Source organism: Sulfuricaulis sp., from assembly GCF_040901545.1.
Classification (GTDB): domain Bacteria; phylum Pseudomonadota; class Gammaproteobacteria; order Acidiferrobacterales; family Sulfurifustaceae; genus Sulfuricaulis.
On the sequence record NZ_JBBDYL010000045.1, the window covers coordinates 248,690 to 306,360 of the forward strand.

General features: G+C 58.8%; 54 protein-coding genes and 1 pseudogene (2 of these 55 running past the window's edge). 35 read left to right on the forward strand and 20 right to left on the reverse strand.

All coding sequences use genetic code 11. The annotated features are described in order from the left end of the window. The 5 genes from WD823_RS09530 to WD823_RS09550 all read left to right on the forward strand — a co-directional run. Positions 1-309, forward strand: the end of a protein-coding gene (locus WD823_RS09530) for an ABC transporter permease (protein WP_368429248.1). The gene continues 681 nt to the left of window position 1, outside the view; the window shows 309 of its 990 coding nt (coding positions 682-990); its start codon lies beyond the left edge, outside the window; the stop codon is at positions 307-309. A 46-nt stretch (positions 310-355) separates the two neighbouring features. Next, the gene (locus WD823_RS09535) at positions 356-2,125 is read left to right on the forward strand and encodes an ABC transporter ATP-binding protein (RefSeq protein ID WP_368429322.1); all 1,770 of its coding nucleotides are present in this window, start codon (positions 356-358) and stop codon (positions 2,123-2,125) included. A gap of 31 nt (positions 2,126-2,156) precedes the next feature. After that, on the forward strand, positions 2,157-4,592 hold the full coding sequence (gene nirB, locus WD823_RS09540) for a nitrite reductase large subunit NirB (RefSeq protein ID WP_368429249.1): 2,436 nt from the start codon (positions 2,157-2,159) through the stop codon (positions 4,590-4,592). A gap of 9 nt (positions 4,593-4,601) precedes the next feature. Further along, positions 4,602-4,961 (forward strand): nitrite reductase small subunit NirD, encoded by a 360-nt coding sequence (gene nirD / locus WD823_RS09545; RefSeq protein WP_368429250.1) that lies wholly within the window; start codon positions 4,602-4,604, stop codon positions 4,959-4,961. A gap of 181 nt (positions 4,962-5,142) precedes the next feature. Further along, on the forward strand, positions 5,143-7,827 hold the full coding sequence (locus tag WD823_RS09550; protein WP_368429251.1) for a molybdopterin-dependent oxidoreductase: 2,685 nt from the start codon (positions 5,143-5,145) through the stop codon (positions 7,825-7,827). Between the two features lie 96 nt (positions 7,828-7,923). On the opposite strand, the gene WD823_RS09555 is transcribed toward WD823_RS09550, so the two are convergent. From WD823_RS09555 to WD823_RS09565, 3 genes are all read right to left on the reverse strand, one after another. Next, a complete protein-coding gene (locus tag WD823_RS09555) occupies positions 7,924-9,216 on the reverse strand; it encodes an FCSD flavin-binding domain-containing protein (RefSeq protein ID WP_368429252.1) in 1,293 nt (430 codons plus the stop codon). 8 nt (positions 9,217-9,224) lie between these two features. Continuing rightward, entirely contained in the window at positions 9,225-9,593 is a 369-nt protein-coding gene (locus WD823_RS09560) for a cytochrome c (protein WP_368429253.1), read from the reverse strand. A gap of 261 nt (positions 9,594-9,854) precedes the next feature. Continuing rightward, entirely contained in the window at positions 9,855-10,733 is an 879-nt protein-coding gene (locus WD823_RS09565; protein ID WP_368429254.1) for a fructosamine kinase family protein, read from the reverse strand. A 406-nt stretch (positions 10,734-11,139) separates the two neighbouring features. Here WD823_RS09565 and WD823_RS09570 point away from each other — a divergent pair, with 406 nt between their 5' ends. Next, positions 11,140-13,512, forward strand: a complete 2,373-nt coding sequence (locus WD823_RS09570) for a putative bifunctional diguanylate cyclase/phosphodiesterase (protein ID WP_368429255.1) — start codon at positions 11,140-11,142, stop codon at positions 13,510-13,512. A gap of 86 nt (positions 13,513-13,598) precedes the next feature. On the opposite strand, the gene WD823_RS09575 is transcribed toward WD823_RS09570, so the two are convergent. Together WD823_RS09575 and WD823_RS09580 are read right to left on the reverse strand one after the other, a co-directional pair. Then, positions 13,599-14,027, reverse strand: coding sequence for a DoxX family protein (locus WD823_RS09575; protein WP_368429256.1), 429 nt, complete (start codon positions 14,025-14,027; stop codon positions 13,599-13,601). A 52-nt stretch (positions 14,028-14,079) separates the two neighbouring features. After that, complete coding sequence (locus WD823_RS09580; protein WP_368429257.1) at positions 14,080-14,778, reverse strand: pirin family protein; 699 nt, start codon at positions 14,776-14,778, stop codon at positions 14,080-14,082. Between the two features lie 501 nt (positions 14,779-15,279). Here WD823_RS09580 and WD823_RS09585 point away from each other — a divergent pair. Continuing rightward, a complete protein-coding gene (locus tag WD823_RS09585) occupies positions 15,280-17,478 on the forward strand; it encodes a primosomal protein N' (protein ID WP_368429258.1) in 2,199 nt (732 codons plus the stop codon). 75 nt (positions 17,479-17,553) lie between these two features. Here the strand turns inward: WD823_RS09585 and WD823_RS09590 are convergent, their stop codons facing one another. The 8 genes from WD823_RS09590 to WD823_RS09625 all read right to left on the reverse strand — a co-directional run bounded on the left by WD823_RS09590 (position 17,554) and on the right by WD823_RS09625 (position 25,350). Then, the gene (locus WD823_RS09590; RefSeq protein WP_368429259.1) at positions 17,554-18,627 is read right to left on the reverse strand and encodes a metal-dependent hydrolase; all 1,074 of its coding nucleotides are present in this window, start codon (positions 18,625-18,627) and stop codon (positions 17,554-17,556) included. A gap of 159 nt (positions 18,628-18,786) precedes the next feature. Further along, complete coding sequence (hemJ, locus tag WD823_RS09595) at positions 18,787-19,206, reverse strand: protoporphyrinogen oxidase HemJ (RefSeq protein ID WP_368429260.1); 420 nt, start codon at positions 19,204-19,206, stop codon at positions 18,787-18,789. 12 nt (positions 19,207-19,218) lie between these two features. Further along, positions 19,219-20,526: a magnesium transporter gene (gene mgtE / locus WD823_RS09600; protein WP_368429261.1), complete on the reverse strand. Its 1,308-nt coding sequence runs from the start codon at positions 20,524-20,526 to the stop codon at positions 19,219-19,221. Continuing rightward, entirely contained in the window at positions 20,516-21,370 is an 855-nt protein-coding gene (locus WD823_RS09605; protein ID WP_368429262.1) for a CBS domain-containing protein, read from the reverse strand. Before WD823_RS09605 ends, mgtE begins: the two co-directional genes overlap by 11 nt. Continuing rightward, entirely contained in the window at positions 21,354-22,196 is an 843-nt protein-coding gene (locus tag WD823_RS09610; protein ID WP_368429263.1) for a hypothetical protein, read from the reverse strand. The genes WD823_RS09605 and WD823_RS09610 overlap by 17 nt, the downstream gene beginning before the upstream one ends. A gap of 129 nt (positions 22,197-22,325) precedes the next feature. Further along, complete coding sequence (hemW, locus tag WD823_RS09615) at positions 22,326-23,471, reverse strand: radical SAM family heme chaperone HemW (protein ID WP_368429264.1); 1,146 nt, start codon at positions 23,469-23,471, stop codon at positions 22,326-22,328. 60 nt (positions 23,472-23,531) lie between these two features. Further along, positions 23,532-24,449 carry an EamA family transporter gene (locus WD823_RS09620; protein WP_368429265.1) on the reverse strand — a complete coding sequence of 306 codons (918 nt, stop codon included), beginning with the start codon at positions 24,447-24,449 and terminating at the stop codon, positions 23,532-23,534. A 193-nt stretch (positions 24,450-24,642) separates the two neighbouring features. After that, entirely contained in the window at positions 24,643-25,350 is a 708-nt protein-coding gene (locus WD823_RS09625; RefSeq protein ID WP_368429266.1) for a winged helix-turn-helix transcriptional regulator, read from the reverse strand. A gap of 250 nt (positions 25,351-25,600) precedes the next feature. On the opposite strand from WD823_RS09625, the gene WD823_RS09630 reads away from it, so the two are divergent. Next, positions 25,601-25,960, forward strand: coding sequence for a group 1 truncated hemoglobin (locus WD823_RS09630; RefSeq protein ID WP_368429267.1), 360 nt, complete (start codon positions 25,601-25,603; stop codon positions 25,958-25,960). A 432-nt stretch (positions 25,961-26,392) separates the two neighbouring features. On the opposite strand, the gene rdgB is transcribed toward WD823_RS09630, so the two are convergent. The 4 genes from rdgB to WD823_RS09650 form a co-directional block, all read right to left on the reverse strand. Continuing rightward, entirely contained in the window at positions 26,393-26,995 is a 603-nt protein-coding gene (gene rdgB, locus WD823_RS09635; RefSeq protein ID WP_368429268.1) for an RdgB/HAM1 family non-canonical purine NTP pyrophosphatase, read from the reverse strand. 185 nt (positions 26,996-27,180) lie between these two features. Further along, a complete protein-coding gene (gene rph, locus WD823_RS09640; RefSeq protein ID WP_368429269.1) occupies positions 27,181-27,900 on the reverse strand; it encodes a ribonuclease PH in 720 nt (239 codons plus the stop codon). A 119-nt stretch (positions 27,901-28,019) separates the two neighbouring features. After that, the gene (locus WD823_RS09645; protein ID WP_368429270.1) at positions 28,020-28,973 is read right to left on the reverse strand and encodes a PP2C family serine/threonine-protein phosphatase; all 954 of its coding nucleotides are present in this window, start codon (positions 28,971-28,973) and stop codon (positions 28,020-28,022) included. Positions 28,974-28,979: 6 nt separating this feature from the next. Further along, positions 28,980-29,918, reverse strand: coding sequence for a serine/threonine protein kinase (locus WD823_RS09650; protein ID WP_368429271.1), 939 nt, complete (start codon positions 29,916-29,918; stop codon positions 28,980-28,982). Between the two features lie 78 nt (positions 29,919-29,996). On the opposite strand from WD823_RS09650, the gene WD823_RS09655 reads away from it, so the two are divergent. The 11 genes and pseudogenes from WD823_RS09655 to aroE all read left to right on the forward strand — a co-directional run bounded on the left by WD823_RS09655 (position 29,997) and on the right by aroE (position 41,232). Further along, entirely contained in the window at positions 29,997-30,944 is a 948-nt protein-coding gene (locus tag WD823_RS09655; protein WP_368429272.1) for a YicC/YloC family endoribonuclease, read from the forward strand. A 31-nt stretch (positions 30,945-30,975) separates the two neighbouring features. Further along, positions 30,976-31,578: a guanylate kinase gene (gene gmk / locus WD823_RS09660; protein ID WP_368429273.1), complete on the forward strand. Its 603-nt coding sequence runs from the start codon at positions 30,976-30,978 to the stop codon at positions 31,576-31,578. A gap of 315 nt (positions 31,579-31,893) precedes the next feature. After that, a complete protein-coding gene (gene rpoZ, locus WD823_RS09665; RefSeq protein WP_368429274.1) occupies positions 31,894-32,199 on the forward strand; it encodes a DNA-directed RNA polymerase subunit omega in 306 nt (101 codons plus the stop codon). Beyond that, on the forward strand, positions 32,117-34,393 hold the full coding sequence (locus tag WD823_RS09670; protein WP_368429275.1) for a bifunctional (p)ppGpp synthetase/guanosine-3',5'-bis(diphosphate) 3'-pyrophosphohydrolase: 2,277 nt from the start codon (positions 32,117-32,119) through the stop codon (positions 34,391-34,393). Before rpoZ ends, WD823_RS09670 begins: the two co-directional genes overlap by 83 nt. Positions 34,394-34,406: 13 nt before the next feature. After that, positions 34,407-34,784: pseudogene (locus tag WD823_RS09675) on the forward strand (RidA family protein); the annotation flags it as partial. A 263-nt stretch (positions 34,785-35,047) separates the two neighbouring features. After that, on the forward strand, positions 35,048-37,120 hold the full coding sequence (gene recG, locus WD823_RS09680; protein ID WP_368429323.1) for an ATP-dependent DNA helicase RecG: 2,073 nt from the start codon (positions 35,048-35,050) through the stop codon (positions 37,118-37,120). A gap of 104 nt (positions 37,121-37,224) precedes the next feature. Next, positions 37,225-37,803, forward strand: coding sequence for a chorismate lyase (locus tag WD823_RS09685; RefSeq protein ID WP_368429276.1), 579 nt, complete (start codon positions 37,225-37,227; stop codon positions 37,801-37,803). Continuing rightward, the gene (gene ubiA, locus WD823_RS09690; protein ID WP_368429277.1) at positions 37,800-38,651 is read left to right on the forward strand and encodes a 4-hydroxybenzoate octaprenyltransferase; all 852 of its coding nucleotides are present in this window, start codon (positions 37,800-37,802) and stop codon (positions 38,649-38,651) included. Before WD823_RS09685 ends, ubiA begins: the two co-directional genes overlap by 4 nt. A gap of 17 nt (positions 38,652-38,668) precedes the next feature. Then, on the forward strand, positions 38,669-39,283 hold the full coding sequence (locus WD823_RS09695) for a glutathione S-transferase N-terminal domain-containing protein (RefSeq protein ID WP_368429278.1): 615 nt from the start codon (positions 38,669-38,671) through the stop codon (positions 39,281-39,283). Between the two features lie 22 nt (positions 39,284-39,305). Then, positions 39,306-40,346 carry a sodium:calcium antiporter gene (locus WD823_RS09700; RefSeq protein ID WP_368429279.1) on the forward strand — a complete coding sequence of 347 codons (1,041 nt, stop codon included), beginning with the start codon at positions 39,306-39,308 and terminating at the stop codon, positions 40,344-40,346. A gap of 16 nt (positions 40,347-40,362) precedes the next feature. Beyond that, the gene (gene aroE, locus WD823_RS09705; protein WP_368429280.1) at positions 40,363-41,232 is read left to right on the forward strand and encodes a shikimate dehydrogenase; all 870 of its coding nucleotides are present in this window, start codon (positions 40,363-40,365) and stop codon (positions 41,230-41,232) included. A 316-nt stretch (positions 41,233-41,548) separates the two neighbouring features. Here the strand turns inward: aroE and WD823_RS09710 are convergent, their stop codons facing one another. Further along, complete coding sequence (locus WD823_RS09710) at positions 41,549-41,818, reverse strand: transcriptional regulator (protein ID WP_368429281.1); 270 nt, start codon at positions 41,816-41,818, stop codon at positions 41,549-41,551. A gap of 74 nt (positions 41,819-41,892) precedes the next feature. Here WD823_RS09710 and WD823_RS09715 point away from each other — a divergent pair, with 74 nt between their 5' ends. Then, positions 41,893-42,360 carry a helix-turn-helix transcriptional regulator gene (locus tag WD823_RS09715; protein ID WP_368429282.1) on the forward strand — a complete coding sequence of 156 codons (468 nt, stop codon included), beginning with the start codon at positions 41,893-41,895 and terminating at the stop codon, positions 42,358-42,360. 50 nt (positions 42,361-42,410) lie between these two features. On the opposite strand, the gene WD823_RS09720 is transcribed toward WD823_RS09715, so the two are convergent. Then, complete coding sequence (locus tag WD823_RS09720; protein ID WP_368429283.1) at positions 42,411-42,776, reverse strand: gamma carbonic anhydrase family protein; 366 nt, start codon at positions 42,774-42,776, stop codon at positions 42,411-42,413. Positions 42,777-42,873: 97 nt separating this feature from the next. Next, a complete protein-coding gene (locus WD823_RS09725) occupies positions 42,874-43,875 on the reverse strand; it encodes a serine/threonine protein kinase (RefSeq protein ID WP_368429284.1) in 1,002 nt (333 codons plus the stop codon). Between the two features lie 27 nt (positions 43,876-43,902). Between WD823_RS09725 and WD823_RS09730 the strand changes: the two genes are divergently transcribed. From WD823_RS09730 to WD823_RS09800, 15 genes are all read left to right on the forward strand, one after another. Continuing rightward, complete coding sequence (locus WD823_RS09730; RefSeq protein WP_368429285.1) at positions 43,903-45,960, forward strand: M3 family metallopeptidase; 2,058 nt, start codon at positions 43,903-43,905, stop codon at positions 45,958-45,960. 11 nt (positions 45,961-45,971) lie between these two features. Beyond that, entirely contained in the window at positions 45,972-46,700 is a 729-nt protein-coding gene (locus tag WD823_RS09735; protein ID WP_368429286.1) for a TIGR04211 family SH3 domain-containing protein, read from the forward strand. A 4-nt stretch (positions 46,701-46,704) separates the two neighbouring features. Further along, positions 46,705-47,271 (forward strand): glutaredoxin domain-containing protein, encoded by a 567-nt coding sequence (locus WD823_RS09740; protein WP_368429287.1) that lies wholly within the window; start codon positions 46,705-46,707, stop codon positions 47,269-47,271. Positions 47,272-47,306: 35 nt separating this feature from the next. After that, entirely contained in the window at positions 47,307-48,089 is a 783-nt protein-coding gene (gene xth, locus WD823_RS09745) for an exodeoxyribonuclease III (protein WP_368429288.1), read from the forward strand. Positions 48,090-48,282: 193 nt separating this feature from the next. Continuing rightward, positions 48,283-48,522: a hemin uptake protein HemP gene (hemP, locus tag WD823_RS09750; protein WP_368429289.1), complete on the forward strand. Its 240-nt coding sequence runs from the start codon at positions 48,283-48,285 to the stop codon at positions 48,520-48,522. 129 nt (positions 48,523-48,651) lie between these two features. Continuing rightward, positions 48,652-48,831: a hypothetical protein gene (locus WD823_RS09755; protein ID WP_368429290.1), complete on the forward strand. Its 180-nt coding sequence runs from the start codon at positions 48,652-48,654 to the stop codon at positions 48,829-48,831. Next, positions 48,828-49,061, forward strand: coding sequence for a hypothetical protein (locus tag WD823_RS09760; protein WP_368429291.1), 234 nt, complete (start codon positions 48,828-48,830; stop codon positions 49,059-49,061). Before WD823_RS09755 ends, WD823_RS09760 begins: the two co-directional genes overlap by 4 nt. A gap of 427 nt (positions 49,062-49,488) precedes the next feature. Then, on the forward strand, positions 49,489-50,463 hold the full coding sequence (locus WD823_RS09765) for a Fe(3+) ABC transporter substrate-binding protein (RefSeq protein WP_368429324.1): 975 nt from the start codon (positions 49,489-49,491) through the stop codon (positions 50,461-50,463). 13 nt (positions 50,464-50,476) lie between these two features. Further along, positions 50,477-50,668 carry a hemin uptake protein HemP gene (hemP, locus tag WD823_RS09770; RefSeq protein ID WP_368429292.1) on the forward strand — a complete coding sequence of 64 codons (192 nt, stop codon included), beginning with the start codon at positions 50,477-50,479 and terminating at the stop codon, positions 50,666-50,668. Positions 50,669-50,768: 100 nt separating this feature from the next. Next, on the forward strand, positions 50,769-51,443 hold the full coding sequence (locus WD823_RS09775) for a TonB family protein (protein WP_368429293.1): 675 nt from the start codon (positions 50,769-50,771) through the stop codon (positions 51,441-51,443). A gap of 4 nt (positions 51,444-51,447) precedes the next feature. Next, positions 51,448-52,206 (forward strand): MotA/TolQ/ExbB proton channel family protein, encoded by a 759-nt coding sequence (locus WD823_RS09780; RefSeq protein ID WP_368429294.1) that lies wholly within the window; start codon positions 51,448-51,450, stop codon positions 52,204-52,206. Continuing rightward, positions 52,203-52,622: an ExbD/TolR family protein gene (locus tag WD823_RS09785; protein ID WP_368429295.1), complete on the forward strand. Its 420-nt coding sequence runs from the start codon at positions 52,203-52,205 to the stop codon at positions 52,620-52,622. Before WD823_RS09780 ends, WD823_RS09785 begins: the two co-directional genes overlap by 4 nt. 15 nt (positions 52,623-52,637) lie before the next feature. Continuing rightward, a complete protein-coding gene (locus WD823_RS09790) occupies positions 52,638-54,572 on the forward strand; it encodes an FTR1 family protein (protein WP_368429296.1) in 1,935 nt (644 codons plus the stop codon). Positions 54,573-54,661: 89 nt separating this feature from the next. After that, positions 54,662-56,884: a TonB-dependent receptor plug domain-containing protein gene (locus WD823_RS09795; RefSeq protein ID WP_368429297.1), complete on the forward strand. Its 2,223-nt coding sequence runs from the start codon at positions 54,662-54,664 to the stop codon at positions 56,882-56,884. Then, on the forward strand, positions 56,878-57,671 hold the 5' portion of the coding sequence (locus WD823_RS09800; protein WP_368429298.1) for a PepSY domain-containing protein. It continues 25 nt past the right edge of the window; the window shows 794 of its 819 coding nt (coding positions 1-794); its start codon is at positions 56,878-56,880; its stop codon lies off the right edge, out of view. The genes WD823_RS09795 and WD823_RS09800 overlap by 7 nt, the downstream gene beginning before the upstream one ends.

Genomic DNA, 57,671 nt, shown 5'->3' on the forward strand with positions numbered 1-57,671 from the left:
TCCAAGGTGCTGCGGCTGTCAACGAGCACCCAGGTGATGAAAATCGTCATTCCTTCATCGCTCAAACTGATCTTCACGGGCATGCGGCTGTCGCTCGGCGTCGGCTGGATGGTGCTGATCGCCGCCGAAATGCTGGCCCAGAACCCGGGTCTCGGAAAATTCGTCTGGGACGAATTCCAGAACGGCAGTTCGCAGTCGCTGGGACGCATCATGGTGGCCGTTTTCACCATCGGCTTCGTCGGTTTCCTGCTCGACCGGATCATGCAAACGCTGCAGCAACTGGCCAGCTTTGGTCAGCGTTCAACCTAGCGCGAATAGAGAGGACTTCGATTTGTCTACACCGCAACTCAAGATCATGGACAACGCCGCGATCGCCACCCCGCCCGCCGCCGCGACCATCTGTTTGGACCTCAAAGGTATAAGCAAGTCCTACGGGACGGGCGCACAGCGCACCGAGGTATTAAAGGACATCAACCTACAGATCAAAGAGGGCGAATTCGTCGCCATCGTCGGCTTCTCCGGCAGCGGCAAGACGACGTTGGTTTCACTCATGGCGGGCCTGTTGCAGGCCGATGAAGGCGAGGTGCTTCGCAACGGCAAACCCATTGACGGGCCGGGACCGGACCGCGGCGTGGTGTTCCAGAGCTATTCGCTGATGCCGTGGATGAACGTGCGCCAGAACGTCGCGCTCGCGGTCGATCAGGTGTTCAAAAACGCCCCTAGGGCGGAGCGCCGGGCGCGGGTCGAGAAATACGTGCAGATGGTGAATCTTAGCCCCGCCATGGACAAGCGCCCGGCCGAGCTTTCCGGCGGCATGCGTCAACGGGTATCGGTCGCGCGCGCGCTGGCGGCGTCGCCGGACATTTTGCTGCTCGACGAACCTCTGAGTGCCTTGGATGCGCTCACCCGCGCCAAGCTGCAGGACGAGATCATCCGCATCTGGAGCCAGGAGCAGAAAACCGTCGTGCTCATTACCAACGACGTGGATGAAGGCATCGTCATGGCGGACCGCATCATCCCGCTGAGACCGGGACCGAATGCGACGCTGGGACCGGAGTTCCCCGTTACCTTACCGCGTCCGCGCGACCGCACGGCGATCAATCATTCACCGGAATTCAAGCGTATTCGCCGCGAGGTGACCCAGTATCTGATGCAGGTCGGCTCCGAACGAATTTCCACGGTGCGGGATAAGGTTATCAGCCTGCCTGCGGTTTTGCCCAACACGTCCCGTGAGCATCAGGAGGCCAAGGGCCAAAAGCAACGCAACATAGCCACTCCGAATCTGGAACGCTACGTCGAGTTTTCGCAGGTCTCGAAGATTTATCCGGGCCGCCAGGGTCCGGTCAAAGTCGTCGATGGCTTCGATCTCAAGATCCGCAAGGGCGAGTTTGTCTCCATCATTGGCCACTCCGGCTGCGGCAAGTCGACGGTGCTGTCCATGGCCGCCGGCCTCAACGATGCCAGCGAAGGCGGCATCATTCTCGACGGCCGCGAAGTCAACGCCGCCGGTCCTGACCGCGGCATCGTGTTCCAGGCGCCCAGTCTCGTGCCCTGGCTCAGCGCTTATGACAATGTCGGTCTCGGTGTGGAACAGGTGTTTCCCCACGCCACTCCCAAAGAGCGCAACGATATTATCGGTCACTATCTCAACCGCGTCGGACTTGCCGACGCGCGGGAAAAAAAAGCCTCCGAGCTTTCCAACGGCATGAAGCAGCGCGTCGGCATCGCCCGCGCGTTCGCGCTCTCGCCCAAGTTGCTGCTGCTCGACGAACCGTTCGGCATGCTGGATTCGCTGACGCGCTGGGACCTGCAGGAAGTGCTGATGGAGGTGTGGGCGCGCACCGAGGTGACGGCCCTCATTGTCACCCATGATGTGGACGAGGCGATTCTGCTGGCGGATCGCGTGGTGATGATGACCAACGGAAGTCAAACAGGAGGGATGCATCCCCCCGCCGCCCCGGGCAAAGCCCTAAGGGCGGCTCCCCCCTCTGGCGCCAAGGTGGGCAAGATTCTCGAGATCGATCTGCCGCGTCCGCGCACGCGCAAGATGCTGCTCGAGCATGCGGACTACTACGGATTGCGAGAACAGCTGCTCAGCTTCCTGGCCGAGTGCGATCATCTTTGAGCGCAGCGACCCGGCACAACGGAGAATTACGATGACAGAAAAACTGGTGGTTGTTGGCAATGGCATGGCCGGCATGCGCACGGTCGAGGAGTTGCTCAAACTCGCGCCGGACAAATACGCCATCACCGTCTTCGGTGCCGAGCCGCACGTTAACTACAATCGCATCCTGCTCTCACCGGTGCTGGCCGGCGAGAAGCAGCCCGACGATATCGTGCTGAACGGCGAGGCCTGGTATGCCGAGCACGGAATCTCGCTGCACCGGGGCAAGAAAATCGAGTGCATCGATCGACGTGAGCGTACGGTGACGGCCACGGATGGAACGATGGCGCGGTACGACCGGCTCTTGGTCGCAACCGGGTCTGATCCGTTTATTCTGCCGGTTCCGGGGAAGGATCTGCGGGGCGTCGTTACGTTTCGCGACCTGGCCGATGTGGATGCGATGCTCACCGCCGCGAAACTCTTCAGGCATGCCGTGGTGATCGGTGGTGGATTGCTTGGCCTTGAGGCGGCGAACGGCCTGCTCAAACAGGGCATGAACGTGAGCGTGATTCATCTTGGCCCAACCCTGATGGAGCGGCAGCTTGACGACACGGCCGGTAACATGCTCAAGCAATCGCTCGAATCCCGTGGCATCCGATTCTTCCTTGAGGCGAAGACCATGGAAATCATCGGCAATCAGCGCGTCAAGGGTGTGCGGCTGGCCGACGATACCGAAATTACGGCTGATTTGGTGGTGATGGCGGTGGGGATTCGTCCCAACTTCGAGCTCGCCCGATTGGCAGGCATTTACTGCGAGCATGGCATTGTCGTGTCTGACACGCTGCAAACTTTCGATCCGCGTGTCTATGCCGTGGGCGAGTGCGTATGCCATCGTGGTAAAAATTACGGTTTAGTGGCACCGCTGTTCGAACAGGCGCGGGTATGCGCCAATCATCTGGCCGCGATCGGCTACGCACGCTACGGCGGTTCGGTCACCTCGACCAAGCTCAAGGTCACCGGCATCGATCTGTTCTCCGCCGGCAATTATCTCGGCGGCGAGGGTTGTGAGGAAATCGTGCTCAAGGACCCGGGCCGCGGGGTATACAAGAAGATCGTGCTCAAGGACAACCGTGTGCAGGGCGCGGTGTTGTACGGCGAAACCCTCGACGGCGCCTGGTACTTCGATCTCATGCGCGACGGCACCCCCATCGCTGACATCCGCGACGCGTTGCTGTTCGGGCCCGCTCATCTGGGCGATGCCGGGCACGGCGGGCGCAATGTCGCGGCCATGAACGACGCGACCGAAATCTGCGGTTGTAACGGCGTGTGCAAGGGCGAGATCACGCGCGCCATCAGTGCCAAGGGTCTGTTCACGCTCGAGGAAGTGCGCGCCCACACCAAGGCCTCGAGTTCCTGCGGCTCCTGCACCGGCTTGGTCGAGCAACTCCTCGCAACGACCCTCGGCAGCAACTACTCGCAGACGCCGAAGGAGAAGCCGCTGTGCCGGTGCACCGATCACACCCACGATCAGGTGCGCGCGGCGATCACTGCCAATAGTCTCAAAACAATGCGCGCGGTTATGGAACATTGTCAGTGGCGCACACCCGATGGTTGCCCGAGCTGTCGGCCGGCGCTCAACTATTACCTGCTGTGCGCGTGGCCGGGGCAGTACGCCGATGACGCACAGTCGCGCTTTATCAACGAACGCGCCCACGCCAACATTCAGAAGGACGGTACCTATTCGGTCGTGCCGCGCATTTGGGGGGGCGTCACCACACCGTCTGAGCTGCGCGCGATCGCCGAAGTGGCCGAAAAATTCGCCATCCCCACGGTCAAGCTCACCGGCGGTCAGCGCATCGACCTGCTGGGCGTGAAGAAGGAAAAGCTACCCGCGGTGTGGGCCGACCTCAGCCGCGCCGGTTTCGTCTCCGGTCACGCCTACGGCAAGGCGCTGCGCACGGTGAAGACCTGCGTGGGTTCCGAGTGGTGCCGCTTCGGCGTGCAGGACTCGACCGGCCTGGGCATCGCACTCGAGAAAATGACTTGGGGCACGTGGACGCCGCACAAGACCAAGCTTGGGGTCTCCGGTTGTCCGCGCAACTGCGCCGAGGCCACGATCAAGGATTTCGGCGTGGTGGGTGTGGATTCGGGCTGGGAACTGCACGTCGGCGGCAACGGCGGCGTGAAGGTGCGCGCCACCGACCTGCTGTGCAAGGTGCACACCGACGCCGATGTGAAGGAGTATTGCGGCGCCTACCTGCAGCTCTACCGCGAGGAGGCGCGCTATCTCGAGCGTACCGCGCCGTGGATCGAGCGCGTGGGCTTAAGCTACGTCAAGCAACGCATCGTGGAGGACGGCGACGGCAGAAAGGCGCTGTACCGGCGTTTTCTCGAATCGCAGCAGCACGCACAGAAAGACCCGTGGGCCGAACGCGCGACCGGAAAAATCGCGCAACATGAATTCACGCCGCTAAAGGCGGCGGTGTGAGAAGGCATCATGAGCGGCAAAGCAGCAGAAAAAATAATTCCCCTGTCGGCCGCTGGTGCGTCCGGATGGGTAGTCGCGGGCCGGTTGGACGAAATCCCGCGTGCCGGCGCACGGGTGATTCACACCGCCGCGGGCGAAATCGCTCTATTCCGGACCGTCGATGACCGCGTATTCGCATTGCGCGACCGATGTCCGCATCAGGGTGGGCCGCTGTCGCAAGGGATAGTCTACGGACACAAAGTCGCCTGTCCGTTGCACAACTGGAGTGTCGCGCTCGATAGCGGCGCGGCCATCGCGCCGGACGAGGGCCAAACCGCCTGTTTTCCGGTGCGTATCGAAGGTGACATGGTTTATTTAGCCATTTGTTGAAACAGGCCATCCATGGCCTTTTTCAACTCGCTTCGCCGCGGCGCATGTCCGTGGCTCGCTCCATTTTTCAAACACTTACGTGTTTGAAAAATGATGCGACACATCCCTGCGGCGCCTGGTAGGCTGTTTTTCAACAGCCTACCAGCGCTCGCACGCTGAGCACCTATCCGGAATAACCGGCATGGCCAGATCGGAAATCTCTACCATCGTCCAGACCACCTGTCCTTACTGTGGCGTGGGCTGTGGTGTGCTGGCCGAGCCGAATCCCGACGGCGGTGTGATCATCAATGGCGATCCCGCGCATCCGGCGAACCACGGGCGGCTGTGCTCCAAGGGCGCGGCGCTTGGCGATACGGTTTCGCTTGACGGCCGTCTGCTGCATCCCGAGATTCACGGGCGCAGCGCCGGCTGGGACGAGGCGCTCGATCTGGTGGCGGAGAAATTTCGCGAAACCATCGCGCAATACGGTCCAGATTCGGTGGCGTTCTACGTTTCGGGCCAGTTGCTCACGGAGGACTATTACGTCGCGAATAAGTTGATGAAGGGTTTTCTCGGCAGCGCCAATATCGACACCAACTCGCGCCTGTGCATGGCCTCAAGCGTTGCCGGGCATAAACGCGCTTTCGGCAGCGACACGGTGCCGGGTTGTTACGAGGACCTGGAACTCGCTGAGCTCGTGATCCTGGCCGGGTCGAACGCCGCGTGGTGTCATCCGGTGCTATACCAGCGCATCGCGCGCGCCCGGGAATCCAATCCGAAGATGAAGGTGGTATTGATCGATCCGCGCCGCACCGCCAGCGCCGATATCGCCGATCTGCATCTAGCCATCGCGCCCGGCACCGATGTCTGGTTGTGGAACGGATTGCTGGTGTACTTGTTTCAAAACGGTTTTGTCGATCACACGTTTCTCGAACATCACACCCAGGGATACAGCACGGCGCTGGCCGCGGCGCGCTCCGCGTCACCCACGATCCCGGCCGTGGCGCAAGCCTGCGGTCTCCCGGACAATGACGTGGCAAATTTCTTCCACCTGTTTGCACGCACCGAGAAAACGGTCACGATGTACTCGCAGGGCGTGAACCAGTCCTCGAGCGGCACCGATAAGGTCAACAGCATCATCAATTGCCATCTGGCGACCGGGCGCATCGGCCGTCCCGGGATGGGACCGTTCTCGATCACCGGCCAGCCCAACGCCATGGGCGGGCGCGAGGTCGGCGCGCTCGCCAACCAGCTGGTGGCGCATATGGATCTGGAGTCGTCACAGGACCGCGAGCGGGTACGACGTTTCTGGGGTTCACCCGCGATCGCGGCGCGCCCGGGATTGAAGGCGGTGGACCTGTTCCGCGCCGTTGAGGCGGGACAAATCAAGGCAATGTGGATCATGGCGACCAATCCGGCGGTGAGCCTGCCGGATGCCGGGCAGGTCAGGCGCGCGCTTTCAAAATGCGATTTCGTTGTAGTGTCGGATTGTGTGCGCGCCACGGATACCACGCAATACGCGCAGGTCCTGTTGCCGGCGCTGGCCTGGGGCGAGAAGGACGGCACCGCGACCAACTCCGAGCGATGCATCTCGCGGCAGCGCGCGTTTCTTCCTCGTCCCGGTGACGCGAAGCCCGACTGGTGGATTGTGAGCCAGGTGGCGTGCCGACTCGGCTTCGGCGCGGCTTTCAATTACCGCAGCGCTGCCGACGTGTTCCGTGAACATGCTGCGCTGTCGGGATTCGAAAACGAAGGCACGCGCGATTTCGACATCGGCGGAATGAGTAAAATGAGCGACGACGAATACGCCACTTTTGCGCCCGTGCAGTGGCCATTCCCGGATGCCTCGGGTGTCGGCCGCGCGCGTTTTTTCGGCGATGGAAAATTCTTCACGCCCGGCGGCAAGGCGCGATTCGTGGCACTCAAACCACGCGCGCCATGTCACGCCGTGGACGATGATTTTCCATACGTGCTCAACACCGGACGGGTGCGCGATCACTGGCATACGATGACGCGCACGGGCAAGTCGCCGCGGCTATCGCAGCACACGCCCGAGCCCTACGGCGAACTGCATCCGCTGGACGCCGACAAGCTCGGCGTACGCCAGGGCGATCTCATCCGGGTTGCCAGCCGCTGGGGCGAGGCGATCGTCCGCGCGCGCGCGAGCCGCGATCAGCTTGGCGGCAGCGTGTTCGTGCCGATGCATTGGAACGGTCAGTTCGCTTCGCACGGGCTTGTCGACGCCGTGGTCAATCCGGCGGTCGATCCGGTGTCCGGCCAGCCCGAGTTCAAGCATACGCCGGTGCGTGTGACTCTGTACCGACCGGCTTGGTACGGCCTTGCACTCTCGCGCCGCGAGCTGGACACCCGCGCGGTGGCCTTCCACACATGCATGATCGGAAGCGAATTCGTTCGTTATGAACTCGCCGGCGAACGCGCCCCGGAAGCATGGCAGGCTTGGGCGCAGGCGCTGCTCGCGGCGTCGGTGCAGCACGAATGGCTGGATTATTTCGACGCGGCAGCAGGACGTTACCGCGCGGCTTGTCTCAAGGACGGCCGACTCGAGGCCTGCTTTTTCGCCGCACCCGCGCCGGTGGCGGTGGAGCGTGAATGGCTCGCAAGCCTGTTTTTGCACAAGGAACTTGCGATCAGTGATCGAGCGCACCTGCTAGCCGGACGTCCGCCGCGCGGACAGGAGGAGACCGGGCGCACGATCTGTGCCTGCTTCGGGGTTGGCGAGAAGTCCATCGTCGGAGCGATCCAGACCCAAAAACTTTCAACGATTGCTGAGATCGGCACCTGTCTCAAAGCCGGAACAAATTGCGGTTCATGTGTTCCGGAACTCAAGATGCTGCTCGGAGAGCGTTATGCAAGGAAGAGCGCCTGAAAATTTGGCAGTCGCATCGATATTTCGTTTTGTCTCGGGCCAATTCAATGGGGGAGCAACCGTTCGGTAGCTGGGCATATTGATAACGGCATGGGGTCAGCCCCATATGTCCGCAACAATGCTCTCATACCACCCGAACGTGTATTTGGCTTCATCCTCGCGGAACGAATCCGGCGCCTCTCTCGGGCTCACGCCTCCCGCGCCTTCGATCTCCGTTATGCCTTTTTCCGTGTTCCGGTACACGCCCGCGACGGAAATTCCGTATCTCGGCGCGATCAGGCTGTAGCAGGTGTTAACGAAAGAATTTTCCGGCGGGGTTTCACCATTGAACAAAGCGATGATGGCCGCCGCGCACATCTTGGCTTCGCTGCTGGCGGCAAACCCCGACTTGGGGAGCGCGCCGGCGATCGCGGAGTCGCCGATAACGTGAATACCGGCGTGAAGCTTGGACTCGAAGGTCTTGGGATCGACCGGGCACCAGCCTGTTTTATCGACCAGCCCCGTTTTGACGGCGATTTTTCCCGCGGTCTGGTGAGGAATGAGGTTCACCACGTCCGCCTTGTGTTTGACAAGGTCGGCGTCCACCAGCATTTTCTTGACATCGACCCCCTGGGTTGTCCCGCCTTTTGCACCGGACACCCATTCAATCATCCCGGGATAAAGCTTCTTCCATCCATCCTGAAACAAGGGCTGTTTTGAAAATTTATCCTTGGCGTCGAGGATAACGATCTTGGATCTGGGTTTATGTTGCTTGAGATAATGCGCAATCATGCTCGCGCGCTCATACGGCCCGGGCGGGCAGCGGAATGGATTGGGCGGCGATACGATTATGACCTTGCCGCCGTTTTTCATGGCCTTGAGTTGGTTCCGAAGCAGCACCGTCTGCGGGCCGGCCTTCCACGCATGCGGCATCACTTGCGCCGCTTTTTCGCTGTAACCCTCAATGGCAGCCCAGTTGAAATCAATGCCCGGCGATACCACCAGGCTATCGTAGGTTAATGTTTTACCGCCCTTGAGCGTCAATTTTTTACCGACCGGATCGATGCGATCCACCGTGTCGTGGATCATGTTCACTCCATGTATCTGTTTTAAGGCATTGTAGTCATGGGTAATGGAGTCCATGGTACGCAACCCGCCCAGCACGAGATTGCTGAATGGACAGGTAATGAATTTGACGCTTGGTTCAATCAGTGTCACGGCGATGCCTTGATCCAGACGCCGCAAATAACGGGCACAGGTGGCGCCGCCGAACCCGCCGCCGACCACGATGACCCGGGCGGAGCCTTTGTTGGTTCCCGCGGCGCGGGCCATTGCGGAATAGCCCAGGACGCCGGTCGCGGATGCCGCACCGGCGATTTTCAGGAATGCTCTCCGGGTAATATTTTTCATGTTTTTCCTTATTTCAGATTGGCACCGATGTAGTTTGCAATCGCCTCGAGTTCCGCATCGGAATAGCCTTTGGTGTGGCGCGTCATGACCGTGGCGAACCGCGCGCCGGTTTTGAATTCCTTGAGCGCGAGAGCGATTTGTTTCGCATTCATGCTGCTGAAGCTGGGAATGGTTCCGGGACTGCGGCCATCGGGTCCGTGACAGGAAAAGCAGTTGTTCACCATGTTCGCGACGGCGGCGGGGCTGGGCGGCTCGGCTGCAGGTTCGGCGCCGGGAACGGGTGTTTGCGCTTCGGCTCCATACAAAATGACACTGGATAACAGCACGGTGGCAACCACACCTGAAAACCACCGGGTCTGATTATTTTTTATTTTCATGCGTTACTCCTAACAGTTGCAGGTATTGGATGGCGGATGTTGCAACAGCGAATTATTCCCGGTTAACGCTTCATTATATTGATGAAAATTCGGTGGTACGTCGCTTTGTGAGGAAATTTATGCGACACACAAAATCCCATTTTCCAGGTTACTCGAAAATCTTGCACTGGCTGAACGAACTTCCGGCAATTATCTAACTCCTTTCAAACGGGCTTGGCAAGATACCGGGAATCAAACGAGTCACAACCCGCCAGGCGGTGTTCAGCGCAGTTCGCTCAGAAGTGAATCCATCATGTGTTCTGCCTGTGACCCGTAACCTCCGCCAAAAAGATTGAAGTGATTCAGGATGTGGTAAAGATTGTAGAGTGTTTTCCGCACGGGATAGCCGTCGTCGAGCGGCCAGGTCTCCCGGTAGGCCTGGTAAAAACGCCCTGAGAACCCGCCGAACAGTTCGGTCATGGCCACATCCGTCTCGCGATCGCCGTAGTAAACCGCGGGATCGAAAATGACCGGCTGTTGTCGCGCGACACCGACATTACCGCTCCAAAGGTCTCCGTGCAGTAGCGAAGGCGCAGGCCGGTAGTTTTGGAAAAATGCCCCCAGGTCCGCCAATAGACGCTCGCCTTTCTTAAGAAGATCGCGACCGCTTCGCGCCGCGAGCTTGAGTTGATAGCCGAGGCGATGATCCCGCCAAAACGGCATCCACTCGGATGAGTGTGTATTAATTTGCGGAGTGGAACCAATGGTATTATCAAGTCGCCAACCGTATTTTTCATGCGTGAATCGATGCATCCGGGCGAGTTGCTGTCCGAGGCGCTCCTGGCTTCGGAAGTCCACCCCACCTAAATCAAGATATTCGAGTGCCAGGTAAGCATGGCCGTTGGCCGTCCCCCAGCATATGGCTTCGGGGACACGCACCGTACGTGTGAGTGCGATCTCGTTAAGGCCTGCCGCTTCCGCCTCGAACATGGCCACACGCGCGGGTTGGTTTAACTTGATGAAGTAACGTCGGTCGTTGTCTTGCAGAACCGAGGAATTGTTGATGCACCCACCGCTGGCGGCTTGCGCTGAGCGGGCTACAAAAGGATTGCCCGTGGTATTCGAAATATGCTGCGCAATCGTTAACCAGACCGAATCCATGTCTATCCGCGTTCCTTGTTCAATGCGGGTTACTGTAGAACCGATTTCGAAGACGAGAAATCATCCGGGAACGGTTTTCCTTTATTCAGCGGATCTTGAACCGAAAAAATGGGCGAATCTGACGAATTTTCTACGCTACCCAATGATATCGCGCGTTATTGCGCAAGGCTTCAGGGGATAGGTCACCTAAGTGACTGATTATTATGCGGTCGGTAAATCACGTTTATGGCATCAGATTTGCACATTTTATCCTGCAACTTGCTAACGACAAACGGAAAAATAGACCAGTTTCAGGGAGTGTAACCGGTCCGAAGGTGATGAGTACCCCATGGAAGGAAAACACATACGAAAGTTAATGGGTCCGCGCGCAACCCCATGGCGGAGAAATTGGCAATTTAGAGCAACAATGCACCTGAACCGGATTTCCATTCGTACCAGTCATATTGCCGCCCTGACGTTAATCGGGATGGTAGGTGTTTTTTTCTTTTTGTCCGGCAGTGACGCTTACCGTGATTTTATTCTTGAAAATCAGCGCGAGGCGTTTGCCGAGCATTTACGGGCGAGGTTAAGCGACCTGCGCCGGGAATTTGACGCCGAGTCGCAACGGCTCGCCATTTATATCAGTTCCGCACCGGGTCTGGTGGCGGCGCTGGAAAATCGCAAACCCGCGACAATGTCGCGTCACCTCGATATTATCTTCGACCGGCCCGGCAGTGTTTCCGGGCGTACCCGACTTGCTCAGCTTCAGGTATTGGATAAAAACATGGGCAAGGTGGCGTCTTCCACCAAGGGGATCCCCGACAGTCTTCTCGATCAACCTGCCTGCTCAAGCCTGCGTACCCAGGCAACGAAAGCCCAAGTCAAAGACCGGCAGAAACCTGTGTCGGGCATCTGTTTGGGAAATAAAAATATTTATCATCTCCTCATCCACCCTTTCGCGACAGGTTCCTCGTCGGGATATATTTTTGTGGCCATGGACATGATGCCAAAACTGGTCGGGCCCGAAGCTGTCTTAAATTTACCCATTCGGCTTACGTTCGCCGACGGATCTCTGCTCCATCGCTCCGCCAACTGGCCCCATGAGGTGAATGGAAAGGATTTTCTGGTAACGGAACAATCGTTCGTGTTGCTCGCTCCTGCCCGGACGTTGCTCACCATAGCTGTTAGCCACGACATTCGCTCGTTCAGCGCCAGAATGTCAAGCACGCAGAACACAATGGCATGGGTCGCTGTTTTCATCACGCTGTTTTTCATTCTGCTGACTTGGCTGGTACTGGATAAGACCACCGCCAAGCCTTTGATGACACTGATTGCCCACATGCGCAAGGTCCGATCGGACAAAAGCCGGCTCGGCGAGCATGTGGTGTTACACGGCAACCAGCAAGTCGCCGAACTCGGCGCGGCATTCAATGACATGTCTGCCAGAATGAAAGAGCTTTATGAAAGTCTGGAAAGTCTTGCCTTCACCGATCCCCTGACAAAGCTTCCAAACCGGATGTTGTTCCAGAAAAAATTACAGCAAGCAATTGAAGATGCCAGGCGCGACTACAAATCCTTCGCCTTGTTTTTGATGGATATCGACCGTTTCAAGGACATCAACGACACCCTGGGCCACCAGACCGGCGACATGCTGCTGCAGCAGGTTGCCGCGCGCCTCCGGAGCAAGCTGCGCGATATCGACACGGTCGCGCGAATGGGCGGTGATGAATTTGCCATACTGTTACCGGCGGTGACCGACAAACACGCAACCATGGCCGCACGAATGTTGCTGCAGTCATTACGCATGCCGTTCCGCATCGACGAACATACCCTGGATGTCGGCGCGAGCATCGGCATCTCGCTATATCCCGATCACGGCGTGGATTCCAACATCCTCATTCAGCGATCGGACGTGGCCATGTATGCCGCGAAGCAGGCAAACAGCGGATATGCCTTCTATGACAGTAAACAAGATCAGCACAACCCGACGCGCCTGACACTGCTGGGCGAGTTGCGTCATGCCGTGGAACAGGAGCAGTTCGAACTTTACTATCAGCCGAAGGTGAACCTTCGGACTTCCCGGGTAACGGGAGTGGAAGCCTTGGTGCGCTGGAATCACCCGCGTGAGGATCTGATGCTGCCGGATATCTTCATCCCGCTGCTGGAGCAAACCGGAATGATTCGGAACCTCACGCCGTGGGTGCTGAACGAAGCCCTGCGACAGGGGCAAATACTGCAACGACAGGGGGTGCCAATCACGATTTCGATGAATCTGTCGGTACGAGATCTGCAGGAACCCTATCTGGCCGAGACTTTCGCCGAGCAATTGGCCGCGCTTCAGGTTGCCACCAAGTGGCTGGAGCTCGAGATTACTGAAAGCGCGGTGATGACCGAGCCGGAGCGCGCGCTCCATGTGCTTACGCGCCTTTCCGCCACGGGATTGAAACTGGCCATTGATGATTTTGGCACCGGCTATTCATCGCTCTCGTATCTCAAGAAGTTACCGGTTCATGCCATCAAGATCGATAAATCGTTTGTCATCGGCATGGTGCGCGATGAAAACGACGCCGCGATTGTGCGCACCAGCATTGATCTGGCTCACAACCTCAAACTCGAGGTCATCGCCGAGGGTGTCGAAAACGAAGAAACCCTCAAGCGCCTGACCGAGCTTGGCTGCGACACCGCTCAGGGTAATTTCATCAGCCGGCCGCTGTCGTCGGATGAGCTGTCCGTGTGGCTGAAGCAGTCTGCCTGGGGGTATGGCGAACATAAGCCCAAGCTGGTCCGGCTGCGGAATTAGCCAGCCTCCCGTCCTCACTCCTCGGTAAAGACTACTCTCCCTGATTTTCTCCGGGAAAATACTGGTTTGTCGTCAACCGGGTCTGGTTAACAGTTTTCCCTGGCAAGACTGTAAGGTCCGGATCCGTACGCGATGATGTAGAGCATCCCACCCATCATCGCCATGTTTTTCTGGAAATTGATGAATTGCGGCATCATCTGTTCCGGCGGGAGGCCCCAGTAGGCATGGAAGATGTAAGTTACCGGTATCATCCACAGTAACAGAGCCGTGGCCCCCCAACGCGCTTGCCAACCGAGCAGTATCATCAGGCCGCCGCCCAACTCGATGATGATGGTCGCCACCAGCATCAGCTTGATCAGAGTGGGGTCCACGCTCGACATGGTAGCGGCCATATAGCCCGCCGTCCCGGCGAAGCCGGTTAATTTATTGAAACCGGAAACGAGAAAAATATTTGCCATCAGGAGCCGTCCAATCAGCGGTCCGTACTGTTGCGCCCATTTGCATAGCTGTTTCATGTTCTATCTCCTGGCTAGGTGACAAAATAATTGCGTTAAGTTAGTCCCGTTATCATGGCAGGTCAAACAACAAGGCTTCGGTGTTATCTAAAGGAGTCATGTGTATTTGCGGCGCTTCATTGATCCGCGCGCCATCCCCCGCTGACATGATTTCACCGTTTACTTTCGCCCGCCCGCGGGCGAGATGCAGATAGGCCTTTCGGGTCGGATGCAAATGGTGCGTGGCGGATTCACCTGCTTGCAATTCGGTAACGTACATGTAGGCATTCTGGTGAATTTTGACCGTGTTCTCACGGCCGTCAGGCGTCACAACGGCCCGCCAGGCCCCGCGCCATTCACGCGGTGAGAATGTTTTCTGATCGTACCCCGACGTCAAGCCCTTGCTGTCCGGTAATATCCATATTTGCAAGAGGTGCACCGGTTCGGTTTTCGAGGGATTGGATTCACTGTGGGTAATACCGCTGCCAGCGGTCATACGCTGCACATCACCCGGCCGGATGATCGAGCCGTTTCCAAGGCTGTCTTTATGTTCCAGCGCGCCTTCCTGTATGTAAGTAATGATTTCCATATCACGATGTCCATGCGTGGCGAATCCTTTCCCCGCTGAAACGATATCCTCATTGATCACGCGCAGGACGGAATAACCCATTTGATCCGGATCCTGGTAATCCGCAAAAGAAAATGTGTGGCGGGTGTCCAGCCAGCCGTAATTGAAATGCCCACGGTCCGCGGCCCGGCGCAGGCTGATCATGTCCGTTTCATAAACGCTCAGTACGGTAAGCGATTTCCGTGGTTCGCCCCATCCTAAAGCATTATTCCTGGCATTGCCTAGCCGGCGCTTGCTTATAAATAGGCAGATAATGAGCAGCGGTGCGGGTTGAAAATCACAACTCAGCTGGTTACTTTATGCACAGATAGAAAGTATGTAGAAATTGGGTTTTCGCGGCAGGAAAGACCCCTTGAGGAAATACGGGTCATTTAATATATGTCATTGTTTTATTTTCAATAACTATCCAGATTATTTTTTAGACAATCTAACAAAATCGCTGGAATTACCCTGCGTCAAAATGTCATACCCTATTTCATCCACATTGTTATCAACAGATCCTGTGAGTAATGATTGCCCCATTAAGATACAAGTGGTTAGCGTGAAATCATGACAAGCCTGTGAACGTGGAGCGCAGTGTTTCACGCTCTGCGCCTCATGGTACGAGGATTTCCACCCATACTGGCTCTGAGATAGAGTCGCTCCATGTTGGCAGCAACACGCATATATCAAGTAGCCGTGCCTACCCCTTTGTACCGTGTCTTTGATTATTTTGCTTCGGCATCATTGGTGGCAGGAACGCGCGTGCGAGTGCAATTCGGTCGGCGCGAAATGGTCGGGGTGGTGGTAGGAACGCTGGAACACAGTGAATTGCCGCGTAACCGGCTGAAACAAGTTATGCGGATTCTGGATGAAGCGCCCTTGATTCCACCCACGTTATTGATGCTGCTTCAGTGGGTCGCCGATTACTATCACCATCCCCTGGGGGAAGTTATCCACACGGCATTACCGGTGTACCTGCGTCAAGGTCGGCCGGTTGCCTTCAAGGGAGAAATGGCTTGGAGTCTGACAGAAGCTGGAAGAGGGGTCAGACAGGAAATGAGTCACCGCGCGCCGGCGCAGAAACGCCTGCTGGACGCCTTGGCAGCCGCCCCGGACGGACTTGTGGCGAAACAGCTCATGGAGATTTCGCTTCGCTGGTCAGCAACGCTCAAGGTAATGCGTGCCAAGGGGTGGGTAAGCAGTCACCCACACGATACACCACGCGTTTCTCCGCGCAACATTCTGCCATCGCCGGAACTCAACCCGGGGCAAAAATCCGCGGTGGCAGCCATCGCGGCGCGGCTCGGTCATTTTCATCCGTTTTTGCTGCATGGCGTTACCGCCAGCGGCAAGACCGAGGTATATCTCAACGTGATCGAGCAAGTGCTGTCACAAGGAAAACAGGTTTTAGTGCTGGTGCCGGAAATCGGCCTCACGCCACAATTGGTGGAGCGATTTCAGCGGCGATTCCAGGCACCGATTGCCGTGTTGCATTCCGGGCTCAACAATCAGGAGCGGTTGAATGCCTGGATTGCGGCGATCGGTGGCAAGGCATCGATAGTGATCGGGACGCGTTCCGCCGTATTTACACCGCTGAATAAACCCGGACTCATCGTCGTGGACGAGGAACACGATACCTCCTACAAGCAACAGGACGGGTTGCGCTATTCGGCGCGTGATGTGGCGGTGATGCGCGCGTCACGGGAAAAAATACCCATCGTGCTGGGTTCGGCCACACCGTCGTTGGAAAGCCTCAAGAACGCGCGCGCGGGTACTTATACGCTGCTCGATTTGCCGGACCGCACCGGCGGCGCCGGGATGCCGCACGTGCGGTTGTGCGATATGCGCCGGCTGAAACCCACGGACGGGTTGTCGCTACCACTGCGCGAGGCCATCGCGGCCCGGTTGGAAAAGCGCGAGCAGACTATTTTGTTTTTGAACCGCCGCGGGTTTGCCCCGGTATGGATGTGTTATGACTGCGGCTGGGTCGCGCCATGCCGGCGGTGCGATGCGCAGCTGACACTGCACCGTAAAAGGCAGAAATTGCTCTGTCACCATTGCGGGGCGGAACAGGAAGTTTCCCTGAGCTGCCCGGATTGCCATGGGACAAATCTCCACCCGCTCGGTGAAGGCACGGAGCGTGTGGAAGGGGCGCTGGAAAAGTTCTTCCCCCGGGCGCGCATTGAACGCATCGATCGCGACACCACCCTGCGCAAGGGCACGCTCGAGGAGAAACTGCGGCGCATCCATGCCGGACAGGTCGATATCCTGGTGGGGACCCAAATGCTTTCCAAGGGACATGATTTTCCCAACGTCACGCTGGTCGGCGTCCTGAATGCCGATCAGGGGTTGTACGGCATGGATTTCCGCGCCAGCGAACGGTTATTTCAGCTCATTCTGCAAGTCAGCGGACGTGCCGGGCGGGCCGACAAGCCGGGCGAGGTGTTGCTGCAGACCTGGCATCCGGCCCACTCGCTGTTTGCCGCCTTGCAGCGCCATGACTTTCACGGATTCGCCGAGTTTGCGCTCGGCGAGCGCCGCGAAACCGGTTATCCGCCCTATAGCCATCTTGCCCTGCTGCGCGCGGAATCCCCCGTGCCCGGGGCGGCGCTCAGATTTTTACGTGAGGCGCGCGGGCTCGCGGTAAGTCTGTCGCCCGGCGAGGGGGTGCAAATCATGGAATCGTTGCCAGCGCCCTTGGAACGGCTTGCCGGACGCTATCGCGCTCAATTGCTGATACAGTCGCGCGACCGTACGCCGCTGCAGGCGTTTCTCCGCCGGTGGGTGGTACAGCTTGCGGAAGCCAAGTTCAGCAGCAAGGCGCGCTGGTCGCTCGATGTCGATCCGGTGGATCTGTACTGATTCACGGCGGCCTATCCACGGAACCGGAAGACGGGAAACTCCCTGAGGTGAGCGCGCTTCGCAATTTAAGCTTGGTTAATGCGGAATGGCGTCAAGGATTTCCCGGCCGTCGTTGTCGTTGAACAAGCGGTAAACCCGCCACACGTCCTCGGCACTTTTCCGGCAAGCGCCATAGCGAAACGGCATGTTGCTTCCCGCCAGGGCAAAACGCAAATCGTTAAACCAGACACACAGATCGTCCTTGGCGCGATCCACGCGATACAGCGCTGGGTACAGGGCAAATTGCCGGTAGGCCGCGAGGGCCTGCGAGTACCAAACCTGTTCCGCCAGCGACGACTCGCCAGTGGAACCGAAGCGCGGAACACGCGTCCACAACGCCTCGCGCGGGGGATAATACGAGGCGTATACCTGCCATAGCCAATTCGCGTCTTCAGGGGGGAAATCCGGAATGTCATCGCGCCAGAGACTCACGTAACTCATGTGATAAACATTTTTCCCGGGAATGACGATCATCCAGTGGAACGGTGAAAAGGGTTGGGGAATGGCTTCGACGGCAGTGTCTTCGAGCTGATGCCGGGCGGCGTAAGCCTCGCCTACCGCGACGGCGCGCTGGTGCTGGATGCCCTGGAAACCCACGTAGGTGGCGAGCACAGCCAGGCCGATGATCGCGGGCATGCGCGTCAGATTCCAAATAACCGCCGCGACGAGCCCGGCCACGATAATCATCGTGAAATACGGATCAATGATGAAGGTCGTCGGTATCTGCGCCCGCCAGGTGGAGAACGGCGCGAAGATCATCGTGCCGAAAGCCGTGAACACGTCGCCCAGGATATGAATGCCGATACCCAGTGCCGCCACGCCCGCGAAGGCGCGCCAGGAATATTTTCCGCGCACCAGCAGCATGAACAGCAGCGACAGTCCGAGCGCCCACAGCGGCAACAGGATCACGGAGTGCGTGATGCCGCGGTGCATGGTGAGATAGGTCAAGGGATCGATTAAACGTGTAATGAAATCGCTGTCCGGAAACGCCGCGGCCCAGAAACCGACCCACATGCGCATACGCCGCGGCAGCTGATCCGGCCGCGGATTTTTCGGTTCCGTCGCGCGCGCCAGCAAGGCGCCGGAAAGGGCATGGGTTAAAGTATCCATAAAGGATTTGGAACGCTCTGTAGGAAGCTAGTTTAGCACCGGTTATCAGGCCAAATCAGTCCACCCGCCGCCTCGCCTTTCATATATTTGGTACGGCGATGGAATTTCAAGCAAGGTAAGCGCCATCAAGGTGAAAAATCAATAATGTTTGTCAAGCAATCAAAACGGCTTGACCACGGTCAGAATCACGATGGCGATGAGGATTATTGTGGGCATTTCATTGACCCAGCGGTAATAAACATGACCGTGGCGGTTGCGGTCGTATTTGAAATCGATCAGCAACTTGCCGCAGTAGATATGGTAAGCAATGAGTGCGAACACCAGCGCCAGCTTGATGTCAAGCCACGTTCCGGAAAATCCGTAACCGAGCCACAGCCACACGCCGAACAAGATCGTCAATACGCCACCGGGCGTCATGATGCCGAAGAAGAGTTTGCGCTCCATCACCTTGAAGCGCTCGATGCCTTCGCGGTCGCTGGCGGCAGCCATGCTGTGATACACAAACAGACGCGGTAAATAGAACAGCCCGGCAAACCAGGTAACGAGAAAAATGATATGCAGTGACTTGACCCAGAGCATGTTATGGGTCGTTTATAACATCTGCGCCAGCAGCGTGGCGATCCCGAGAAAAGAGAGAAATCCCACGACGTCGGTCACGGTCGTGAGCACGATGGACGAGGATTGCGCCGGGTCCTGGCCCATGCGCGTGAGCGCGATGGGGATAATCGCGCCGGAGAATCCGGCGGCAGTCATCGACAACACCATCGATATGCCGATCACCAGCGAAAGTCCGAATGACTGACTCCAGAAAAATACCGCCACCCCCGTGGTCAGCGCGATGGCCAATCCGTTCAACAGGCCGACATTCACCTCCTTCCATACCACGCGCATCCAGTGACGCGCGCCGATCTCACGCAGCGCCAGCCCGCGCATAGTCACGGCCAGCGCCTGCGCGCCGGCATTGCCCGACTGGCCGGCCACCACCGGCATTAAAACCGCAAGTGCCGTGAACTTGGCGATGGTGCTCTCAAACAACCCGACCACGCTGGCGGCGAGAAAGGCCGTGAGCAGGTTGATCTGCAGCCAAGGCAGGCGTTTGATCACGGCGAACGGTACCTTGGACAGCGCGCGCTCGTCCTTGCTCGCGCCGACCATGGTCTGGATATCCAGGCTGGTTTCCTCCTGTAACGCCGTCAGCAGCCCGGCCTGGTGGATAACGCCCACCAGCCGGCCGTTGACGTCGATAACCGGCAGCACCGGCAGCTTGTATTGTTCCAGAATTTCAACCACTTCCTCGCGCGGCGTGAGATTCTGCACGGCGGATGCAATGCGTCGCGAGATGTCCGCGAGCCGCTGGTTCGGATCCGCCAGCGCCAGATCCTGCATTTCAACGCGACCGCTCAGGCGACCTTCCTCGTCGGTCACGTAGATCTCGCGCAACGCGCGGGCCTTGCTGCGGCGCAGTCGCGTGAGTGCTTCGCGCGCCCCCATGTCGGCGCGAAAAGCGATCACGCGCGGATCCATGAGTTGCCCGGCGGAATCCGGCGGGTAATGCATGAGCTCGTCAAGCTCCTTGGCGATTTCGGGATGGAGTGGCGCCATGTATTGTGCGCGGATTTCCGGATCGATCCGGTTCAGCAGCGTGGCGGATGACGCGGGATCGAGTTCCGAAAAGAGGGCGCTGCGCAGCTTGTCGGACACCGCCGCGAGCAGACGTTCCTCCGTGTCCTGGGAGAGGTGCTGCCAGACTGGCACGATGACGTACACCGGTTGCTGGGCGAGCACTTCAGCCGCTTTCGTGGTGGGCAGTGCTTCCAGGTGCCGGGCCGCCTCGCGCGGGTAGTCGGTGAGAAATCGCCGGTTCAGGGCGTCAATGGCCGCTAGCGCCTCAGCGGGCATGCCGATTCGCCTCGGTCGTGGTCGGTGAGGGCAGCAGTGTGATAAGCGCCTGCAGTAATTCCGCGAACACGCGCCAATAGGCGCGTGCCAGCAACGCGAGCCCTTCCGTAGATGCGGCCGCCGCCTCGCCCGGGAGCGGTTGCTTGAGAGCGCGGCAGAGTACCGGGTATTCCAGCGCCCCGATGAAGCGCTCCGGCCGTTCAACGACCGGCAGGGCATGGAATTCTTGCCAGCCTTCGCTTTCGAACGCCGCCGCGAGCGACGCGCGCGCGCTCAGGTGGTGGCGCGTCGACCGCATCAGTTGTTCCACAGTGATACCGCGCCTGGCACGCAGCAGATCTACCAACTCCACCATTCCCAGGAGACGTTGATGGGCGTTGACGATATAAATATATGTTTCATGCGACTCGGAAGATTGCCGCAGCCGTTCGAGCACGTCGCCGACCGGCGTGTCCGGGGTGACGGCCAGGGAATGCGGGTTGATCCAGGCACCGACGGTGTCTTCCGGATAGGTGAGCAGCAGGCGGAAAGCGAGCGCCGAGGCCGTGGGCAACTGGGTGACCAGCTGATCGCGGCGCGTCAGGCCGACATAGCGCAAGATTGCGGTTCCCGTCTGGGCATCCAGATCGCGGATCATGCCGGCGGCGACTTCGTTGTCGAGCTGCTCCAGGCACCGCGCGGCGGCAGTCGGCAACATGTGGCGCAGCACCGGCGCCCCAAGCCGCGCCGGAAGCAACGCGAGAAAGGCCGCGGCATCGGCCACCGGCAGACGCTCCAACACCCGCGCCGCATCGCCCGGATGGGTCTCGGCGAACGCCAGTGACAACTCACGCGTTCGTGCCATGTTGGTTTCCACCCATCAATAGCACAATGGGCTCATCGTGGTAAATTTTGCCTGGCAGGTTGACGCGCCCGTCCGCGGTTTCGAGCACGATGGCGGTGGCGGTGAACTCCAGGATTCGCCCCTCGAATTGTCCCACGCGCACGGTCTGGCCGGCGCGGTATAGCTGCCGCAGATAATGCGCGCCGATCAGATTGCTGACATACGTGCGCGCACCGAGGCTTAACGCCAGCGCCAGCCCGCCGAGCAAGGTACTGGCCAGCACCGTGACCATGATGACCAGGAACGTGACCTTGATGCCGATCTGGTCGGCGCCGATCACCACGGCCGTGACCAGAATCACGAGTTGCGCGACGCGGCCCAGCAGCACGCGTTGGCTGTCGGCCACCGGCGCGGTGGTGGCGACAACATCGCGCACCAGCGCACTCAACAGAAAACCGGCGAGCACGATCAGACCGCCGGTGAGCAAAATAGGCAGGTAATCGACGACGCGATTGAGCCAGCCCAGGAAGGCATCGAGTCCCAGCACCTGGGTGGCGGCAGTGAGGAAAAACAGGACCACGACCCAGAATACGATGCTACCCAGCACTTCGGCCGACGCCGACAGAATGCCGGGCCGGTCGGCGTTCCGCGACGACAGGCGGCGGATGGCGCGATCCAGGAGATGAATCAGGCGCACCGCCCCCGCGCGCAGGAGTCGGGCGAGCAGCCAGCCGACGAGTAGCAACAACAATGCCCCGATCAGGTTGGGCAGGGTTTCGGCCGTGCGCTGCGCGAGACCGGTAAAGGCCTTTTCCAGCGCCGTGCTCCAATCAGAATTCGGGCCCATCGTCGCTCCTCACGCGGGGGACGGCGGCCGTGAGCCGCTTGATCGTAAGCCTGGCCGCATGGTGTCGGTGCCGATCAAGGTAAGCGATCCGCCGTTACGGCGCAAGCGTAAGCAACATCCGGACAACGGTTAAAAAAGCGCTACGAGGTCGTTAAGAAAACTCATGCCGGTGTCCGTCGGTCGCAGGGATGTCGCGTCCCAGGTGATGAGCCCCCGGTCTTCCGCCTCCTTCAAGGGCTTGGTGGCAACGGAAATCGGCAGGCCGGTTCGCTCCGCGAACAGGCGCGACGGAATACCGCGAGTGAGGCGCATGGCATTCATCATGAATTCGGTTACGGTCTGTGCGTGCGTGAGTTTCTGCGCGCCACCGATACTCGCGGCCATGCCCGCGGTGCGCAGATACTCGTTGGGCTGTTTGACCTTCCACAGTCGCGTGATGCCGGTGCGATCGGTGATTTTGCCGTGCGCCCCGGCGCCGATCCCGAGGTAGTCGCCAAACTGCCAGTAATTCAAATTGTGCCGGCACTCGTACCCTTCCCGGGCATAGGCTGAAACCTCATATTGGCGGTAGTCCGCGGCGGCCAGCTCAGCCAGCAATCGGGTCTGCATCTCCCAGATGACGTCGTCGTCCGGCAACACGGGCGGGCGTGCGTGGAACAGCGTGTTCGGTTCGAGGGTGAGTTGATAGACGGAAAGATGACCGGGATGGAATCCGGTTGCCGTTCGAATGTCGGCAAGCGACTCTTCGACGGTTTGCTGCGGCAAGCCAAACATGAGATCGAGATTGAAATTGTCAAAACCCGCCGCGTGCGCGGCCGCGGCGGCACGCAGCGCTTCCTCGCGGCCGTGAATCCGACCCAGCGCCTTCAGCTTTTCCGGATCGAAGCTCTGAATGCCGATGGACAGGCGGTTGATCCCGGCCTGGCGGAATCCCTTGAAGCGTTCGAGCTCAACCGTTCCGGGATTGGCCTCGAGTGTGATTTCGATGTTCTGGTCCAGCGGCAAGCGCGCGCGAATTCCCGATAGCAGACTATCGATGGATTCGGGTGCGAATAAACTGGGTGTCCCGCCACCGAGAAAAATGGAATAAACCAGCCGGCCCCACACCCGCGGCAGATCCTGCTCCAGATCGCGCAGCAACGCCGCGACATAGTCCGGTTCCGGAATTTTTTCACGCGCCTCATGCGAATTGAAATCGCAATACGGGCACTTGCGCACGCACCAGGGCAGGTGCACGTACAGCGACAACGGCGGGAGTGAGACGAAGTTCTGCATGTACGGGTGAGAGGAAGAAGAACGACAAATTATACCACCGCGCGACATCTTCAGAACGAATCAGGTACGTTGGCTGGGCGCCGCCAACGCCTGGGGGCGCGCGATGCTGACCAGCATTACGCCGAGTAGGATTACCACCGTGCCGGCCAGCTGATAACCGCCGAGTGTTTCCTGCAACACCAACCAGCCGAGCACCACGGCAACGAGCGGATTGATATAGGCATAGGTCCCGAGCGCGGCGGGGCTGACCTCGTGCAGCAGCCAGATGTAGGCCGCGTAGGCAATGCAGGACCCGAAGACGATCAGGAAAGCGAGCGCCGCCATGGCCTCCGCCGACCAGCTCCAGCGCGCGGTCTCGCCGAGGGGGAAGCCGATACCGCAGAAAACGAGACCCGCAAACAGTGACTGCATGGCCGCCACCATGAGCGGTGCTGTGGTCAGCCGACCGCGCTTGGCAATCATGGAACCGGCGGCCCACAAGGGGCACGCCGCGAAAACCGCGAGTTGCGCCCCGAAATGTTCCAGCGAAAATCCCCGCTCCGGCAGCATCAGCATGGCGACGCCGAAAAAGCCGACGGTCAAACCGAGCACAGTGCGCGGCCCCAGTTTCTGGCCGGCAGAACCGAGCGTGCCGAAGCCGGCCAGCCACAGCGCCACGGTCGCGACGATCAGCGCCGCCTGGTTGGACGGCACCCATTGTTCGCCCCACACCACGAGTCCATTCGCCCCGACCAGCATGAACATTGCGGTGATTACTATCGTGCGCCATTCGCGCAGGTGGGTTGGAAATTTATGCCCGCTCAGCCGCGCGTACAGTGCCAGCAGGATACCGGCGACGACGAACCGCGCCCCGGCAAACAATGCAGGGGGTAATTGCTGTACGCCCACGCGGATCGCGAGATAGGTCGAGCCCCAGATGATATACACCGCGGCGAAGGCGATGATGACCTTGGAGCGCCAGGCGGCGTGGTGTTCCATTTTGTTATTTTACTTTTTCTGGACCGCCTGTGTGTTTACTTGTGTTTGCCCGCATGGCCTGGATTGAAACAGAGGAGAACTTAAAAAAAGCCTAATGCCCAGCATCAGCAGCGCCGCTTTTTGGCGTCTGCTGGATGCGATTGTTATGTGGTGTTAGGTACGGTCACTTTTGCTGAGACATATTCCAGTATGTTCAGCTAGAATTCCAATCCAATTTAGGTAATTCAACTAGAGCGCCGAGCTTTGACAATGGGCTTGAACGCAGCCAATCTTGAAGCTTATTGGTAAGTTTTGGGTCGCCCATCACTTTAATATCACCTTTTCTTACTGCGTCACGAAAGCGTTGTTGGCAAATCCAAATCTCTGTCATCGTTTTCAACGAGCACTTGATCACAATATCGACATCATAGCCGTGATCATCTAAGCATAAGTCAATTTCGCCCTTCTCAGAGACTAACCACCAATCTCGCGCCCCTTTTGGTGCATCGGGGTATTCAAACTTTACAACGATACGATGGTTTGGAAAAATTGCCGGATCCACGCTCCGACGCATATCCCACATCAATAAGCCAGCATCTAAATCTCCTTTGTTTAAATTGGAGCGAGCCCAGCGATGACCCCATGCGCCAAGTAGCTCTATAACTGGGCGTAACTCTAATCCCGCAGACGCCAGGCTGTAGGTATAGTTTCCTTTGCTCCCACAGAGGTCTATTACCCCAGCCTCTACCAATTGTTTAAGACGCGAAGATAATAATGTCGGTGACATCAAGGGGACACCTTTTTGCAGCTCATTGAACCGCGTACTTCCCGCGAGTAATTCACGCACGATTATTAAGGTCCAGCGCTCGCACAATAATTGAGCAGCTTGTGCCAGAGGACAGAATTGGCCATAAGTCTTCATTTTGCACCTTCCCAAGTGGAGTCGAGGTGATATTGGAATGTAGTGATCACTACAGATTCTGTACTTAACGGTATCTACGTCCAATGCTAGGTTGCATGTGTATCCAGTAACTTATCGAGGTGTTATTGGGACGTTGAGACCACTACAGATTCTGTACTGCACAATTTCCCATTCCGATGCTAGGTTGCATCTGCTTCAATATTCCAACAGAGTATAGAAATTATTATTTTTTACAAATTGGAGAGGTATTATGAGCGAATCACTCTATACAAGGCTGGGTGGCACTGAAGGTATCGTCAAAATAGCGAATGATGTCGTCGATAATCATTTATTGAACAAGACTATTGCTGCACGATTTTCTAAGAGCGATATACCCAAACTAAAGAATGCAGCCGCCACATTTTTTATTTCGGGAACGGGCGGTCCCGATGTTTATAAGGGTAAGGATATGTTAGCAGCACATAAAGGGATGAATATCGCCGCCACGGAATTTATGGCGGTCCTGGATGATGCTTTGTCAGCTTTGGAGAAAAACAACATCGGTCAACGCGAACAAGAAGAAGTTTTATTTGTGCTCTACAGTATGCGGTCTCATATTATGCTCGTTTGAATAAGCTAGTCTAAATTATTCAACCATTTCTGAAGAGATCTCTTCAGAAATGGTTCCTAACTATAAATTCGATTTCAAAACCACCGTATAACTTCGGCATGGTTGTGCTAATCACCCCCTGAGTCAAGCCGAACCCCGAGGGAAGACGAAGTACCGACCCGCAGGGGCGAGCGAGGGATCGCGAGCGTGCGCATCCGGCGCAGGGATGCGCCGTATGCGCACCCGCTGAGGCGACCGAAGGGGTGAGGGGACCCGCGATGTTTGCGGGCGCAGACTCGGGGGCGCGCTTTCTTTCGGTTACCTTTCTTTGCGCGAACAAAGAAAAGAAACCCAGGGCGCAGGGGCGGAGCCACCCGCAATTATGCTTTTGAGTCGCGCGTAGAGCGCGCGAACCATTCAAGACCGGGATTCCGGCTTTCGCCGGAATGACAACTAAAAGTGGGTATGTCCCAAAGCAGAAACCAACGCCCGCAACGCCTGTCCCCGATGGCTCAATTTATTTTTCACTTCCGGCGGCAGTTCGGCGGCGGAGCAGTTGTGGGTGGGTACAAAGAAAACCGGATCATAACCAAATCCATTCGCGCCGCGTGGTTCATGCAGAATTTTTCCTTGCCACGTTCCCTGGCAAATAATGGGATCGGGATCGGATTCATGACGCAGGAACACCATCAGGCATTGGAACCGTGCGGTGCGCGCAGCGTTCGGCACACCTTTGAGATCGGCCAGCAATTTTTTCACGTTTTGTTCGTCGCTTGCGCCATGCCCGGCGTAGCGGGCGGAATAAATGCCGGGTGCCCCATGAAGGTGATCCACCTCGATCCCGGAGTCATCGGCAATCGCTGGCAGACCCGAGTGGCGCGAGGCGTTGCGTGCTTTCAAGAGGGCGTTTTCGACGAAACTCGAGCCGGTTTCTTCGGCATCCGGCACCTTGAAATCGGATTGCGGGACCACGGTAATCTGCAGATTCGAGAGGATCTGGTTGATCTCGCGCAGTTTGCCGGGGTTGTTGCTCGCCAGTACTATGTTTTTTGTCATTGCGAAACAGAAAATTTCACAGGATTAACAGGATTAAAACAGGATTAACAAGATTGAAGCTAAACTATTTCCGAATTAATCCTGACAATTTTGTCAGGAACAAAATTGGACGGCCACAGGCCGCCCGTCAGGGTGCGCGCCAGGGAAGGCGCGCATCAAAATCCTGAAAATCCTGTGAATCCTGTCTATTTTATTTCCAGCGCTTTCTTCTGCTGCGTGATGAGTTCGCGTATGCCCTGCTGGGCAAGCTTGGTCATCGCGAGCATGTCTTCCAGGCTGAAATGCCCGGACTCCGCCGTCCCCTGGATTTCGATGAAACCGCCGGCATCGTCCATCACGAAATTCATATCAGTCCCCGCGTTGGAATCTTCGGCGTAATCGAGGTCGAGTACCGCCTCGCCGCCGAAGATTCCGGTGGACACCGAGGCGACGAGATGACGCAAAGGGTTGTCTGAGATCGATCCGCGTTTGCGTACGTGGTTGATGGCATCCACCAGCGCCACACACCCGCCGGTGATGGCGGCCGTGCGGGTGCCGCCATCGGCCTGGATGACGTCACAGTCGATGGTAAACGTGCATTCACCCAGTTGCTTCATGTTCAGCGCCGAGCGCAACGCGCGCCCGATCAGGCGCTGGATTTCCAGGGTACGCCCGCCCTGCCTTCCCGAGGACGCCTCGCGGTTCATGCGACTGCCGGTCGAGCGCGGCAGCATGCCGTATTCCGCCGTGACCCAGCCCTGGCCCTTGCCCTTGAGGAAGTTCGGCACCTTTTCCTCGACGGTCACATTGCATATCACCCGCGTCTCGCCGCATTCGATCAACACCGAGCCTTCGGCATGCTTGGTGTAATGCCGGGTGATCCGGATGTCGCGCAATTGATCGGGTTTACGTCCGCTGGGCCGCATGGGTTTCCTTGGGAAACAGATACGAGTCGCAAGATACAAGATACAAGAATCTATATAAAGCGAAACCGGCACATCGGTGACGTCTGCCTGTATCTTGTAACTTGTATCCTGTATCCGGTTTATTTGGCTTCGAACTTCTTGAGGAAATCCTCGATCTCCTGAATACGGCTTTTAATGGATTTGTTCTTGTCATCGGCCTCTTCCTCGATCGGAGGGGCGGATTTCTTCGGCGGTAATTTGGCGATGTGCGGCAGATGGCGCCGGGCTTCATCGCGCAACATGGCCTCATCGACCCGCGCCGCCGCCTTGCCCTGCACCGGCGCGCTCCGGGTGACGGCATCCTCCCAGCGCAGGCAGACAGCACTGACGTTGTCGCAACCTTCTCCCCGTTTTCTCACCGCCGCATACAGCATTTCTTCCATGCCCGCTTCCAATCCCGGCGTTCGAAGATATTTCAGGATTTCATCGGGGGTGAACGCCTCCCACAGTCCGTCGGTGCACAACAACAGCATGTCGCCGGGTTGCAACGCGGTTTCTTCTCCGACGCTGATCGTCGGTTTGTGAGGACCCCCGAGACAGTCGAGCAAATGGCTTTTCTGGGGATGTTCCAGCATCTCTGTCTCGCTCAATAATCCGCCTTGATGCAGTTCCTCGACGGTAGTGTGATCTTGCGTACGGAGGAGCAGCTGGCCCCGGCGGAAGTGATACAACCGGCTGTCCCCCACGTGCGCCCAGTAGGCATAACCGTTCTGTACCAGGCAGACCACGCACGTGGTACGCGGGTCGATCGGCGGTTGGCTCGCTTGGCCCTGGGAAATAATCGCATGATGCGCGTGCAGGATGCCGAGCGCGAGAAATGCCGAGGGGTGCTCAATGACCGGTTGACGCACCGTCCGAAAATCGCGCATCAGTGTCTGCACCAGAATTTCCGCCGCGATTTCACCGCCGAGGTGTCCGCCGAGCCCGTCGGCCACGGCCATGATCACGGCATTGTCCCGTTCGGCGTAACTCACACGGTCCTCATTTTTCGGCCGCGCCCCGCGGAGACTGTACTGGGTGATCTGGTATTTCATTATTTTCTACCTACCGCGCCGGAATTTATCCGTCAGCCGTTCGATCAGTGAATCCGGCGGCGGTTTGGGCGCCACGATGGGATCTTTCCCGAGAAAATCGAGCAAGTCGTCGACTTTTTGCGGTCGGTTCATCTGATCCATTTGCAAACACCAGTCCACCGCCTCGAGCAACTGGTTTGAATAACGCCCCGTGAACTGGCGCACCGCGGGTTTGTATTTGTCTTTTTCCGCCCGGGCCGTGGCCGGCGGCGGGGCTTTACCGGAGAGGCAGGCCCACATGGTGGCGCCGATGGCATAGAGATCGGTCCAGGGTCCGAGATGACCGCGCTGGTGCTGTTCGATGGGCGCGAAACCGCGCGTCAGTGTATGCGGAAGTGCGCGCCGTTCGCTGACGGATGACGGCTGTGCCGCGCCGAAATCAAGCAGCAGCGGCGAGCCGCCCGGCCGCAGATAAACATTCGCCGGTTTGATATCGAGATGCAGGAGCCGATGCTGGTGCAGTTCGCGCAATCCCAGCAGAAGTTTGGGAAACACCGTGCGCATGAATTTTTCGCTTAAGCGCCCGTCATGGCGCTTGATGTACCAGCGCAGATCCCGGCCCTCTTCGTAATTCATTACCATGTAGATGGTGTTGTTCTCGCGAAAGAAATCCGTGACGCGCACGATATTCGGGTGATTGACCTTGGCCAGTGCATTGGCTTCATCGAAAAAACGCTTCATCCCGGTGGTAAAGGTCGAGAAGCTTTCCGTCGACAGGCTTTCCACGGTCACCCCGTCGGGACGCGTCGCCTCGTTCTTGGGCAGGTATTCCTTGATCACCACGGGTTTCCCGGTCCGGTCGTTATGGGCCAGATAGACGATGCTGAAGCCGCCACCGCCCAGGATTTTGGTGATGCGGTAATGATGCAGCTGGTAACCGGATGGCAGGGCGTTGGTGATCTTCATGCTATCGATTTAGGGTTGACCGGCGGAATAGGCGTCAAGTTTGGCGGTTCAATATCAATTATATATGGTTCATTTGGGATGGCCGATGTTCTCGGGTTTCACCCGTGCCGGTTTCGGTTTACCATCCCCAAGCCCATGAATCGCGCCAAATCCCCACCCGTAACCGCCAGCATGACCGCCTTTGCCCGGCAGGAGGCCGTCACCCAGTGGGGTGCGCTGATCTGGGAACTGCGCTCGGTAAATCACCGGTATCTTGAAATCGCTCTGCGACTGCCGGAAGAATTGCGGGCGCTGGAGCCGCGTGTCCGGGAACTGATCAATGCGCGGCTGGCGCGCGGCAAAGTCGACGGTACCCTGCGTTTTCAGCCGAACGAGGCGGTCGCCGACGCCATCGATCTGAACGAGGAGCAGGTTCAACGTCTGCTGGTGACGGCCGGCCACTTGCGGGGATTGGCGGTTGATGTCCTGCCGCTGCGCGTGATCGATATTCTCCGCTGGCCGGGCGTGCTCAAGGTGTCGTCGCCGGACATCGAAGGCCTAGGCACTGCGGCGCTCGAGGCGCTGAAAGCCGCGATCGAGGAGCTGGTCGAGACGCGAATGCGCGAAGGCGCGCGCATGCAGGAGTTCATGGGGCAGCGGCTCGCGACCATGGAACAATTGACGGCCAAGGCGAAAGCATTGGCCCCGGAAGCGGCGCAAACTTTCCGCGTGCGACTGGAAGGACGGCTGAGGGAAATCAAGCAGCAACTCGAGCCCGCGCGCCTCGAACAGGAGATCGTCCTGTTTGCGCAGAAATCCGATGTGACCGAGGAGCTCGATCGTCTCACGGCGCACTTTACCGAAATCCGGCGCGTATTCGACCAGCCCGGCCCCATCGGCCGGCGGCTCGACTTCCTGATGCAGGAACTCAACCGCGAAGCCAACACGCTTGCTTCCAAATCCACCGACACGCGCTTGACCAACGTCGGCGTGGAACTCAAGGTGTTGATCGAGCAGATGCGCGAGCAGGTACAGAACATCGAATAACGCCATGCGCCGACGGCAAAAATAAGAATTCATGGACAAAGGACGACTGTTTATTTTTTCCGCCGCATCCGGTACCGGCAAGACCAGCCTCGCGAAGGCGCTGATTGAAAGCATGCCGAACCTGGCGTTCTCGGTATCGCATACGACGCGTCCACCGCGCGCGGGCGAGCAGCACGGGACGCATTACTATTTTGTGAACCAGGAGCAGTTCGATGAAATGGTCGCGGCGGACCGGTTCCTCGAACACGCAACGGTCTTCGGGAATTTCTACGGCACGTCGCGTGCCGCCGTCGAGAACATGCTGCGCCAGGGAAAGAACGTCATCCTCGATATTGACTGGCAGGGCGCGCACGCCATCAAGGAAAAAATGCCGGAGTCGGTCAGTATTTTCATCCTGCCGCCCTCGCGCGCCGAACTGAAAGCGCGGCTGATCAAGCGCGGTCAGGACTCGCGGGAAGTGATCGAGTCGCGCATGCGACAGGCAATGGCGGAAATGGCCCATTACCCGGAATTCGACCACGTGGTGGTGAACGACGATTTTGACTCCGCCCTCGGTGATTTGAGGGCGATTATCACCGGCGTTGGCAGTCCCCGGCCGTTGAACGTGGATATTCAGGCCCTGTTGTCTGATTAGATTAAGTGGTAAAAAAGTCTCTATATCAGTAAGATGGAACGCGAGGCATGTCCTTGGCTTGGTTCCCAGGGTTCCCGACGCGTGGGATAGACGCAGATATCCTATGGCATATCCCGCGGCCTAACCGCGTTTCGTGATTATCGATCCGGCACAGATGTAATTGAAACGTTCGTGGCGCCGGATCGATAATCGAATCTCTTAAGATTGCCTGTTATGGCGGCGGCAAGGCGTCTTATACTCAAGACATGACCCTGTTTATCGGGGTCTGCGCTACAAATGGATTAATGCCGCCGCAATAACGATTGAGGTATAGGTATGGCCCGTATCACGGTTGAAGACTGTCTGGACAATGTGGATAACCGATTTCAGCTGGTGTTGGTGGCCACGCGCCGCGCGCGCCAGTTGATCGCCGGAGCGGAATCCTGTGTGCCGCGGGAAAACGACAAGCCGACCGTGCTCGCACTGCGCGAGATCGCCGGCGGATTTGTAACCAACGCCATTCTGGAAGAGGAAACTCCGCAAGCCGGACTAGAGGCCGATGAAGACACAGCCGACCAAACCCAAACAGGCGGGGCAACCTTCAGCCCGGCTTCCGGCAAAGAGAACGGAACCGAAGCCTGAGCTGGCACCGTTAACGAGCGCTCCGCCGGCGTCACCGCCGCGATTTCAGATCAGCGATCTGTGCGCGCTCCTAGAAACCTATCTCGAACCCAGAGACGTCGCCCAGGTTTACCGGGCCTATGAGTTTGGCGCCAAGGCTCACCACGGGCAGCACCGTGTCAGCGGCGAACCCTATATTTATCACCCACTTGAAGTCGCCCGCATCCTGGCGTCGATGCGTCTTGACGGCAAGAGCATCATCGCCGCGATTCTGCACGACGTAATTGAAGACACCCCCACGGCAAAAGAGAACATTGCGCAGGAGTTCGGTGGCGACGTCGCCGAGCTCGTGGACGGCGTTTCCAAGATAACCCGCATCGAATTCCAGTCGCAGGAAGAGGCGCAGGCGGAAAATTTCCGCAAGATGCTGCTTGCCATGGCAAGCGATATCCGCGTCATTCTCATCAAGCTCGCCGACCGTTTGCATAACATGCGCACCATTGGCGCGCTCAATCTTGAACACCGTCGCGCCATCGCGCGCGAAACGCTGGATATTTATGCCCCGATCGCAAACCGCCTGGGCGTGCATCAGTGGGCGGTGGAATTGGGGGATCTCGCCTTCGCCACGCTCCACCCGATGCGTTACCGCATCGTTTCCGAGGCGGTCCGCAAGCGTCACGGCAACCGCAAGGCGATCGTCGAGAAAATCCGCACCGCCGTCACCACGCAGCTCGAGCGCGAGGGACTGGCGGCGGAAGTGACCGGACGCGAGAAAAATCTCTACAGCATTTACGAGAAAATGGAACAAAAGCATGTGTCCTTCGATCAGGTCTACGATATTTACGCGTTTCGCGTAATCGTGGACAAGGCGGATACCTGCTACCGCGCCCTCGGCGTCATACACAATCTTTACAAACCCATTCCCGGGCGCTTCAAGGATTACATCGCTATTCCCAAGGCGAACGGATACCAGTCGTTGCATACCGTGGTGTTTGGTCCGTTCGGTGTGTCCATCGAAGTGCAGATCCGCACCCAGGACATGAATCGCGTGGCCGAGGCCGGAGTCGCCTCGCACTGGCTGTACAAGAGCGGCGACACCGCCGCGGATCCGGTACAGCAGCGCGCGCTGCTCTGGCTGAAGGATTTGCTCGAAACCCAGCAGAAAGCGGGCAACCCGCATGAATTTCTCGAGCACCTCAAGGTAGACCTGTTCCCCGACGAGGTATATGTATTCACACCCAACGGCGAGATCAAGAAGCTCCCCCGTGGCGCCACGATCATCGATTTTGCCTACGATGTGCACACCGATGTCGGCAACCGCTGTATCGGCGCGAAGATTAATCATCAACTCGCGCCATTACGGACCATCTTGCGCAACGGCGATCATGTCGAGATCATCACGGCCGACTGGAGTCAGCCCAATCCCGCGTGGCTGACTTACGTGGTTACCAGCAAGGCGCGCGCGAACATTCGCAGTTTCCTGAAGAACCAGAAATCCGATGAATCGGCCAAGCTGGGCGGACGCCTGCTGGAAAAGGCCCTAGAGGATATCGGCGCCAATCTTTCCGATGTGTCCGATGACACCCGCCGGGGATTGCTGAAAGCCCTCAAAGTCAAAACCTGGAGCGATCTGCTCAGCGATATCGGTCTTGGGAACCGGTTGGCGGGCGTCATCGCGCGCCAACTCGTGCCCGCCGCGTCCCAGGTTCTGGTCGAGGAGCAAAGCCGGTTCTTCGGCCTGTTCAAGCGCAAATCGGTACGGGACAAGAGTCCGTCGCTCGCGATCCGCGGCACTGAAGGCGTGGTCGTTACCTACGCGCGTTGCTGCCGGCCGATCCCGGGCGATCCGATCCTCGGCTTCCTGACCGCCGGACGCGGAATCGTGGTGCACACCGAAGATTGCCCGAACGTGGTTAAATACCGCAAACATCCGGAACAATGGATCGATGTCCAGTGGGAACGCGACATCTCGAGTGTATTCCCGGTGAATATTCGGGTCGATTCGAAAAACCAGCGCGGTGTGCTCGCCGCGATCGCGGCGGCGATCGCCGAGCAGGAGGCGAATATCGACACGGTTTCGTTCGATGACCGCGACGGGCGGTATACTTCCATGAACTTCACGCTGGAAGTACGCGGCCGGGGTCATCTGGCTCAGATCATGCGCCGCATTCGCGCACTCGAGTCCGTGGTACGGATCAATCGCATGAAAGGCTGAAAAGGCGGCAGACGTGGCACGGAAAAAAATCAATACGGCCGATGCGCCACAGGCGATCGGCACTTATTCCCAGGCTGTCAAAGTAGACAATACGGTTTACCTGGCGGGGCAGATACCGCTGATACCGGAAACCATGACCCTGGAACAGGGCGACATGCGCACGCAGATCCGGCGTGTATTCGACAACCTTAACGCCGTGGCCAAGGCGTCCGGCGGAAGTCTGCAGGATGTCGTGAAACTCAATGTGTATCTCACGGATCTTTCGCAATTTCAGCTCGTGAACGAGGTCATGTCACGATTTTTTGCAGAACCCTACCCGGCACGTGCCGTGGTAGGCGTGGCGGCGCTTCCCAAGGGGGCGGAAGTTGAAATGGATGCCGTCATGGTCTTGATGCCCTCGAAGATCGTGCGCCTGTCCAAGCCAATGCCTTCCCGAGCCAGGCAGAAAAAACATCGCGGGAGAAAACATGCATCCACCAGAGCAAGAGTTGCATAAATCAAATAGAAGGGAACGATGCGGCGTATCAGTTCGCGAGATGCAAGCAGTCTGGTATTCATGCCGGCGATCCTGAATCCGGACGTTATCATGATATCAATCCTGTCCGGATCCTCCCTGTTCGATCGGGGGCCATAACTATAAGCGTTCCACAGGGCATACGAGTCGATTCGCTACCGGTCACGTCGCTGAAGGGTGTCGGTCCGAAATTGCGAGAAAAACTCAAGCGTCTCGGCCTGCATACCGTTCAGGATGTCCTGTTCCATCTTCCCCTGCGTTATCAGGATCGCACGCGCCAGCTTCCAATCGGGAGTCTTCGCCCCGGAAGCGACGCCGTCATCGAAGGCGATATCGAACTTGCGGATGTGGTGTACCGCGGCCGACGCAGCCTGATTGTCCGCGTGAGCGATGGCACCGGTCATCTGTACCTGCGGTTTTTTTACTTCAACGCGTCGCAACAGGCCAATTTGACGCGCGGACGGAGAATGCGGGCATTCGGGGAGGTGCGGTTCGGCCCGTTGGGTTTTGAAATGATTCATCCCGAGTATGAATTCACCGATAGCACGCAAGCTTCGAAGGCCGAGGAAAGTCTGACACCCGTTTATCCCGCGACCACGGGCGTGCATCAATTGAGCCTGCGCAAGCTCACGCGCCAGGCATTGGATAATTATCTCGATCAAATCCACGATTGGCTGCCCCCCGCGGTGCAGGCGGAATTGCATCTGCCGACCCTCACAGAGGCGCTGGCGCTCGTGCACCGACCGCCGCCGCAGACGCCGGTGGAGTTGCTGATTCAGGGCCGGCATCCCGCCGTGCGGCGGCTGGCTTTCGAAGAACTGCTGGCGCATCACCTGAGCCTCAAGCGTCTGCGCGCCCGGGTGCGGCAGGAAAGCGCGCCCGTCATCACCGGCGCAGGCAGGATGATCCATGAACTGATGGCGCGATTGCCGTTTCAGTTCACGCGCGCACAACATCAGGTGCTCGATGAAATTGTGCGCGACCTGCGACACGACCATCCCATGCAACGCCTGGTGCAGGGCGACGTCGGATCGGGCAAGACCATCGTGGCCGCCTGCGCCAGCCTGCAGGTGGTCGAAAACGGTTTGCAGGTGGCGGTGATGGCGCCGACCGAACTGCTCGCCGATCAGCATCTGCGTAATTTTTCCGGCTGGCTCGCTCCGCTCGGCGTTGCCGTGACGGGGCTTTCCGGAAAACTCACGGGTCATACGCGCCAGGACGTGCTCGAAAAAATCGGCTCGGGCCAAGCCGCCATCGTTGTCGGCACGCAGGCGCTGTTCCAGCAAGGCGTGGAATTCGCCGGGCTGGGATTGATCGTGGTCGACGAGCAGCACCGATTCGGCGTGCATCAGCGGCTGGCGCTGCGCGAGAAGGGGAGCAAAGGCTCGCGTCGGCCGCATCAGCTGATCATGACCGCTACCCCCATCCCGCGCACGCTGGCGCAGAGCCTGTATGCCGATCTCGACGTGTCGGTAATTAACGAGCTGCCGCCGGGACGCCAACCGGTGGAAACCGTCGCCATTCCCGCGGGACGCCGCGCCGATGTGGTTAGCCGTATTCGCGATGCCTGCGCCGCCGGGCGTCAGGCCTACTGGGTCTGCCCGTTGATCGAGGAATCCGAGACGCTGGATCTCGAGACAGCGACGGATACGGCGCAGGCGCTGCGGGAAGCGCTTCCCGATCTGCAAACGGCGCTGATTCATGGCCGCCTGAAACCGGCGGAAAAGGAAAAAATCATGGCGGCGTTCAAGCGCGGGGCCATCCAGCTGCTGGTGGCCACCACCGTTATCGAAGTGGGTGTGGATGTACCGAACGCGTCGCTGATGGTCATCGAAAATGCCGAACGCCTGGGATTGTCACAACTGCATCAGCTGCGCGGGCGCATCGGACGTGGCAGCACGGAAAGCCATTGTGTGCTGCTTTATCAGCCACCCTTGTCGGAAATGGCACGGGCGCGGCTCGCGGCGCTGCGCGAGACCAGCGACGGTTTTGAAATTGCCCGCCGCGATCTCGAGATGCGCGGCCCGGGCGAGTTGCTCGGCACGCGCCAGGCCGGCATGCCGCAATTTCACATCGCCGATCTGCTGCGCGACCACATGCTGCTGCCGCAGGCCCAGCGGATCGCGGAGTTACTACACCAGGATTATCCCGATTGTGTCGATCCCATCGTGCAGCGCTGGGTGGGCAGCGGTGAAGATTTCGGCCATGTTTGATATACAGCGTGATCGCTCGGCGTGATCACGGTCGTCGCGCGCGCTGACCGGCATGGCCGTTTCTGCTACGATTCGGCTTTCTTACACTTAGATTTACCCTGTTCATGGCCACCGCGAGTGCTGCGCCGCAACGGTATACCGAGCCGCTCTGGCGGCCAGCGCAACGGCTGAACCGCTCCCGGATTCCGGAAAAATACCTGCCTTGGTTGCTCGATCCGGCGTCACTGACGGAACGACTCATCAATCATTGTCGTCACACGTTTCGCGTACAACTCTTGAGCCAGGAACGGATTCGACCGCTGCGCAACGAGGCGTCGGCATTAGGGATGCGGCCCGGTACTCGTGCGGTCGTGCGTCAAGTGCAGTTGCTGTGTGCTGACACAGCATGGGTTTATGCACGCACCATCATCCCTCCGCGCACGCTGGCAAGGAAATTTCATCGGTTCACGCGCCTGGGCGCGCGTTCGTTGGGAAGCATGTTATTTTCCGATCCATCCATGCAACGCGGCGAAGTGGAAGTGACCTGTCTCACCCCTGCCGACCGTATTTATCACTTCGCCGTGCGTCACCTAAAGGTGAAACCCGGAGAAATCTGGGGCCGCCGCTCGCTGTTCCGGCTCGGCGGCAAACCGTTGCTCGTGTGTGAATTTTTCCTGCCGGAAATACCCGATTTTTTAAAGTGACGGCGTTTAACCGATACCTGGATTATGCCCGGTTGATGCGTCTGCACCGGCCGATCGGCATCCTGTTGTTGCTCTGGCCCACTCTCTGGGCCTTGTGGATCGCCGCACGCGGCGCCCCCGGTCTGCATATCCTCTTCGTCTTCGTGGCGGGCGTGGTGCTGATGCGTTCCGCCGGATGTGTCATTAACGATTATGCTGACCGGGATTTTGACCGGCACGTGGCGCGCACGCGCGACCGGCCGATCGCCGCCGGGCGCGTGACGCCGACCGAAGCACTGGCGCTCTTTTCCGTGCTTTGTCTCGTCGCCCTGGCGCTGGTATTCACGCTCAACACGTTAACCATCCTGCTTGCTATTGTCGGAGCCTTGCTCGCCGCGACCTATCCCTTTCTCAAACGCTATACGCATTTGCCGCAGTTCTATCTCGGTGTGGCATTCGGTTGGGGCATTCCCATGGCCTTTGCCGCCGAAACGGGCACGATCCCCCTCGTGGGCTGGCTGTTACTGGCCGCCAACGTTTGCTGGGCGGTGGCCTACGACACCCTTTATGCCATGGTGGACCGGGAGGATGACCTCAAGGTCGGAATCAAATCCACCGCCATCCTGTTCGGCCGCTACGATCGCATGCTGGTATTTCTGTTTCATATCCTGGCTTTGACGCTGCTGGCGCTTTCCGGGGCACGGGCCGGCCTGAGTCTGGGGTATTATGCGGGACTGGTCGCGGGGCTCGGATTTGCGCTTTATCAGCAACACTTGATCCGTACCCGCGGGCGCGATGAATGCTTTCGCGCGTTTTTGAACAACAACTGGTTCGGCGCCTCGGTGTTCGCCGGCGTGTTGTTACAATAGGATCAGGAGACAAGGGAATGAAACTCTACGGATCGCTCACCTCACCCTATGTTCGCAAGGCCCGAGTATTAATCCGTGAAAAGAATCTGGCGTGTGAATTTGTCGTGGCCGATGCGTGGGCGGCGGACAGCCCGATACCGGCGCTCAATCCGCTCGGCAAAGTGCCGGTGTTGGTGCTCGACAACGGCAAAACGCTGTTTGATTCGCCGGTCATCGTCGAATACCTCGATTCGCTCAAGACGCCACCGCTGCTTGCCACCTCCGGCGAGACCCGCTGGCAGATGCTGTGCTGGACCGCCCTGGCCGACGGCGTGCTGGATGCCGTCGTAACGCGGTTTCTCGAATCGCGCCGTCCTGCCGAACAGCAATCCGCCGATAATATCCGCCGTCAGGAGGCGAAGGTAGCGCGCTCGCTGGATTACACCGAACGCCATTTGTCTGACGGGGCCTGGTTGATGTCAGGGCATTTCACACTGGCGGATCTCGCCATCGCGGTGGCGCTGGAATACACCGATTTCCGTTATCCGCACGATTGGCACCCCCGCCATCCGCGGCTCGCGACCTGGTTAGCCGAGATCAGCAAGCGCCCTTCCCTGGCTGAGACCCGGCCGCCCGGTATGGAAAAGAAGTGAACACGATTCCGGACCCCGGCGCATGACAGTCGGAATTCTCGTCATCGCGCTGTTGATAATCCTGATTGGTGCGGAAGTCTTCACGAATGCCCTGGAACATCTCGGCGAACGCCTGAAAATCACCGAGGAAATGACCAGTTCGATTTTCACCCCCGTGGGCACCGCGTTGCCTGCCACCATGGTGCCGATGGTGGCGGTTCTGTCCACCTTCGGCACCCAATCCGTGCGCGAGGAAATGGCGGTGGGCGCCATACTGGGAGCGCCGCTCATGCTTGCCACACTCGTCATGTTTTTGACCGCGGTTGCCGCCATTTCCCGGCGCGGGTGGGAGGATCATTTTTCTCCCGAGTGTACGGCGTTGAACCGGGACTTGTTCTGGTTTCTGATTGCGATCGGTTTGGGCACCGCCGCCATCTTTGCGCCGCATTCGATGAAGTGGTTGCGTATTTTGCTTGCGCTGGGACTGGTGCTTGTGTACATCGTTTATCTGGTTCGCTATTTCCGGACATCGCGTCAATCCGGCGCGAAGGGCCGTCGGATCCAGGCTTCTGAGCGTTTGTACCTGTTTCGCCTGTTCGGCCGTCTGGGCGTGACGGAGAACTTGCCGGTGATATTCATGCAGCTCGTTATCGCAACCGCCTTCATTGTCTTCGGTGCGCAGGGATTTTTGCAGGGTGTGGAGCGGTTATCCGTGTGGACCGGCGTATCGATTCTGGCTCTGTCCATGGTGATTGTGCCGTTGGCCTCGGAATTACCGGAGAAATTCAACAGCCTTGTTTGGATCCGCACGCGCAAGGATACGCTGGCCTTCGCCAACATCACCGGGGCGATGGTATTCCAGGCCACTTTGCTGCCGGCTGTCGGGATCATGCTCATGCCGTGGGAGCCACGCCCTGAAATGCTCGCGGGCGTCATCTTTCCCTTTGCCGCCACCGCCTATTTGCTGTTCAGGCTGCGTCATGGAAACCTTCGCGCCGTACATCTTTTCGTCAACGGTTTCTGTTATTTCGCTTGCCTGCTCGTGGTCCTGGGTTGGGGCTACGTGCCGGTAGCCGCGCAATAGCCTAGAATAGGCCGGCATGGCTACTCGATGCGGACAAATGGCAAGCATGGTGGAAGAAGAAACAACCCCGGCGCGTTATGCGGTGATGGGCAATCCTGTTGCCCACAGCAAGTCGCCCCAAATCCACAGGCATTTTGCCCACCAGTCCGGTCACGACATCGAGTACACCGCGCTGTGGGTCGACGTCGACGGTTTCAGGGAGGCAGTGGAGCAATTTCGCGACGAAGGCGGTAAAGGACTCAATATTACCGTTCCGTTCAAGCTCGAAGCGTTCCAGCTTGCAGATAACCTGAGCGATCGCGCCAAACTCGCCGGGGCGGTCAATACGATTCGCTTCGAACCTGATGGCAAAATATTCGGCGACAATACCGACGGTACGGGTCTCGTTCACGATCTCGCCAAGAATCTCGGCGTACAGCTGAGGAATAAAAAAATTCTCGTTTTGGGCGCGGGTGGTGCTGCGCGCGGCGTGCTCGGACCGCTGCTCAGACAGAATCCCGCCGTGCTCGTGATTGTCAATCGCACGGTTTCCAAGGCCCGGGAACTTGCCAAGATCTTTGAACCCATCGGCAAGGTCGAGGCCTGCGGATACGAGGAACTGGTTGGCAAGCGCTTCGATGTCGTGATCAACGGCACGAGCGCAAGCCTGAAAGGCGAAATGCCTCCGCTACCGGTGAACCTGTTTGCCAACAATGCGGTGGCCTACGACATGATGTATGGCGACAAACCCACGCCATTTCTCGAGTGGGCGATGCTGCATGGAGCCACGATCGCCGTCGATGGTCTGGGGATGCTGGTGGAACAGGCAGCCGAATCGTATCTGCTGTGGCGCGGCGTGCGCCCGGAGACGAAACACATCATCATGGCGTTGCGCAAGGGCGGTTGACAGAGTTTAATCAATAAAGCCAATTACGCGAACCAGGAAATAGGGGATTCATCGAGCGCCGCCCGCTGCTTGAGCGCCAGGATCTGTTCCTCCCGGTATCGCCGGGTATTTCAATCCCGCAACGGTCTGTTTTGCGTGGCACGTTGTAAATCGCGCCTTGGCTGACGCCCGGACGACGCGCGATCCGGGAATTCGATAATCCCTGCCGCTTGAGTTTCAACACTTTCTGAGGATCAGGGTTGTGGAACGGTCTGGGCAAAGTTCCCCAGCTAAGCAATAATTCAGCTTTCCCCGGCGGGTTCGCCGGTTTCGGACCTTACGCCCGACCGCTTTTGCGTGCCTTTTCCAAGCCAGTGGCGCCATCAACGCGTCGGCGTAGTTTTGTCGTCCGGTAACGGTCCGGAAACAATTTCTCCAGAGAAATTCCGGTAATCTCGGAAACGCGTTTCTCGACGCGGGCGCTGATGTATTTGCGCGTTAACACCTGTTGCACGGACTGCGGTCCGAACAGCCCCAGTTCACCGGCAACCCGCGTGAGGGTGTACCCCTTTTTGGCGAGTGCATACTTAAGTTCCAGATAATCCATTCTTGTTATTCCTTGTGTTAGGATTCAGCTGAATATATTCAGCATTACCTTTCCATTTCCTTATTCGCGAAAGTATGGTTGTAAAAATTACACCTGTCAACAGCGTAAGTGTAAAATATTCATCTCCGGCGCGACTGAAAGAGGAGCGGGCGCGTCTTGGCCTGAGCCAGACAGCGCTTGCAGGTGTCTTGGGCGTGACCAAATGGACAGTGATCAATTACGAACGGCCGGGCGGTCGCGGCACGCCGATTCCCGCAAACTTACTTTCCGCTTGCGCCCGGCTCGGAATGGATGTGCAGTATGTCCTGACGGGTGTGCCTTCGGCGAATCTGAATCGGGTGGCAGAAGAGACCGGGAGCTACCGAGTGGCGCGGAACAAGCCCACGGCACTGTCGAACGATGAACGGAATCTACTTGCCAAATACCGCCGTCTCAAACCACAGCAGCGTACGCACGCACAAGCGATTGTGAGGGCCCTTATTGCTGCGGATGGAAATGGGCGCGGAAAGTCGCGACAGCGGACGCATCGCCGAAAACGCTAGCCCAAGGCAGCAGACGGTACTTACTTCAAAAAGTCATTTTTCAGCTCCACTTAGTGCATCGCTGTATATTCAAAACAGGCTTTTTCCGCTTCCGTCAATTCCCGCACCTTCCGCGCCGGGCGGCCCATCCACAGAAATCCTCCTGCCAAATCCTTGCCCTCGGTGACAAGATTGCCGGCGCCGAGGGACACACCACCGCGAAGAATCGCGCCATCGAAAATGGCTGGACCCATGCCGATGAGGCAATGCGACTCGACGGTGCAACCATGAATGATGCATTGATGGCCGACCGTGACGTCATCCCCGACCACCACGGCCCAGCCTCTAGGCGTCTGCGCCAATGACTGCCGCGGCTGCATCGTTGTAACCTCGGGGCCAACGGTGGCAAAGCTATTCTTGTAGGGACGTATCGCCATGGAAAACTGAGAATTTGACAGGAATAGAAATAGGTTTAACAAAATTTCTTGCCGCTAAAATTCTTAATCTTGTTAATCCTGAAATTTTCAATTTTTGTTATGCCAACCATGACAACGGTGGCTCATCGAGCGCCGCCGCCTGCTGCTTGAGCGCCAGGATTTGTTCCTCCCAGTATCGCCGGGTGTTGAACCACGGAAAATTGTGCGGAAACGCGGGATCGTCCCAGCGTTCGGCGAGCCAGGCCATATATCGCAACATGCGCAGCGTCCGCAACGGCTCGATCAGACGCAATTCGACGGGATTGAATTCCATGAACGGCGTGTAACCGGAAAGCACGTCCGCCAACTGGCTTTCCATCTCATCGTTTTCTCCGGAGAGCAGCATCCACAGATCCTGAACGGCCGGGCCCGTGAGACAGTCGTCAAAATCCACGAGGTGCGGGCCGGTCTCGGTCCAGAGAATATTCCCAAGATGACAGTCGCCGTGCAGCCGGATCCACGCGGCTTCGTCGGCCGCGCGAAAGGCTGATTCGATCGGCGGAAAGAGGTATTCCGTGATGGTGAAAAAGGGATCGCGCAAATCCTCCGGCACGATCTGATGTTGCTTCAGATAATGTACCGAGCCATGGCCAAATTCCTCAATACTCAGACGCCTTCGGTGGCGGAAGGGTTCGGCTGAGCCCAACCGGTGCAAGCGGCCGAGATAACGGCCGAGCAGGGCGCGATCGGCGCGGGTGTTTAACTCCGGCGCGCGACCCGGCTGCCATGGATATACCGCGAAACGAAATCCGCCATGGTAATTGCAGGTGGAACCGTCACGTCGCACCAGTGGCGCCACGACCGGGATTTCATGCTCGGCGAGTTGCCAGGCAAACCGGTGTTCTTCCAGGATCGCGCTTTCCTGCCAACGGCCGGGACGGTAAAACTTGGCCACCACCGATGCGTTATTTTCGGTATCCACACGGTAGACGCGGTTTTCATAGCTGTTGAGGGCCAGCAGCCCTCCGGTACATTGCACTTCGTATGATTCCACCGCGTCGAGAATGATCTCGGGTGTGAGCGCCTCATACGGATGCGGCGTTTTGTGTCGCACGGTCATTGCAGCCGCACGTTATAATAGTTCGGCATGGAAAACATCCCTCTTGTTGCCAATCCGTTGCTCGATTTGACGCAACTGCCCCGATTCAGCGCCATTCTCCCGGCGCACGTTTCCCCGGCGCTTGATCAGGTGCTGGCTGAAAATCGCGCCGGGTTGGCTCAGCTGATCGCCGGCGGTTCCAGCCCTACCTGGGAAAACTTTGTCCAGCCGATCGAGGATATGCGCGAGCGATTGGTTAGGGTGTGGTCAACGGTGTCACATCTGCACGCGGTGATGGACAGCAAACCGTGGCGCGAGGTTTACAACGTGGGTTTGCCGCGGGTCACCGACTACTTCACGGAACTCGCGCAGGATGAACGGGTGTATGCCGGCTATCGCTCCATTGCCGCGAGTCCGGAAATGGCGCGACTTTCGCAGGCGCAGAAGAAAATAATCGAGAACACCCTGCGCGATTTCCGGCTCGCCGGGGCGGAGCTCCCGGCAATGAAACAGGCGCGCTTCAAGATTCTGCAGCAGGGAATGGCGGCGCTGCGCAGCAAATTTTCCGAAAATGTTCTCGATGCCACCCAGGCATGGGATCTCGTTATTACCGATGAAAAAGATCTGGCCGGCCTGCCCGAGAGCGCGCGGGCGATGGCGCAACAGGACGCACGGGAAAAAAATCTGGCGGGCTGGCGCTTCACTCTCGAAGGACCCTCCTACATTAATTTCATGACTTATGCCGACAATCGTGAAATGCGCCACCGGATGTATGAAGCATACGTTACGCGCGCAAGCGACCGGGGCCCCGACGCCGGACGGTGGGACAACACCAAGCTGATTGTGGATCTGCTTCGATTACGGCGCGAGTCCGCTCAGCTGCTCGGCCTCGCCAATTTCGCCGAGTACGCATTGCAGACACGTATGGCCAAGACAGTCTTCGAAGTGATGCATTTCCTGAACGATCTGGCGGAGCGTTCCAGGCCGGCAGCCAAGAAAGAATATGCTGAACTGGTGAGCCATGCCCGGACGGCGCACGGTGTGGACCACCTCGAGGCCTGGGACGTCGCGTATTATTCCGACAAGCTCCAGCAGGCCAAGCACAACTTCTCGCAAGAGGATTTACGTCCGTATTTTCCCGAGACCAGAGTGGTCCCGGGCCTGTTCGAAGTGGTCAAGCGACTTTATGGTCTGACCGTTACCGAAATAAAAGATATCGAGGCGTGGCATCCGGACGTCCACGGTTACGAAATCCGTGATCGCGCCGATGAACTCCGCGGGATGTTCTACATCGATCTCTACGCGCGTGCCAACAAGCGCGGCGGCGCCTGGATGGACGAGTGCATTCAACGCAAGCGGACCGCGCACGGCGTGCAAGTCCCGGTCGCCCATCTGGTGTGCAACTTTTCACCGCCGGTCGAAGGCCGGCCGGCGTTATTTACGCATGAGGAAGTCATTACGTTGTTTCACGAATTCGGCCATGGGTTGCATCATATGCTGACACGAGTGGATTACGCGGGGGTGTCGGGCATTAACGGGGTTGCCTGGGACGCCGTCGAATTGCCGAGCCAGTTCATGGAGAACTGGTGCTGGGAACGGCAAGCGTTGGATTTGATTTCCGGGCATTACCAGAGCCATGAAAAAATTTCGGCCGGCCTTTATGCCAGGATGATTGCCGCCAAGAATTTTCAGTCCGGAATGCAGTTTGCACGCCAGCTGGAATATGCGCTGTTCGACATGCGTTTGCACAGTAACCATGATCCGGAACGGGGAGTGAGCGTGCAGCAGTTGCTGGATGAAATTCGGGCGGCGGTCGCGGTGATTATTCCGCCCGCTTTCAATCGTTTCCAGAACAGCTTCTCGCATGTTTTCGCTGGCAGCTATGCCGCCGGATACTATAGTTACAAGTGGGCTGAGGTGCTGTCAGCGGATGCCTTCAGCAAATTCGAGGAAAACGGCGTTTTCGATCGAGCCACGGGCCTCGAATTTATGCGGAACATACTCGAGCAAGGCGGTTCGCGCGAACCGATGGAGTTGTTCGTGAACTTTCGCGGCCGCGCACCGAGAATGGATGCCCTGTTACGCCATAGTGGTCTGACAGCCTAAAGGAACGGACGATGAAATATTATTCGCGACTGGTAATGTCCCTGACCATGCTGGGATTGACTGCCGCCGCCCAGGCGGAAACGGTTTACGTCGCCGAGCGGATCCGGCTCGTCATGCGCGCGGAAGTCGATGAAACCAGTCCGGCGGTGAAAACCATCGAGACCGGTGTGCCGCTGGAAGTGCTCGAACGGGTTGACCGATTCGCACAGGTGCGCGATCCCCTAGGAACGGTCGGCTGGATCGAGGCGCGTTATCTCGCTCCCGATCCTCCGGCCCGCGTGCGGGTTGCCAAGCTCGAAGAGGACCTGGCCAAGAGCCGCGCACAGACAACCGAGGGACAGGCCCAGCTTAAAAAAGCCCAGGCCGCGCTGGCGGAACAAACGGCGAAAATCAGGGATCTTGAACGAGCAGCTGAAATCAAACCTGCGGCGACATCCACAGAAGTGCAGGCGCAATTCAACAAAGCCCAGGCCGCGCTGGCGGAACAAACGGCAAGGGTCAAAGAACTGGAAAGAGAAATCTCGGAGCAGGCGGCGCTAATTTCCGCGAAAAACTCGGCGTCATCGGCGACGGGCGCCTGGACCCCATCCGGCAATCCCGCGGCGGATGCCGGTTTTTCATTCAGTTTCCTGTGGCTTGGAATATCCTTTGCTATGCTGGGAATTGGATTCGTCGCCGGCATCAAATGGCTGCGGGAATCCATCCGCAAACGTTCGGGTGGCATGTATCTGAGGGTATAAACCAATGGCACGCATTCTTTTATTGTTTATATTGACGCTGCTGGCAAGTGGTATTTCCGCGGTGCCGGCGGAGAAGCTGTATAAGTGGGTGGATAGCCAGGGACGCGTAACCTATCGCGACCAACCGCCGCCCGAGGGCGCCGGTTACCGGGTAGAGGAGAAAGTGTTCGGCAGCCGCGGGACAGCGCGTGAAACGGGAGAAGAAACACTGGCCAAGATCGTTGAAAAATACCCGGTTATGCTTTATTCGGTACCCGTTTGCGGTTCCTGCGATCTCGCGCGTGCCTACCTGCAGAAACGTCAAGTACCCTTCACTGAAAAGAATCTTGAAAACGACCCAGAACTGCAGCAAACCCTCAAGAAAAAAATCGGTTCCTTGTCGGCGCCCACCATCATGATCGGCGAGAAGGTCATGAAAGGATATGTGGAGTCCATCCTGGAGGGTGAGCTGGATTCAGCCGGATACCCCAAATCCGAGGCACCCGAATCGTCCACCGGCGCCAGTCAGGAAAAGGGAAATCCACCCGCCGCGGTCGAATCCGGTTACCGGCCCGTGCGCCGGCGGTACTGATCCAGCCTCAATTCCCGAGCCTGTTATTTCCCCCGATGAAGATCGCGACATGGAATGTCAATTCCATTCGTGTCCGCTTGCCCCAGGTGCTGGCGTGGTTGATGCAGGAACAGCCCGATATTCTGTGCCTGCAGGAAACCAAAATAACCGATGAGGAATTTCCCGCGGCTGCGTTTCGTGATGCCGGGTATTTATCCATTTATGCCGGTCAGAAAACCTATAACGGGGTGGCCACAATCTGTCGCAAACCGGCCGAAGAAATAGTTGCTTCGTTGTCCGGCGCCGGCACGGCACAAAAACGATTTCTGGCGGCTTCGATCGACGGAGTTCGTGTGGTCAATGTCTATGTGCCGAACGGAGAAGAAGTGGGTTCGGAGAAATACAATTTTAAGCTGGTCTGGCTTGAGGCACTGGAAAACTTTCTGAAGGGTGAATTGCGTGTTTATTCAAAGCTCGTGCTCCTGGGAGATTTCAATATTGCTCCGGAGCCGCGCGATGTGCATGATCCCCAGGTGTGGGAGGGTCATGTATTATTCAGTGAAAAGGAACGCGCGGCATTTCAGCGGTTAATTCAAGGTGGGCTCGTGGATGTCTTTCGTCAGTTCGATCAGCCTCCAATGAGTTTCAGCTGGTGGGATTACCGCGCCGGTGCGTTCCGGCGCAATAACGGATTACGGATTGACCATATGCTTAGTAGTCCCGCTCTGGCTGCTAAATGCCAAGCTTGCCGTATCGATCGGGTTCCGCGGTCGCACGTGCGTCCTTCCGATCACGCCCCGGTGTTCGCTGAATTTCATCAGGCGCCCCAACCGTCTTAAAGTTTGTAGGGGCAGAAAATAATAAAATATATCTGATTCAATAGTTTATAGGAATTACCAGTTCCCGATTTGACGATTCCATGAGTTAATTGCTAATCTAAATGAGAACGATTTGCATTTGCGTTTAATTTGTGCCAGAGTAAATATCCGTACGAATTATTCAAAAAGTGCAACCGGTCAACGCTGTCGGATCATGAACTATGTGATGTACAACCAGGTAAACCGGGATGGCGGCGTGAAACCACGGAAAACCAATTTAGTGTTTACGCACGATGTCGTACGAGGAGATATACCGGGGTCCGTTGGAGGTCCCTTGCAACGGGTACCGAGTGGGGCACTGTTGGGCGCGCGCGGTGAACTCATCATCGAGCACGGCGGTCGCGAATACCGTTTGCGTCGCACCAGCACCGGGAAATTGATTCTGACGGCCTAGTGATACTACGGGACTATATATTGATGAACCTTTCTGTGACGCCGTATAAACGAACATATTTTCTAGCCAGCCATGCCCTGACGAGGGACGCCAGCCAGATACATCACTCTCTTTATGGAGGCATGGCAAATGATACTACCGCAACACAACCTCCGCCAATTCGACCGGCCGTTTCTCGATCTGGATCCGGTCATGTTGCTGAGCACGCTATTGGTCGGCGTATTGCTTACGCTGTTCTTGTGGACCGCGACGCCATCGTCGGTAAGCGATGTCGCCTCCCTATGGCCGGCGGAAGGAGCAAGGCGATGAAATCGTCGCACAAGAACATGATTCTTGCCGAAAGCGCGGCATGCACTGTGGAGCATTGCCTTGAATGCGACGTTGTGCATCTGCACTTCGGTCACGCCAGTGTGCGCTTAAGGCCTGCAGTATTCATGGCCGCGTGTCAGACGCTGACTTTGGCAATGCGTCGGATGACGCCACAAGAAGTCGATGCAACGAGCGCAAAACAGGCGTTCGGCGATTCGTCGTGCCATTGAGTGAGACGACACAGCCTTTTTTTCTTATGGAAAAGAGCGATGTGGGTCAGTGGTTCGAGAAATATTGTGGAAGCGAGAGGCGCTTTCTGTCCTGCAAGTCGTTCGCGCCACTCGCCACGCCCGGTGACTCGCCGTTTGGTCACGTCTGTTCGACCGAAATGCATACCATCGGTTATTAGGAAATCGATCAACGGTCTGTCCGCGAGATTTGGCTTGGTATCCGGATAGTCTAGGACTAGCGAACGACAGTTCGTGCGCGCCAGGATCGAGTGGGAATTTTAATTTTTGTTGGAAGGTGTGCCTGCGTTAGGTGTGATTGTTGTAGCTACTATGAATCCGTGGACGTCTTGACGATTAATACTAACGTTTCTTAAAACAGATTCCGGAGGGAACTATGCGAAGCTTCCAGAAAACTTGTGTTGGAATCATGGCATTGGGGCTAACGACTTTCGCCGGCGCGGCATCGACGGATGAAATTGTCGTTTATTCCGCGCGCAATGAACAACTGATCAAACCGCTGTTCGACGCCTATACGGCCGATACCGGTACTAGGATCAAATTTATCACTGACAAGGAAGGTCCGCTGCTGGAAAGATTGAAAGCGGAAGGCGTCAATACCCCGGCGGATATCCTGATCACCGTGGATGCCGGCAACCTGTGGTTCGCGGCCAAGGAAGGTGTGCTGGCCATGGTTAACTCGAAAGTCCTCAAGTCTAATATTCCCGCACACCTGCGCGATCCCGAAAACCGCTGGTTCGGGTTGTCGGTGCGGGCGCGCACCATTGTTTACAGCTCGAAACGCGTGAAACCCGCTGATCTGTCAACGTACGAATCGCTGGGCGATTCGAAATGGAAGGGACGCCTGTGTCTGCGCACCTCGAAGAAGGTATATAACCAGTCGTTGGTGGCAATGATGATCGCACGACTCGGCGAATCGAAAACCGAATCGATCGTTAAATCCTGGGTGGCCAATCTGGCCACCGACGTTTTTCCCGACGATACCAAGCTGATGGAAGCGATCGCCGCCGGTCAATGCGACGTGGGTGTAGTAAATACTTATTACTACGGCCGGTTGATGAAGAAACAGCCCCAAGCAGACCTGGCGTTGTTTTGGCCGAATCAGGCGGACCGTGGCGTGCACGTCAACGTATCCGGTGCAGGTGTAACGACACATGCCAAGCATCGCGAAGCCGCCGTGAAATTTCTCGAGTGGCTTTCGTCGGAAAAGGCGCAGAACCTGTTCGCCGACGAGAACATGGAGTATCCGGCCAACCCCAAAGTGAAGCCGCATGCCGGTGTTGCGGCCTGGGGCAAGTTCAAGGGTGACACCATCAACGTCTCCAAGACCGGCAGTCTGCAGGCCAAGGCCGTGATGCTGATGGACCGCGCGGGTTACAAATAATACCCCGCGCGCAATGGTTGATCGTCAAAAACAGGGGGCGCATCGGCCGTCCGCCGGTGTGCCCGCCACCGCCGCGGAAAATGCGGTGCGCCGGCTGTACAGCACGCAACTGTTCAAAGGCAGTGATCTGCTGATCATCGAGCACGCCGGGCGCGAGTACAGACTACGCGTGACGAGCAACGGAAAATTGATCTTGACCGCCTAGACGAAGCGGTTTCGCATCCACCGCCAGCCACACCCCGCCGGGGCCAGCCAGCCAGGAAAATCCGAACGTTTCGGACGACGAGTTTCTGGAGGGTTTGGCAATGGCGTACCTGAAATCTCAAATTTACTCGCCCAGCGTGGCGGCCACCGTCGCCCTGCACGCGGCGTTCGGCCTCGCGCTGCTGCAGGCCGATGGCGCCCGCAGCTCGACCACCGTGGCGGTGCCGGTCATGGTGAGCCTCATCGAATCGGCGGGACAGGAGCGCGTGACGGCCCCGCCCAAGCCTTTGGCCGAACCGCGTCCGGCCCCGAAATCACCGCGGCCCGTTCCGGTGACGAAAGCGCCGGAACCGGCACCGGCCGAGGCAACTCCGGCGAACGCGGCGCCGGAACCGATGATAGCGTTGCCATCTGCCTCCACGGCGAAGGCGTCGGAGCAAGCGTCGGCCGAGACACGGCCGGTGGACGATGCGCTGGCGCCGGAATCCTCGATCACGCTGCCGCGCTTCAACGCCGATTACCTCAACAACCCGCCGCCGGTCTACCCGACGCTGTCGCGGCGCTTGGGTGAGCAGGGCCGCGTGATGCTGCGCGCGCTGGTACGCGCCGACGGCCAGCCGGCCGAAATCCGGATCAATCGTTCAAGCGGTTTCTCGCGGCTGGATCGGGCCGCGCTCGAAGCGGTGCGCCAATGGCGCTTTATCCCCGCGCAGCAGGGCAATACTCCGGTGCCGGCCTGGGTCTTGGTGCCGGTGTCCTTCACCTTGGAAGGCTAGCGCCATGCCCGCGACGAATCATCCAAATTATTTCGGTCTTCAGGCTTTCCTGGGCCAACTCGACCCCATCGGTACCGGTGTCGCGCTGGTCCTGCTCGGCATGTCGCTCATCGCGTGGTATCTCATCTTTGCGAAGGCGTGGCGCATCTGGCAAGCGCGCCGCCGCCGTGACGGCATTATCGTCCGCTTCTGGGACGCGCCCAACCTGAAAGAAGCCGCGCAGTTCCTGCGCGATCACCGCGCCGCCGAGCCGGCGGCGCGGCTCGCCTTCGGCGCGATCCAGGCCGCGGAGCATCGTCAGCAGCATCGCAGTCGCGCCGAGCGCCTGGGCGACCAAACGTCACTATCCGACCTCGTGGTGCGCACGCTGCGCCAGACGCTCGTGCGCGAAAACCTGCGGCTGGAATCGGGGCTCAGCGTGCTCGCCTCGATCGGCGCGGTGGCGCCGTTCGTGGGTCTGTTCGGCACGGTCTGGGGCGTTTATCACGCGCTGCTCGGCATCGGCACCGGTGGCATCGCTACATTGGATAAAGTTGCCGGGCCCGTGGGCGAGGCGCTGATCATGACCGCCGCGGGCCTCGCGGTCGCGATCCCGGCGGTGCTCGCCTACAACGCCTTCACCCGCGCCAATCGCGTGATCGTGGCCGAGCTCGACGGCTTTGCGCACGACCTGCATACCTGGCTCACCAGCGGCACCCGGCTCGACGGGCAGGCGGCGCCCGCCGTGCCGCTTAAACCCGCGCTCAAAGGAGTCCCGGCGTGATCGGTTCCTTCGACGAAAACAACCTCTCGCGCCCGATGAGCGAGATCAACGTGACGCCGCTGGTGGACGTGATGCTGGTGCTGCTGGTCGTCTTCATCCTCACCGCGCCGCTGTTCACGCATTCGATCCGGGTCAATCTGCCGCAGACTCACGCGCAGCCGAATAACGAGAAGCCCGAGACCGTCACGCTCGCCATCGACGAACACGGCGTCTTCTTCTGGAACAACCGGCCGCTCGACCGCGCGGCGCTGTCGCGCGCGCTCGCGCAGACCGCGCCACAAGAGCCCCAACCGGTGCTGCACGTGCGCGCCGACCGCGACACCCGCTATCAGCTCATCGCCGAGATCATGGCCGAGGCCAAGCGCGCCGGGCTGGAGCGTATCGGCCTCGTGACCGATCCGGGCGCCGGAAAATAATCGGGGAAAAGCATCATGCAACGTTATCTCGTCTCGCTGTTATCGCTGTTATTCATCCTGGCGGGTGCGGTTCCGGCCCGGGCGGCGGAGCCGGCCCAGACCGCGCTGCACCTGCTCGATTACGTGGCGGTGGATTACGCCGAGGCGGTCGAGAACGGTAGGGTGAAGAACGCCGACGAGTACCGGGAGATGCGCGAGTTCGCCGCCCAGGTGCAAGTCCTGATTCAGGGGTTGCCGGAAAACGCGGCGCGGCCAAAGCTCCTCTCGGAGGCTTCCGCGCTCGCGGGCCACGTCGACGCCAAGGCTTCCCCCGCCGAGGTTGCGGCCCAGGCGACGGCCTTGCGCTGGGCGCTGATCCACGTGTACAACCTTCAGATTGCGCCTAAAGCCGCCCCGGACCTGAAAGCCGGCGCGTCGCTTTATAAGGAATACTGCGCCGCCTGCCACGGCGCCGAGGGGCACGGCGACGGGCCGGCCGGGCAGGGGCTCGACCCCGCGCCATCGAACTTTCACGATGCCGAACGCATGGCGAGCCGCAGCGCGAACGGCCTTTACAACACGATTACGCTCGGCGTGAACGGCACCGGTATGGCCGCGTACGGGCACCTGAGCGAAAATGTCCGCTGGGCGCTGGCGTTTTACGTCGCCAATTTCGTCCCGAACGAGGCGGCGCGCGAACGCGGCGCGGCATTGTGGACCGCGGGCAAGGGACGCGACAACTTTCCCGATCTGAAAAATGTGGCGACGCTCTCCGCGAACGAGGCTAGGGAGCGTCTCGGCGACGATGGCGTGGCGCTACAGGCGTACCTGCGCGCGAACCCGCAGGCCATGGTGACGGCGAAACCGTCCCCCATCGAGTTCGCTATCGCCACGCTCGACAAGAGTCTCGAAGCCTATCGCGCGAGCCGGCGCGCGGAGGCGGCGCAGCTCGCCATCCAGGCCTATCTCGAGGGTTTCGAGCTGGTTGAGTCGAGCCTGCGCAACGTGGACGCCGAATTGATGACGCGCACCGAGCGCGAAATGATGGGGTATCGCGCCTTGTTGCAGTCGGGCGCGGATATCCAACAGGCCGAAAAGCAGGCGGCCGTGGTGCAGGGACTGCTTATTGAGGCCCGCGAAAAACTCGACAATACCCAGCTCTCATCCGCCACGACTTTTGTCAGTGCTCTTGTCATTCTGTTGCGCGAGGGTGCCGAGGCGATCCTGGTCGTGGCCGCGATCCTCGCTTTCCTGACGCGCGCCGGCCGCACCGAGGCGCGCCGCTGGGTGCACGCGGGCTGGATCGCGGCGTTGGTGCTGGGTTTCGTCACTTGGGTGGTATCGAGTTACCTGGTGGAAATTTCAGGCGCCGGCCGCGAAATCACCGAAGGCGTGACCGCCCTGGTCGCAGCGGCGATGCTGCTCTACGTCGGCTATTGGCTGCACAGCAAATCACACAGCCAAGCATGGCAGAAGTTCATCGCCGACAAGGTCAGCGGCGCCCTATCCAGGGGAACGGTATGGACCCTGGCGCTCATCTCTTTCCTCGCGGTGTATCGCGAGGCCTTCGAGACCGTGCTGTTCTATCAGGCGCTGGCGGCACAGGCGGGACCTGAGGGCCACGGTGCGTTGTTCGGTGGACTGGCGCTGGCCTCGGTGCTGATCATCGCGGTGGCCTGGGCGATTCTGCGGGCGAGCGTAAAACTGCCCATCGGCCTGTTCTTCTCCGTCTCGGGCATCGTGCTGCTGGTGCTCGCGGTGGTCTTCACCGGCCAGGGCATCGCTGCGTTGCAGGAGGCAGGCAAGATCGGCGCTGACGCCGTCAATTTCATCGCTGTTCCCATGCTCGGGATTTATCCCACCTTGCAGACGCTGGGTGCGCAGGCCGCGGCGTTGATTTTGAGCGTTTTCGGCCTGTGGTGGGCCATGCGCAAGGGAAAGCCCGTTATGGACGATACAGGGGAGAAATGAAACTCAAGGGTTAACAGTATAAGCACTGCCAGCCAACGAGCCTTCGCTTAAGTAGCCAGCCTCGCGTTCTAATCTTTTACGAGGAATACATGCAACTTAAGCATAAGCCGCTGATGGCGGTAATTTTGATGACGCTGATATTACCGACAGTGAATGCCGAAGAAGACAAGGATGCGCAGGCCTCATCCGGCGCGGCCGATGCCACCCTGCCCGAAATCGTCGTGCAGGCCGACCGGGACGACTTCGAGGCGCGCCAGACCGCACCGGCCACGCGTCTGGTCTATGGCCGGGAGGAGCTGGACCGCATGAACGAACTGACCGTGGGTGATTACCTGCGGCGCCTGCCGAGCGTCACCTTCACCGGCCCCCCCGGCACTCCCAAGGACGTGCGCCTGCGCGGCATGGACAAGGGTTACACCCAGATACTCATTGACGGCGAGCCGGTGCCGGGCGGCGGCAAGGAGCGCCAGATCCAGGTGGACCGCCTGCCGCTCGACATAGTGGAGCGCATCGAGATCATCCGCGCCCCGACCGCGGACCTGCCCAACGAGGGGTTGGCCGGCACCATCAACATCGTGCTGCGCGACGCGCCCACTACGCGTGTCACCGGTGGGCGTTTGGTCACCGGCCGGGTGTTCGGCGAAAAGACCCACAAGGACACCTGGAATGTTTCCGGCCAGTACGGCGATGCGACCGGCGATGTGCGGTGGCTTTTCAACGCCTCGGTGGGACAACGCGGCGAACTGAAGACCAAATCGAAGAGCGAGGAAGGTTTTGTCGCGGCCACCGGCGTGCGCAACAGCTGGAAGGACGAATTCGAGGACGAGCGCACCACTTCCGACGGCCTGGATTTCTCGCCGCGCGTGAACGTGAAACTCGACGGCGGTGACGAACTGGTGCTGACGTCTTTCTTTTCGCGCACCGATGAAACCAAGACCAGGCACGTGGACAAGTTCAAGTACAACACGCCGGCCACCGGCGCGGACTACGTGGGCGACGGGACCCGGGACGAAACCGAGGACAAGCTGCGCGAGATCGCGCGCCTGCGCGCGGAATGGAAACACAAGCTGGCCGGCAATGGTTCCCTGTCCGTTTATGCCGCCGTGCAACGCGGTGGCGAGGAGAAAGACAAAACCACGCTCGAATACAACGCCGCCGGCGCGCTGACCAAGACCGCCGTGGAGGATGCCGAGCAGGACGAGGGTGAATGGTTCACCGGACTTAAGTGGAGCCGGACGCTCGGCCGCCACCAGCTCGGCACCGGTCTGGAGTACGCCGACAAGTCGCGCGAGGACGTCAAGGTCACCACCGAAAACGGCGTCCCCAAGACATCCGGTCGGGGCGACAACTTCGACATCCGGGAGCAACGCTGGACCGCCTTCCTCCAGGACGAGATCGGGCTCGGCGCCGCGCACGTCCTCACCCCCGGTCTGCGCGCGCAGCGGATTGCCCGCGAGGCCGAGGCCGGCGGCCAGAGCTTCCCCGGGAGCTTCAACGCGGTTTCGCCGTCGCTGCATTATCTATGGCGCGTAAACGGCCGCAACAACCTGCGCGCCAGCGTCACCGAGACCTTCAAGCCGCCCAAGTTCGACGACCTGTCGCCGCTGACCGAGACCAAGACCGGCACGCTGACCGACCCGGACAAGTCCGGCAACCCCGACCTGAAACCGGAAACGGCCACGGGCTGGGAGCTGGGCTGGGAGCATTTTCTGCCGCGCCACGGCGGCGTGTTCGGCGCCAACCTGTTTTACCGCGACATCCATGACAAGGTGGAAAGCCGCACCGCGCTGGGGGACACACGCTACGTCAGCCGCCCGCAGAACGTGGGCGACGCCGGGGTCTGGGGCGTGGAGCTGGACGCGCGGCCGCGCATGGATATCTGGGGGATGCCGGAACTGATGTTGCGCTTCAATTACACCCGGCTTTATTCCGAACTCGTGGACAGCGTGACCGGCATCGAGACGCGCATCAAGGACCAGCCGCCGTACGTCTACAACGTCGGCTTCGACTGGCAGCTGCCGCGCTGGGACGCGGCCTGGGGCGTGAACTACAACTACACGCCGCGCTTCGTGAAGAACCCCGCCGAGCCGCTCAAGCTGGACGTCGAGCCCGAGCAGAAATTGCTGGACCTCTACGTCATGAAACGCTTGAGCAAAACCGCGGCGCTGCGGCTGACGGCCGCGAACCTGCTCGACATGAAAAAAGACAAGGACAAGTCCGAGTTCAACGCGTCCGGCCAGCTCACCAAGAAGACCCTGGAAGTCGAGCGCGGCGGTCCGGCCGTGTTCGTGGCGCTGGAAGGCAAATGGTAATTCAACAATCGAGGAGAACATCCATGCGACTCAATCTGAAAGCCCGTGACTGGCACGTCTGGGTATCGGTCATTCTGATCGTTCCCATATTGCTGGTGGCGCTGACCGCCGTCTTTCTGGCCCACGAGCACGAACTCGGTCTCAAAAACGTGGATATCACCCGCGCCGTGGCGTGGCTGCCGGGTTACCGCGAAGCGCCGGCCGACGAGCGCCGGACCGTGCGTACCAGCCTGGCGCTTGCGGACGGCACACAGTGGATCGGCACCAAGGCCGGGCTGTACCAGATGCGGCAGGGACGTGCCGACGCGGTCCGGGAAATCGGCCATACCGAGATACGCGACATCGTGGCGGCGCCGTTCGGGCTGGTGGCGGCGGCCAAAAACGGCGTCTGGGTGCAGGGACGTAACGGCTGGACCAAGACCGTCGCGGGCGATGCCTGGAGCGCCAATCGCCAACCGGACGGCAGCGTGGTCGTTGCGCTCAAGGACGAAGGCCTGATGACGAGCCGTGACGGCGTCAACTGGCAAGCCGCGCCGGCGGCGCAGCAGGCACTGGCCGTCGTGCCGGCCGATAAAACAATGGCGAAGCGCGTCAGCTTCGCCAATCTCGTCATGGACGTGCACACCGGCAAGGCCTTCCTCGGCAAGCAAGCCGAGTGGATCTGGATCGATCTGGTCGGCGGCGTCATGGTCTTCCTCGGCATCACCGGCATGCTGCTTTGGTGGCGCTCTCAGCGGCGTCACACGGCCCTGCTCGAGGAGGAAAATCGCGCGTTGCGGGCCTCACT

Bases quoted from the DNA above. Each gene is read 5' to 3' on its own strand.
- WD823_RS09535 (WP_368429322.1), top strand. From the start codon at position 356: ATGGACAACGCCGCGATCGCCACCCCGCCCGCCGCCGCGACCATCTGT.
- nirB (WP_368429249.1), top strand. From the start codon at position 2,157: ATGACAGAAAAACTGGTGGTTGTTGGCAATGGCATGGCCGGCATGCGC.
- nirD (WP_368429250.1), top strand. From the start codon at position 4,602: ATGAGCGGCAAAGCAGCAGAAAAAATAATTCCCCTGTCGGCCGCTGGT.
- WD823_RS09550 (WP_368429251.1), top strand. From the start codon at position 5,143: ATGGCCAGATCGGAAATCTCTACCATCGTCCAGACCACCTGTCCTTAC.
- WD823_RS09555 (WP_368429252.1), bottom strand. From the start codon at position 9,216: ATGAAAAATATTACCCGGAGAGCATTCCTGAAAATCGCCGGTGCGGCA.
- WD823_RS09560 (WP_368429253.1), bottom strand. From the start codon at position 9,593: ATGAAAATAAAAAATAATCAGACCCGGTGGTTTTCAGGTGTGGTTGCC.
- WD823_RS09565 (WP_368429254.1), bottom strand. From the start codon at position 10,733: ATGGATTCGGTCTGGTTAACGATTGCGCAGCATATTTCGAATACCACG.
- WD823_RS09570 (WP_368429255.1), top strand. From the start codon at position 11,140: ATGCACCTGAACCGGATTTCCATTCGTACCAGTCATATTGCCGCCCTG.
- WD823_RS09575 (WP_368429256.1), bottom strand. From the start codon at position 14,027: ATGAAACAGCTATGCAAATGGGCGCAACAGTACGGACCGCTGATTGGA.
- WD823_RS09580 (WP_368429257.1), bottom strand. From the start codon at position 14,778: ATGATCAGCCTGCGCCGGGCCGCGGACCGTGGGCATTTCAATTACGGC.
- WD823_RS09585 (WP_368429258.1), top strand. From the start codon at position 15,280: ATGTTGGCAGCAACACGCATATATCAAGTAGCCGTGCCTACCCCTTTG.
- WD823_RS09590 (WP_368429259.1), bottom strand. From the start codon at position 18,627: ATGGATACTTTAACCCATGCCCTTTCCGGCGCCTTGCTGGCGCGCGCG.
- hemJ (WP_368429260.1), bottom strand. From the start codon at position 19,206: ATGCTCTGGGTCAAGTCACTGCATATCATTTTTCTCGTTACCTGGTTT.
- mgtE (WP_368429261.1), bottom strand. From the start codon at position 20,526: ATGCCCGCTGAGGCGCTAGCGGCCATTGACGCCCTGAACCGGCGATTT.
- WD823_RS09605 (WP_368429262.1), bottom strand. From the start codon at position 21,370: ATGGCACGAACGCGTGAGTTGTCACTGGCGTTCGCCGAGACCCATCCG.
- WD823_RS09610 (WP_368429263.1), bottom strand. From the start codon at position 22,196: ATGGGCCCGAATTCTGATTGGAGCACGGCGCTGGAAAAGGCCTTTACC.
- hemW (WP_368429264.1), bottom strand. From the start codon at position 23,471: ATGCAGAACTTCGTCTCACTCCCGCCGTTGTCGCTGTACGTGCACCTG.
- WD823_RS09620 (WP_368429265.1), bottom strand. From the start codon at position 24,449: ATGGAACACCACGCCGCCTGGCGCTCCAAGGTCATCATCGCCTTCGCC.
- WD823_RS09625 (WP_368429266.1), bottom strand. From the start codon at position 25,350: ATGAAGACTTATGGCCAATTCTGTCCTCTGGCACAAGCTGCTCAATTA.
- WD823_RS09630 (WP_368429267.1), top strand. From the start codon at position 25,601: ATGAGCGAATCACTCTATACAAGGCTGGGTGGCACTGAAGGTATCGTC.
- rdgB (WP_368429268.1), bottom strand. From the start codon at position 26,995: ATGACAAAAAACATAGTACTGGCGAGCAACAACCCCGGCAAACTGCGC.
- rph (WP_368429269.1), bottom strand. From the start codon at position 27,900: ATGCGGCCCAGCGGACGTAAACCCGATCAATTGCGCGACATCCGGATC.
- WD823_RS09645 (WP_368429270.1), bottom strand. From the start codon at position 28,973: ATGAAATACCAGATCACCCAGTACAGTCTCCGCGGGGCGCGGCCGAAA.
- WD823_RS09650 (WP_368429271.1), bottom strand. From the start codon at position 29,918: ATGAAGATCACCAACGCCCTGCCATCCGGTTACCAGCTGCATCATTAC.
- WD823_RS09655 (WP_368429272.1), top strand. From the start codon at position 29,997: ATGGCCGATGTTCTCGGGTTTCACCCGTGCCGGTTTCGGTTTACCATC.
- gmk (WP_368429273.1), top strand. From the start codon at position 30,976: ATGGACAAAGGACGACTGTTTATTTTTTCCGCCGCATCCGGTACCGGC.
- rpoZ (WP_368429274.1), top strand. From the start codon at position 31,894: ATGGCCCGTATCACGGTTGAAGACTGTCTGGACAATGTGGATAACCGA.
- WD823_RS09670 (WP_368429275.1), top strand. From the start codon at position 32,117: ATGAAGACACAGCCGACCAAACCCAAACAGGCGGGGCAACCTTCAGCC.
- WD823_RS09685 (WP_368429276.1), top strand. From the start codon at position 37,225: ATGGCCACCGCGAGTGCTGCGCCGCAACGGTATACCGAGCCGCTCTGG.
- WD823_RS09695 (WP_368429278.1), top strand. From the start codon at position 38,669: ATGAAACTCTACGGATCGCTCACCTCACCCTATGTTCGCAAGGCCCGA.
- WD823_RS09700 (WP_368429279.1), top strand. From the start codon at position 39,306: ATGACAGTCGGAATTCTCGTCATCGCGCTGTTGATAATCCTGATTGGT.
- aroE (WP_368429280.1), top strand. From the start codon at position 40,363: ATGGCTACTCGATGCGGACAAATGGCAAGCATGGTGGAAGAAGAAACA.
- WD823_RS09710 (WP_368429281.1), bottom strand. From the start codon at position 41,818: ATGGATTATCTGGAACTTAAGTATGCACTCGCCAAAAAGGGGTACACC.
- WD823_RS09715 (WP_368429282.1), top strand. From the start codon at position 41,893: ATGGTTGTAAAAATTACACCTGTCAACAGCGTAAGTGTAAAATATTCA.
- WD823_RS09720 (WP_368429283.1), bottom strand. From the start codon at position 42,776: ATGGCGATACGTCCCTACAAGAATAGCTTTGCCACCGTTGGCCCCGAG.
- WD823_RS09725 (WP_368429284.1), bottom strand. From the start codon at position 43,875: ATGACCGTGCGACACAAAACGCCGCATCCGTATGAGGCGCTCACACCC.
- WD823_RS09730 (WP_368429285.1), top strand. From the start codon at position 43,903: ATGGAAAACATCCCTCTTGTTGCCAATCCGTTGCTCGATTTGACGCAA.
- WD823_RS09735 (WP_368429286.1), top strand. From the start codon at position 45,972: ATGAAATATTATTCGCGACTGGTAATGTCCCTGACCATGCTGGGATTG.
- WD823_RS09740 (WP_368429287.1), top strand. From the start codon at position 46,705: ATGGCACGCATTCTTTTATTGTTTATATTGACGCTGCTGGCAAGTGGT.
- xth (WP_368429288.1), top strand. From the start codon at position 47,307: ATGAAGATCGCGACATGGAATGTCAATTCCATTCGTGTCCGCTTGCCC.
- hemP (WP_368429289.1), top strand. From the start codon at position 48,283: ATGAACTATGTGATGTACAACCAGGTAAACCGGGATGGCGGCGTGAAA.
- WD823_RS09755 (WP_368429290.1), top strand. From the start codon at position 48,652: ATGATACTACCGCAACACAACCTCCGCCAATTCGACCGGCCGTTTCTC.
- WD823_RS09760 (WP_368429291.1), top strand. From the start codon at position 48,828: ATGAAATCGTCGCACAAGAACATGATTCTTGCCGAAAGCGCGGCATGC.
- WD823_RS09765 (WP_368429324.1), top strand. From the start codon at position 49,489: ATGGCATTGGGGCTAACGACTTTCGCCGGCGCGGCATCGACGGATGAA.
- hemP (WP_368429292.1), top strand. From the start codon at position 50,477: ATGGTTGATCGTCAAAAACAGGGGGCGCATCGGCCGTCCGCCGGTGTG.
- WD823_RS09775 (WP_368429293.1), top strand. From the start codon at position 50,769: ATGGCGTACCTGAAATCTCAAATTTACTCGCCCAGCGTGGCGGCCACC.
- WD823_RS09780 (WP_368429294.1), top strand. From the start codon at position 51,448: ATGCCCGCGACGAATCATCCAAATTATTTCGGTCTTCAGGCTTTCCTG.
- WD823_RS09790 (WP_368429296.1), top strand. From the start codon at position 52,638: ATGCAACGTTATCTCGTCTCGCTGTTATCGCTGTTATTCATCCTGGCG.
- WD823_RS09795 (WP_368429297.1), top strand. From the start codon at position 54,662: ATGCAACTTAAGCATAAGCCGCTGATGGCGGTAATTTTGATGACGCTG.